Below are 50,163 nucleotides of genomic sequence, written 5' to 3' on the forward strand. Positions count from 1 at the left end.
TGGTGCCGACACCAAGAGTCGAACTCGGGACCTACTGATTACAAGTCAGTTGCTCTACCAACTGAGCTATGTCGGCGCACCTTTAAAACGATTGTTGCTTGCACCGTTTATTTTCCAAAGGAATATAAATGGTGCCTCGACCCGGAATCGAACCAGGGACACGAGGATTTTCAATCCTCTGCTCTACCGACTGAGCTATCGAGGCAACGGCGGCTATTAAATAGATTTTAGCGGTTTAAGTCAACTAATATTTTATAAAAAAGGCAACAATTCTATTAGTTGCTTGAATTGTATTCGCCTTGACTAACTTGTGCTTAAAATATCAGCTGAATTTAACATTTTGAGTTATTTTTGTTCAGGTACGTAGCCATCAATTTGAACGTCTTCGCCGTCAAATAAAAAGGCGACCATGTTCTTTTCTAATAAAGCACGATCTTCAGGGCTCATTAAATTGAGTTTTTTCTCATTGATTAGCATTGTTTGTTTAGACATCCAGCGAGCCCATGCTTCCTTAGAGATATTATCAAATACCTTTTTACCTAATTCACCTGGTAAGGTTTGAAAGTCTAGGCCTTCGGCTTCTTTGTTTAAGTGGGTGCAAAATATGGTACGAGCCACGTTAATATCCTCTAATTATTTACTGATTTGTTGCAACAGTGTTTGTGTGATTGCCGCTAAGCCGACTTCGGGTGGGTTAACTAAGTTATACCAGAGGCTACTATTAGCATCCATCACAACATTATCGCTGGGTTGTACCAATAATAAATGATATGGCGTGATATCTAAATGGTAATGGCTAAATGTATGCCTAATTTGTGGTAATTTTTTTAATACGCCGCCAAATGATTGCTGCTCTAACCAAGCATCAAGGCTTTCTCGAGAATTAAATTCCGGAAAACAGTATAAACCACCCCAGATCCCCTGAGGTGGGCGCTGAATTAAATGTGCTTCTTCTGTTGTATGAATAATCAGCATATTAGTTGTTTTAACGGGAGTGGTTTTCTTTGGCTTAGAGTGAGGTAGCTCGCTAGTCCGCCCATCACTAAAAGCGATACAAGTTGAGTTGACTGGGCAAGCTTCGCAGTTTGGTTTGCTGCGGCTACAGTGTGAGGCCCCTAAGTCCATCATTGCTTGATTATAAAAGCGTGTATCGGTCGTTGGAGTTAGCTCACGGCTAACGCGCCATAACTCTTTTTCAACCTTTGAAACACCATACCAGCCCTCAATCGCAAAATGACGCGCTAATACACGTTTTACATTACCATCTAAAATGGCGTGAGGTTGATTAAGTGATAGAGATAATACCGCACCAGCAGTAGATGGCCCAATTCCGGGCAGGGCAACCACTTGTTCTATATCCGTAGGAAATTCACCTTGGTATTGATCGCGAACAATTTGAGCAGTCTTATGTAAGTTGCGTGCTCGTGCATAATAGCCTAGACCTGTCCATAGATGTAACACTTCATCTTGAGGTGCGTTGGCAAGGTCAGTAATAGTCGGGAATTTATCCATAAAGCGCTGGTAATATGGAATGACTGTGGCTACTTGAGTTTGCTGAAGCATTATTTCAGAAACCCAAACTCTGTAAGGGGTTTTGTCCTGTTGCCATGGTAACGTTTTGCGACCGTGTATATGATACCAATCAACAATGCGCTGAGAAAATGAAGGTAATGACATAAAGCTAACTCTAAAACTGTCTTAATACTATTGATGATCGAGCAGTGTACTAGTGCCATAATTAATAGCAACCAGTGAGAGCCCGAAAGCGGGATTGCGCTAATTATTTAAACAAAGCCACATTATTTAGCCGAATAAGCCAATATATATTGACTATTTTCACTACAACGTATAAAAATGCCGCCGATTGAATACTAGCTGACACTCTTTATAAAGGTTGCCAAATTATGACTAAGCAAGATAGCGCCGAAACCATCGCACAAAAACAAAAAGATGGTGTTTATATTCGTACAATAAAAAGTTTTGTTAAACGCGAAGGCCGTTTAACCAAAGGGCAAGAGGCTGCGTTAGAGCAATTATGGCCAACCATGGGCTTAGAGCATAAAGATGGTTTGATTGACTTTAAAGAGGTTTTTGGTAATGACAACCCCGTTGTTGCTGAAATAGGTTTTGGCATGGGTAAGTCGTTAGTTGAAATGGCTAAGGCTGCACCCGAGAAAAACTTTATTGGTATTGAAGTACATACCCCTGGTGTTGGTGCTTGTCTAATGGAAGCCGGTGAGCAGGGCGTCACAAACCTACGCGTATATTGTCATGATGCAATCGAAATCCTTGCTGATTGTATTCCAGCAAACAGCCTGTCATGTATGCAGTTATTTTTTGCTGATCCATGGCATAAGGCACGCCATCATAAACGTCGTATCGTACAGCCATTATTCGCGCAAAATGTACGTAGCAGCTTAATGGTTGGTGGTATCTTTCATTTAGCGACAGATTGGGAAAATTATGCTGAGCATATGGTCGAGGTATTGAGTGTGGCCCAAGGCTATAAAAATATCGCTACGGATGGTGATTACATTGAGCGCCCAGCTCATCGCCCGTTAACTAAGTTTGAAGCGCGTGGTCACCGTTTAGGTCATGGCGTTTGGGATTTGATGTATCAACGCGTTAGTTAATAAATCTGACTAATAAAACAATTATTCTATAGATTAAGCTACAATACTTAATTACCGTAAATATAAAGGAAATACCATGAAAGATAATGCAAAACGTAATCGCCGTATTCGTAAGAAGCTTCGCGTTGATGAATTTCAAGAGTTAGGTTTTGAAGTGAGCTGGAACTTTGCTTCTGGCACTGATAACGCACAAATTGATACTGTTATTGATGGTTTGATTAACGATGTTATCGAAGTGAACGGTTTAGGCTTTGCTGGTGGTGGTGACCTTGAGTGGGAAGGACTAATCTGCACTCAAATGCTAGGTAAATGTACTGACGAGCAGCGCGAAGCTGTGAAAGTATACTTGGAAGGCAAAGGCATGGAAAACGTTCAAGTAACACCTTTATTTGATCTTTGGTGGGGTTAATTTTTTAACCTCTACAATGTGGTCAATATCACCACTTTAGAATGATATTGACCTATATCTTTTGTTACTCCTTCTCAGTTTTTATCTATCTCTTTGATTTTAATGCTTTATCTTATCTTGGCATCGCCTTTGCTCTTATCATGTCATATTACTAAATGATACTTAGATAGGACTGTATTATGAAAACTAAATTAGCTATTGCCGCTGCAGCATTTTTAACAACTTCAACTCTATCGATGTCAGCGTTCGCGCATGATGTTGGCTATTCATCTGACCGTAGTTGTGAAGTTAATCTAGAACAAAGTGTCAAGGTGACACCAGCTTATATTCAAGTACTAGATGGTGAGAAGTCATTATTTCGAATTACTGAAGACGCAAAGCTATACAGCCAAGGTAAGTTAATTCATTTAGATGCTGAGCAACAAGCCATTGTTAATGAGTATCACGATTTAGTGCAAGAGCTTGCACCTCAAGTGGCTGAACTAGTCGCTGAAGGTTTAGCGTTAGCACAGACTACGATTACCGAAGTGTTCGAAAACCTTTTTGAGGGTGAGACGGAACTACAAGGAAAGATAGAATCGATTGTCGAAAAATTTGAACAGCGCTTAGCGCCGATGATGAACACAGCAGATGGTGAGTATTATTTATCTAAAGAGCAAATGGATGTCGCTGGAAATGATTTAGGCCAAGAAATTGAGAGTGAGGTTGAATCATTAATCAGAGAGTCTAGTGGCCATATGTTAATGTTATTAGGCAAGTTATTAACTCAAGGTGAAAATGGTATGCAAGACTTTGAACAAAAAATGGAAAGCTTTGGTGAGCGTATCGAGGCTCAAGGTAAAGAGCTTGAGTTACAAGCTGAGCAGATGTGTGCCAAGATTGAGCGTTTAGAGCAAGTGGAAACTAAGATGCAGCAAAAAATCCCTGCAATTGCGGACTTTAATTTAGTGTCGACCCAGCACATTTAATAACTGAGTAATTTGTTTCCAAACCACTTAAATCAAGCATACCTTATTACCGAAAGGAATAAGGTATGCTTTTTATCGCTTATTAGGTTTTTCTTATATGATAAAGTACGCATGTTGAAAGTGGTGAGTATATGTTGTGGGTTCAGATTGGTGGAAAAGTTTTATCAACTTAAGTGTAGTTGATGATATCGAGCACAAAAGAAAAAAATTGATACTTTACACCGTAAGCTATGCTGGCAGTATCATGATGTTAATTTTTGCTTCTAAACACACTTTCAGTAATGATCGATTACTATTCTGGTTACTCGTCTTAACATCTGTTGTTATCTGTCTCAATTCTGCTTTTTCTTCTTGTTATAAAAAATTCCAACATTGTTGTTATTCCGGGTTCAGCTGTATTGCATTTTTTATTTTATGTCTAGTCTATAGCGGGGGAGAAAGTAATACAGCGCTTTATTGGACTTACCCCTTTCCACTAATATTCTTCGTCTTATTAAACTGCTGCGCGGGGCTATTGGCGAATATTGTCGTATTCGGTTTAGTATTTTTTCTATTAGAAAACCAACATTTAATCATTGCTGAATATAGAGAGGAGGAAGTTGCAAGGTTTCAAGCATCAATGTTTGTCACTATTGTTGCTGCGTTTATAACAGAGTTTTTCCGTGGCCAAAGTCAAAATGAATTAGCGCAAGTTAGCATTGAGAAGAATCATCAAGCGAATACTGATCCACTAACTAAGATCCCTAACCGACGCTTCCTAATTAATTCCTACCTCCCCTTATTACAGCAAAATGAAGAAAGCTTATTTCCTGTTGCAGTGATTGCTACTGATATCGATTTCTTTAAGCGGGTGAATGACCAGTATGGACATGTCGTTGGTGATGATGTTATTTGCCATGTCGTTAAAGTCATTAAAAGTAATTTACGAAACGGTGACGTAATAGCAAGAGTGGGTGGTGAGGAGTTTATGATTCTATTACCTAATACCGAATATGACTCAGCGGTATCCATTGGCCAAAAATTGAATCGTGTATTGCACTACTCACCTTTCGTCTTGGATGAGCAGGATATCAATATTACAATCAGTTTAGGAGTCACGTTAGCAAATAGGCCTGATGAGTTATCTAAAGCTGCAAGTGATGCAGATAAATTACTTTATCAAGCCAAATCAAACGGGCGCAATAGGGTTGAGTCAAAATTAGAGAGCTAATCTTGGCATAAAGAGTCTGCTTGCTGTTGTAGTTTATTACTAAATTCGTTTGCTGTGATTGGCTTTGAGAACAAATATCCTTGACCAAAGTCACACCCGAATTCTGTTAATAACTGTTGCTGCTCTTTAGTTTCAATACCTTCTGCTACTATCTGCATCCCCAAACTTTTAGCCATGGTAATAATCGCCTGACATAATGCTGACTCTTTAGAGTGTCGAGTGAGATCATTAACGAAGCTTCGGTCGATTTTTAAATAATCGATATCAAATTTCTTTAAGTATGATAGTGATGAGTAACCGGTACCAAAATCATCTAGAGAGATTGGTGTCCCTTGCTCTCTAAAGTTACGTAACGTATCTAGCAGTGACGCATTTGACTCCATCAATAAGCTTTCAGTTAACTCTATCGTTAATAATTTACTATCAACTTGATTGAAAGCTAAATGTTGATGCCATTTCTGGGGGGTTATTGAACCGCTATGGTACTGGATCGGGGATGTGTTAACGGCGACCTGAAAACCAGGATGGTAATCTTGCCATTGCTTAACTTGGCTTACAGCCTGTTTGAATACCCATTCACCAATATTATTAATTAAACCAGTCTCTTCTGCAATCGAGATAAATTCAACTGGGCTAACGATACCTCGTTCAGGGTGTCGCCAACGAACGAGTGCTTCTGCCTTAACAATCTTTAATGTTTCTAGCGATACAATTGGCTGGTAAACAACGAATAGCTGATTTTTTTCAATTGCATGACGTAAATCGTTAGTAAGAGCCATCCTATCTAGCGCATCAGATTGTAAAGAAGGGGTAAAAAATTGATAATTATTACGACCTAATGTTTTCGCATGGTACATTGCTTGATCGGCATTCTTGAGTAATTGCACGTCATTATCACTATCGGAAGGGCTAAATGTGATACCGATACTAGTACTGATATAAAGTGATTGGTTGTTGATTTGAAATGGGGTCGACAACGCGACTAAGATACTTTGAGCTATACGCTCAATATCATTTACATGCTCTAATTCACTGATAATGATAGTGAACTCATCCCCTCCTAGTCGTGCAACCATATCGACATCACGCACACATTGCTTTAATCGTAGAGCAACCTTAATCAGTAGTTTGTCGCCAAAATCATGACCTAATGAGTCATTAATCTCTTTAAAACGATCAAGGTCTAAAAACAATAATGCAATGAGTTTTTGGCTACGTTGACTCTTTTTTATTTCAAACGCTAGTCGCTCTTTAAACATTAAGCGATTTGGTAAGTTAGTCAGGGTATCAAAGTTAGCCTGCAGCCAAATGTTTTCTTCGGCGAGTTTCCGCTCTGTTATGTCTCTAAAGCTCCAAAAGCGGCCTAGAAAACTTTTGTCATCATGAAACAGAGGGGCAGAAAAGCGTTCAAAGGTACGGCCGTCTTTTAGCTGTATTTCGGCAAAACTTTGCATCTTTGGGTTATTGTTATGCAAACGGACTGTAGCTAAAAACTCTTGAGCATTATTAAGCTGGCGTACCATAGAGTAGATGATCTTCCACGTATCTTTTGGAGTAAATGTATCCCCTTGTAAACCCCACAGTTTCCTTAATTGTTTGTTGACGTTAACAAGATCCCCATTAGCGTCGAAAGTCATGATGCCATCAATTGATGCTTGCTGCTGGGTGCGCAATATACTATTCATAAAACGCATCTCATGTGCTGAGTTTTGTCGTTCACGAAGCAATGATGAGATATGCAGTAATAAAATAGCAATGACAACAACCAAGAGAATAGCCGAGACAATATAAATTACTTTTGTTCGATTGTTTTCTTCGCGTTGATACAGGAAACCTTTAAAGTCGTAATTAGGTTTTATCAGCCCTAACTCTTCATAGGTTTTAGCAATATTTTGCCAGCGTTTTTTATTGGATGTACCAATCTCTAGTAGTTGAGGTTGAATTAGGTAACCGAGCTGTTTCGCCTCATAAAGCAGGCTTTCAATATTTCGCTTACTTTGATACTTGTTATGGATAAGCTGAGCAATTTCGGCAGGGTTTTCCATAGCATAAGTCCAGCCCTTTATACTTGCCTCCATAAAACGCTTTGCTCGCTGCGGGTGCTGTTCTAGTTCATATTTACTAGTAAAAATATTATCGCCATAAAAGTTAACACCATAGTTTCTAGCGGTGTGAAGGTCAAAATCAACGCCTTGTTTTGTTAGTTTAAAAGGGCTATTGGTGATATAAGCTGAAAGTGCGTCAAGCTTTCCCGTGGTGAAATCGGACAAAGTATAACTTTGTGTTGGGACGTGATATTTATCCACACCAGCTCTTTTTAACATCATTAAAAGTTCGTGTGAGTTTTTCGATAGTCCGATAGTTTTATGGTTTAAGGAAGAGAGAGATACTCCCCTAGGGGTGACAAGAACAAAAGGGGAATGTTGGAAAATAACCGCTAACATAACAACGGGTAAGCCTTTGCTATGCTTAATTAAAAGCTCTGAGCCTCCCACACCATAATTAGCATCACCTGATAATACTGCATCGGTTGCGCTATCGCCAATTTTTGCTGGTTCAATGTGGACATCCAGACCAACTTCTTGATAATAACCTTGTTCTTTGGCGGCGTAGTAACCTGCAAATTGAAATTGATGTTCAAACTTTAGCTGTAACGTTACTTTGTCCAACTCCCTCGTATTGCCATTATCGTTTGCTACAGAAGGGAAATGCAACAAGAGCAATAATGCACTAAAAATGGACCAAGCTCTTCTTTTTATTAATAATCTCATCTTGCAAACCAATGGGAACACGTCGCCGATAATATAAACATAAAATAGACACAATTCTATATTTATTCACTATAAGTTAATAAATTCGCATTATTAAAGTTAAATATCTAATCCTTTGTGATTTTATTCTTATATTAAGTTATTGTAGAAATAATAGGATTGTACAATAGTCGATGATGCTTGGAAGTGCAGTTCGATTTAGGTCGAGCTATAATATTTAAAGCATTAATAAAGAGCTAATATATGAAAAATTTTATGATTCGAGTCAGTATGTTTGTAATGTTGAGCGTTATGTCCGTCAATTCACACGCTGCTGAAGAGTCGTCTAGTGCGTTGTATCGCGTTGAGAGGGTTCAACAAGTTTTACGATTAATTGACCCTAAATGTATCGAAGATAAGCAACAGACCTGCGATAAAACAAAACATTGGCGAGTTTATTTCAAGGCGCTTAGCGTTGAAGTGCCACGTCAAGAGTACCAAAAGCTAGTTGATGCGAATCCGCCCCAAGAAGGTAGTATCCATCAGTTAACCATAAAAAAAGCTGAGTAAAAACTCAGCTTTTTTATTCTATTACTCTGTAACAAGATTATTTTTTAGTCTTGATATAAGCATTGATCTGTTGTTCTAGGATATACAGCGGAACAGGTCCATTTTTTAGAATAATGTCATGAAATTCACGGATAGAGAATTTTTCACCTAACTGTTCTTTAGCATGCTCTCTTAATGACAAGATTTTTATCATACCAATTTTATATGCGGTGGCTTGCGACGGCATTACAATATATCGCTCAATGGCTTTAATCACATCACCTTGAGGGTTTGGCGTATTTTGGGCAAGATAGTCAATCGCTTGTTCTCTAGTCCAACGCTTTTCATGTAAGCCTGTATCGACGACTAGGCGGCAGGCACGCCATAGTTCCATCGCTAAACGACCAAAGTCAGAATATGGGTCTTGATAGAAGCCGATTTCTTTCGGTAGTAGTTCAGTGTAAAGACCCCATCCCTCAGAGTAGGCGGTGTAGTGACCAAACTTTCTAAACTTTGGAATGTTTTCTAATTCCATTGAAATCGCTAGTTGCATGTGATGACCTGGAATACCTTCATGGAAAGCTAAGGCTTCCATTTGATATTTTGGCATATTTTTCATGTCATATAGATTGGCATAGTACGTGCCTGGGCGAGAGCCATCTGGCGCTGGGCGGTTATAGAACGCCTTACCAGCTGACTTTTCACGGAATGCTTCAACACGTTTAACTTCAAGATCCGCTTTGGGCTTTACAATAAACAGTTCATCTAATCGCTCACGCATTTGGTCGATAAAACCTGTTGCTTGTGAGAGATAGGCTAGACGTCCTTCTTCGGTGTTCTCAAAATAGAACTGCTCATCGGTACGCATAAAGGCAAAGAATTCATTTAAATCACCTTTAAATCCAACTTTATGCATAATTTCACGCATTTCATTATGAATACGAGTGACTTCATTTAAGCCTAGCTCATGGATTTCATTGGCTGACATGTCTGTTGTGGTGGTATTTTGTAAAGCGCGTTTATAGAAATCAGCACCTTGTGGTAATTTCCATGCACCATCATCGTAAGTTGCACGTGACTGTTGTTCACGTAAATAACTAATTAGCGTGCTATAACCTGGTTTTACATTCGCTAATAGTGCCTGCTTAGCTTTATCCTCTAGTGCTTTTAATTCAGAGTTCGGTAAATCTAAACCGCTAATCTTCTTTTTGAAGTCAGCGAGTAATGGACTATCCTTACCAGCATTAAAAGGCTGACCTTTGATGATATTCACAGAGTCATTGATGACATAGTCAAAGACAAAGTGAGGTGCCATAATACCTTTCTCTTCGCGTATTCTTAAAGACTCTGTTACTTGTAGCATTAATGGCTTTAAGCCATTTAAACGAGCAATATATGCATGAGCATCAGCAACATCAGTAATGCGGTGCGCATTAATTAAAAAGCTAACTGCTTGTGAATGCATGCCATACATTTGGTTTACTGGGTAGTTATGAAAACGCCACTGATGATCATTAATGTCATCATTTAATCTGTTTTTAAATAAGGTATAGCTTAATTTAGTTTGTGTATCTAGATACTCTGGGTTAATTAAGCTTAAACGAGCAAGATCAGCTATATTTTTTTTATGGTTTTGCTGCGCTTGGGCATCACTTATATCATCCCATTTATCGTAATCTTGCTTAATGCCCATGTAGGTTTGACCCATAGGGCTAGCCATTAGGTTCTCTTGATATATTTCATCAAATAACTGATTAGCTTTTTTAGACTCGCTTATTACGCGTGCGCTATCTACTGTTGACTTTAGATTGGCCGGATCAGTTAATGACTGTTGCAATGGCTCTGCTGCAGAGGCTGATTCGTAAGTCGGTTTGTGGCTACAACCACCAATAAATAGAGCGCCCGTGGTTAAGGCAAGTAAAGTTTTATTTATTTTATTCATACTCATTACTTCTGTGTGTTCTTCGTTGGGTGCCCAATGCACAAACTTTTAGTACCTAAAAGGCTACATAAATATATTTAATAACTCGTTCAAAAAACGTTGCCCTAAAGGAGTCACTTGCCAGTGTGTTGAGCTTTGCTCAATTAATCCTTTCGTTATGGCTTGTTCTAACTGAACGCGAATGATGCTTTCATTTAGTCCGGTATAATCAATAAAGTCCTGCCGAGGGCATGGCTCGGTTAATCTAAAGCGGTTCATAAAAAACTCTAACGGCAAGTCTTCATCTGCGGTAGACCATTGTCTAAATATATACTGATTTTCACAATCAAGATAACCCTTTGGGTGTTTAATCTTTTCATGACGCACAATACTATTGGTTTTTAAACAAGTAACCTTCGAGTGGGCACCACAGCCAATACCGAGGTAATCACCAAAGCGCCAGTAATTGAGATTATGAAAACATTGATAATCAGGCTTAGAAAAGGCTGAAATTTCATATTGCTGATACCCAGCATCAGTAAGCGCTTGTTTTCCCGCTTCGTAGATGTCCGCTAAAGTGTCATCATCTGGAATAGTTGGTGGCTTAGAGTGAAACTGCGTATTTGGCTCTATGGTTAATTGATACCACGATAAATGAGGCGGATTCAGGGCAATTGCTTGATTTAAATCGACGAGAGCATCGCTGACATTTTGTTGTGGCAAAGAGTGCATTAGGTCGATATTAAATGATTTTAACCCGAGAGTATTCGCTTGCTTTGCTGCGTTAATTGCTTCGTTATGATCATGAATACGACCTAGAATTGTCAATTTATCTTCTTGAAAAGATTGAACTCCAATTGAAATTCGGTTGACTCCCGCCTGTTGAAACAATGCAAACTTGCCACTTTCTACTGTGCCTGGATTAGCTTCCATCGTTACTTCAAGGTCATCTCGACACGGGATCAGCCGTTTTACCTGATCCAATAGGCGCTTCATTTGTTTTGGGTCTAATAAACTAGGAGTACCACCACCAATAAAAATAGATTGTAAAGTACGCCCTTGTACCCAGTGCAAGTCATTAGCTAAGTCTTCGAGAAGCGCATCGACGTACTGAACGTGAGGTATTTCACCTTTTTGCGCATGCGAATTAAAGTCGCAGTAAGGACACTTTTGTACACACCAAGGGATATGGATGTATAAGCTTAATGGCGGCAGTGATAACGTATTTGTTACCGTTGAGCTGTGTGTCATTTACTGCTCAACCTTTAGTTGAGATAGTTCGGTTGTCAGCTGAGGTAATAAAGCCGCGAGCGCTTTTCCTCGATGGCTGAGTTTATTCTTTTGCTCTTTTGATAGTTCTGCGCTGGTGCAATTACTTTCGGGTGCATAAAACACGGGATCGTAGCCAAACCCATCGCGGCCACTTTGCTCAGTAGTAATAGTTCCATCCCAAAAACCTTGGCAAATTAGTGGCGTAGGATCATGTTCATGGCGCATGTAAACTAAGACACAGACAAACCTTGCTTGGCGCAGCTCAGTCGGTACTGTTGCCATTTCTACTAGTAATTTATCGATGTTCGATTGATCCGTGGCACCTTCACCGCTAAAGCGAGCTGAATAAATACCTGGAGCCCCCTTTAACGCACGCACTTCTAAGCCTGAGTCATCAGCAATCGCAGGTTTTCCTGTTAACTTTGCGGCATGGCGTGCTTTGATAATTGCATTTTCGATAAAAGTTGTGCCAGTTTCAGGCACGTCAGGAACATTAAATGCGCTTTGTGCGACAATTTCCACGTTCAATGGGGCGAGCATGTTGGCTAGCTCTTTTACTTTACCTTGATTGCCAGTGGCTAAGACGATTTGAGACATGAGTGTTAAGACCTAGTGTAATTAAGTAGTTTTTTAAAAGAAATATCGAGCACAAAGGGCTCGATATTAAATGTTTCTGCTTAGTTCAATGTAAGTTTATTGGTCAGCGTAAAATTGTTGTTTGAAGCTAACACGGCTATTTAAGCCATCTTTATTCGAGCTATTGATCTGAATCGTGAAACGCTCTTCATTACGAAACGGCAGTTCCGCAATATAATAAATTGCATTTCCTTCGATAACCTCTTTAAACGTTAATTGGCGAGTGTTGCCCGTTAGGTTAACGGCTTTACCAGTAATATTAGCTTTAACCGCTGGGTTACCATCGATGAGAGTATCAAGAACTGAAATATTAACGAAGGCATTATAACGAGAGCGTTTAATGTTATAAGCCATTGCGACTTGCGGTGTTAAAAATGTGCTTGATAATGCCATGTAATGAACTTGATAACGCCCAGATTGTTGAAATTGGCCACCTTGAGTTTGACTGTTGGCGAAGCTTTGGGTGCTAATTAATGATAAAGAAAGTAATGAAATAAATAGAAATAGCGTGCGTAGGGTAGCCATGGTAAATATCCTCAATAAGTATGAATTAAGTATATCTTTTAATTGTAATAGAATCAGTAGTAGTCGGTAGTTTTATTGTTGAAAAATGTATTAATGCCAACCCAATTCATAATCTGAACATTTTTGTCGCCTTTAACAATGATAGCTTTATTAGTTTCTGTCTGTGCAAATGCCTATATTGACTAAAGATTGTCTACTCTTGTTAGAAACTCGAGCATATTATTAATGGTGTTGATAAAAAAAGCGCTAAACCAAAATGGGTTAGCGCTTAGATTTAATTTAGGGGGGGGGGCTTATAAGCTAAACCAAATAGGGCCAATGACTGGGGTTAATAGATCCCCAATTAAGATATTGATAAAGTTTAGGCCGATGAAGACGACTAGCATTGATAAGTCTAAACCGCCCATTGCAGGAAGAATTCGTCGAACAGGCGCTAATAGCGGTTCAGTCAATTGAGCCATGACATATTCAACGGGATGGCCACCTTGACTAACCCAACTTAAAATAGCGCGAATTAATAATATCCAAAACAATAAAACGCCAGCTTTTTTTATCGCCATTAAGATGCCTAGAATAGGTAAAACAACCCAGTTTAGCGCTTCCCCTTGAACCAGAGATAGCACGGCAAACTTACCGATGGCAATGATGAAGGCTAATGCTACGCCTGCCATATCAATCCCAAAAACACCAGGAATGATACGACGCAAAGGGACAAGGATTGGATTTGTTGCTTTAACGATAAATTGGCTTAATGGGTTATAGAAGTCAGCCTTGGCAAGCTGTAACCACACTCGTAAAATGACGATCATTAAATAGGTATTAAAAGCAACGTCAATAAGAAAAGTTAATGCATTCATGCGAATATTTATTCCCTAAAAGTTAAAATTGGCTAGCCATTTCTTGAGCACGCTCGACAGCATTTTTCATTGCTTTATCAACCGTCTCGTCTAGCTTTTGTTGTTTAAATGTCTCGATGGCCGCATGAGTGGTACCGCCTTTCGAAGTCACTTGTTTGCGTAGTTCAGATAGTTCTAAATGATTGTTGTGGCGAACCATTTGGGCGGCACCTAAAGCTGACTGCTGGATTAAAAGGCGGGCCTCTTCACCGCTAAGCCCCATTGATACTGCGCTTTGCTGCATATACTCCATAAATAAAAAGAAGTAAGCAGGTGAGCTGCCACTACAGGCAATCACTGTATCAATGTGTGTCTCTTCATCAACCCATAATATTTCACCAACACTACGAATAATCTGTTCGCTGATCGCTCGATCATCTTGATTAATCGCCGAGCCAGCATATAAGCCGCTCATGCCTAGACCTAATAATGATGGTGTATTTGGCATGCAACGAACGAGGCGAATAGGGTGGTTAAAGTAGGCTTGATAACGTTCACTTAAAATGCCAGCAGCGATGGTAATAAATAATTTATCCGCTAGAGCATCATTAGTGATGTCTTGACAAACCTTTGCCATAATTTGAGGTTTCACTGCTAATACAACAATATCAGCCCATGCTACGGCTTCGTCATTATTATTAGTGGTTAAAATACCGAAATCTTGCTGCAGCTTATCTAGTTTATCTTGGCTAGGGTTGGCTGCCATTATCAGTGAGCCAGGGTAATGCTGGGTCACTAAGCCACTAATGATGCTGCGAGACATATTGCCTGCACCGATAAACGCAATTTTTTGTTGTTCCATTGAGTTATTCACTTTTAAACATGATTGTTAAATAGAGGAAAGTTTAAATCCGCTGACCAAAAATAGCGCTGCCAATACGAACCATGGTCGAACCATGAGCAATTGCAGGCTCAATATCAGCGCTCATCCCCATTGATAATGTGTCTACTGTAGCAAATTCTTTTTTTAGCGTCTCAAAAAGCTGATTCATTTGTTTAAATTGTTGCTCAGTTACCTGTGGATCTGTACTTTTTTGACCAATTGTCATCAGCCCACGAAGGGTAAGGTTCGGCATATTGTCAATAGCTTGGGCTAAAACTGGTACTTCGTTTACGGTGATGCCAGACTTGCTTTGTTCACCACTAATGTTGACCTGAATACAGACATTAAGAGGTTTACAGCCTTGTGGGCGTTGTTCATTCAGGCGTTTCGCTATTTTTAATCGGTCGATGGTATGAACCCAGTCAAAATGTTCAGCAACAGGCCGGGTTTTGTTGGATTGTAATGGGCCAATAAAATGCCAGATTAATGAACTATCATTAAAGTGAATGATTTTATCAACTCCTTCTTGGACATAGTTTTCACCAAAATGGCGTTGACCAGCAGTGATTGCTTGAGAAATATCAGAAACAGGCTTTGTTTTACTAACCGCTAATAAATCGACCGATTGAGGCGAGCGAGCGTACTTTTTTTCGTTTGTTCTTATTGTCTTAATTGCTGAATTTAATTGTTCTGTTATGGTAGTCATATATTTTAAATAAATTAAGTTGAAGGTTTTTATGGATATTACAGAGTTACTTGCCTTTAGTGTAAAGCATGACGCGTCGGATTTGCACCTTTCTGCAGGTGTTCCACCAATGATACGCGTTGACGGTGAAGTACGTAAACTTAATGTACCGCCACTTGATCATAAAGAAGTTCATAGTTTGATTTACGATATTATGGACGATAAACAGCGTAAAGATTATGAAGAACATTTAGAGTGTGATTTCTCTTTCGAAGTACCGAATATGGCACGTTTTAGGGTTAATGCTTTTGTTCAAAATCGCGGCGCTGGTGCCGTATTTAGAACCATTCCTAGTGAAGTCTTAACGTTAGATAAAATTAACGCACCGCAAATTTTTCGTCAAATCTCAGAGAAGCCGCGTGGTTTAGTTTTAGTGACAGGGCCTACTGGTTCAGGTAAATCAACGACATTAGCGGCAATGATTGATTATATTAATGAATCGAGACGTGAGCATATCTTAACCATTGAAGATCCTATTGAATTTGTTCATCAGAATAAACAATGTTTAATCAATCAACGTGAAGTTCATCGTGATACCCACGGATTTGAAAATGCACTGCGTAGCGCATTACGTGAAGATCCTGATGTTATTTTAGTTGGTGAGATGCGTGATTTAGAAACAATTCGTTTAGCCTTAACGGCTGCTGAAACGGGTCACTTAGTCTTTGGTACTCTACACACGACCTCTGCTTCAAAAACGATTGACCGTATAGTGGACGTATTCCCAGCGGCTGAAAAAGATATGGTTCGAACGATGCTTTCAGAGTCACTGCAAGCGGTAATCTCACAAACACTGGTTAAAAAAATTGGTGGTGGTCGAGTTGCTGCCCACGAAATTATGGTGGGGACACCAGCGATTAGAAACTTGATTCGTGAAGCGAAAGTGGCACAAATGTACTCTGCTATTCAAACGGGTATGGCATTTGGTATGCAGACATTAGATCAATCGTTATCAAATCTAGTTAATAGTGGTGATATTACCCGTCAGGATGCTGAGCAAAAAGGCTCAGGCAAGCAGTCAATTTAGAGAATGTTATGAAAATTACAGAGTATTTAAGAACGCTGGTTGAACAAGAGGGCTCGGATTTATTTATCTCTGCTAATGCGAGCCCGAGTATTAAAGCTCATGGTGAAATCGTTCCAATCAGCTCGGAGTCGCTTACAGAAGAAGATACATTGAATATTGTTTATGGTGCAATGAACGATAAGCAACGTGCTGAATTCGATGACACAAGAGAGTGCAATTATGCATTAGCTATTGATGATGTCGGCCGCTTTAGGATCAGTGCTTTTTGGCAGCGCAATATGGCTGGGTTGGTTGCTCGTCGTATTGAAACTGAAATACCAGAAATGGATGCATTGAAGCTTCCTGCGGTACTTAAAGATGTGATTATGAGTAAACGCGGTTTAGTGATTATGGTTGGTGCAACTGGCACTGGTAAATCGACCTCGCTTGCTGCAATGATTGGCTATCGAAATCGGCACTCAAAGGGGCACATTTTAACCGTTGAAGACCCTATTGAGTTTGTTCACGAGCATCGTAAAAGCATCGTTAATCAGCGTGAAGTTGGAGTGGATACAGAGTCTTTTGAAGCTGGCCTTAAATCGGCGTTGCGTCAAGCACCTGACGTCGTGTTATTAGGTGAGATCCGTTCCCGTGAGACCATGGAGTATGCGTTAACATTTGCTGAAACCGGTCATTTATGTGTCGCAACATTACATGCTAATAACGCTAACCAGGCATTAGAGCGTATTATGCATCTCGTGCCCAAAGAAAAGCATCAGCAATTACTGTTTGATTTATCACTTAACTTACGCGGTATTGTTGCGCAGCAATTAGTTCCTGTGAAAAACGGCAAAGGGCGCCGAGCAGCGATTGAAGTGATGCTTAACTCTGCGCGTGTATCTGACTTGATTGCCAAAGGTGAGTTGCATTCATTGAAAGAAACCATGTCAAAGTCGAATGAACTGGGTATGCAGACATTCGACCAAGCATTATTTAATCTATATCAACAAGGTGAAATCAGTTATGCCGATGCGTTGCATCATGCTGATTCACCAAATGATTTACGCTTGATGATTAAATTACAAGGCGGTAAAGATATTGACGTCGGTCTTTTAGATGATGTTACATTAGACTTAGACTAATCGTTAGCTATACTTAACGTATAGGCGTTGGGCGTTCACTGTAGTTGTCTTGTACAATAAGGTTTGCGCTCAATGCCCATTATCTTGATGTTGGATGCAATATTCTTTGTTATTCTTCGTACTGGCTAGTAAACCAACTTTCTAAAATCAGCACTGCTGAAACACTATCTATCTTTCCTTTTGTTAATTTTTTATAGCCCCCCAGCTCGAATAGCCGCTCCTTGGCTTCTGCTGTCGTTAATCGTTCGTCATGACCAGTAGCTGATAATTTAAACCGGGCATAGAGTCGTTTTGCAAATTTACGGGCTCGTAGGGTTATTTCTTGATCTGAACCGTCCATGTTTGTTGGGAAACCAACCACAAATTGGCTTGGTTGCCACTCTTGTACTAATTTATCAAGGTCGTCCCAATTTGGGATACCGTTGGTTGCTTTAATTGCTGCTAATGGGCTAGCTGTTCCCGTTATTTGTTGCCCGACAGCAACTCCGATACTTTTTACGCCATAATCAAAGGCAATAATACATGTCATACAATTTTACTTTTCTTAAACGTAGCTGTTTTCAGATGCTTTACCATTAGCAATGACCACTTTGTGATGTGAGTTGCCAAACGTCAAAACCGAGCTTTTTCGTGGCTTTTTCCCAGCGCTGTTCTACGGGGGTTTTAAAGATTACATCCGCATCAGCCTGGATAGTTAACCAAGTGTTATCTGCTAACTCTTGTTCTAATTGCCCTTTGGTCCAGCTTGCATAACCTAGTGTAATAATAAAATCGTCGGGAGCTGAAGTTGTGCCGATGACTTCTAAGATATCTTTTGACGTGGTAAGCATAATTTGCTCTGATATCTTTTGGCTGCTGTTCCAAGGTAGTTGAGGGGAGTGAAGCACAAATCCTCGCTCTTGTTCAACAGGACCGCCGTTAAAAACTTGTTTGTTTAATGTGGTTTGTGGATCGGTTTCATTGGGGTACTCTAATTTATCGAGTAACTGGCTGACGCTTAACTGTGAGATGGGCTGATTAACGATCAAGCCCATAGCTCCGTCTTCATCATGTTCACAAAGATAGATAACGCTTCGTTGAAAGTAAGGGTCATCTAAATTTGGCATTGCTATTAGTAAATGGTTTTGTAAGCTTCCCATTGTGTTTGATCCTTAGTTATTGTTAACCACCGGCAAGTTTGACTGTGAATCCTTTCTTTTCAAGGAACTGCTTAATACTTTCACGCTGATCCCCTTGAATTTCGATAATACCATCCTTTACTGCACCGCCGCAGCCACAGACTTTTTTAAGCTCTTTAGCTAATTTTTTTAGCTCTGCTGCCTCAAGTAATAAACCGTTGACTGTAATAACCCCTTTACCTTTTCGGCCTTTTGTCTCGCGCTTTATTCTTACGATACCATCGCCAGTTGGCACAGCTGCTGGTGGCTTTTCTTGTTTAATTCGGCCGCTATCGGTTGAAAAAACTAAAACTGAGTCTTCGTTATGGCGCATTTATCCTTTCCTAACTTAATTTACCTAATGCATACTTACATTTTAACAGAGCTTGAGGCTTACATAAATTTAATTGCCTGATAGAATGTAGATTAATATTTTTATCCCCAATGAGAGTGCAAGCGAATCATTACATGTGCAATATGATGACCTCTCTATGTTCAATAACGTTATTCGAGTGTTTCTATGAAGTGGTTAACTATCATCTTACTGACTTTATTAGTGTTATTGCAACATCGGTTATGGTTTGGTAAAAACAGCTGGCCTGACTATATACAGCTTAAGCAAGAAATTGCCTCTCAAACACAGGCTAATAAAGTGTTAGCCAATAAAAATAATCTACAGTACAAAGAAATTTCGGATCTTAAGGATGGCTTAGAAGCCATTGAAGAACGAGCGCGCAGTCAGCTGGGGTTAATAAAAAAGAATGAAGATTACTATCGTATTATCGAATAATAAATAAAGAGTTTATATTGGCAAAATTACCTTTGTTCGCTGTGATGCCTGCTGCTGGAGTTGGCAAACGCATGGGCAGTGATATCCCTAAGCAATACTTGCAGATAGCAAAAAAAGCGATTATTGAATACAGCCTTGAGCCGTTACTAGCTTGTTCTGAGGTTGAATCAGTTGTGATTGCTTTAAGTGAAAATGATGACTGGTTTTCAGCGCTAGCTATTGCTTCACACCCTAAAATTCAATGTGTTGTTGGTGGCGGGGAACGTGCTGATTCAGTTTTAAGTGCCTTAAAGTCATTGTCCGAGCAAGGGCGAGTACTGGTTCATGATGCAGCTAGACCGTGTTTGACAACTGGTGATGTCGACGCTTTATTAGCAGCACAGACGGCTGAGCATGGCGCTATTCTTGCGAGCCAAGTGCGCGATACGATGAAACGCGGTAAGGCTGATGGGACGATCTCAACAACCGTTGAACGTGAAAATTTATTTCACGCACTGACTCCGCAATTATTTGACTTAGCTAGCTTACGTAAAGCGCTCAGCAATGCGTTAACACAAGGTGTTACCATTACTGATGAAGCTTCTGCCATGGAGTGGGCTGGGTATACGGTAAAGTTAGTAGCAGGGCGCAGCGATAATATAAAAGTTACTCGAGCAGAAGACTTACAATTGGCCACGTTATTTTTAACGCAGCAACAACGAATAAACCAAGGATAACATAATGAGAATAGGTCATGGCTTTGATGTCCATAAATTTGGTGGGCCAGGCCCCGTGATTATTGCGGGTGTTGCAATTGAACATGAACAGGGCTTAATTGCTCACTCAGATGGTGATGTCGCGCTACACGCATTATGTGATGCGTTGTTAGGTGCCTGTGCGATGGGGGATATAGGTCACCATTTCCCTGATACCGATGACAACTTTAAAGGCGTTGATTCAAGAGAGTTGTTGCGTCACGTGTGGCAATTAATCCGTGCTAAAGGCTTTATTATGGGTAACTTAGACTTAACCATCGTCGCTCAAGCACCAAAAATGGCACCACATATTGAATCTATGCGTGCAATTGTAGCTCAAGACTTGGCCTGTGATTTAGAGCAAGTGAACATCAAGGCGACTACAACAGAAAAGTTAGGTTATGTTGGTCGTAAAGAGGGTATATCTGCCCATGCTGTGGTGTTACTGATGAAGCAGGGACAGGCTTAATGGCGTTACCTCAGTGGAGCTACTTACATGGTCAACCATCTCAAAAAGGGGTGATAAGAAGTCAACCAAGTGATTTTAAAGTGGTTGAAAACCTAGGTTATGAGGCTGATGGTCAAGGTGAACACCTTTTTTTGTTAATCGAGAAAACGGGGTTAAATACAACTTATGTTGCTAAGTTAATTGCACGCTGGGCTGGTGTTACATCTCGTGAAGTAAGCTATGCCGGCCTTAAAGATCGTCATGGCGTTACGACACAAACTTTTAGTGTGCAGCTGCCAGGGCGAGAAGCTCCGGAAATCAGAGCATTAGAGTCAGAGCAGCTTAAGGTTTTATCTGTCACTCGTAATAGCAAAAAACTACGTCGCGGCGCGTTAAAAGGCAATTGTTTTACTTTAAATATTCAGGGTCTAAACCTTGACCCTGCACTTGAAAAACGTTTAGCTACTATTAAAGAGTGCGGTGTACCTAATTACTTTGGTGAACAACGCTTTGGGCATCAAGGTGGCAACATTGAAGCGGCTCGCGTTATGTTTGGTGGAGAAAAGGTTAAAAATCGCGATAAGCGTTCTATGTATTTATCTGCTGCCCGCTCCTATATTTTTAACAATGTGGTCAGTGAACGAATTCAAGCTTCTCTTTATCAACAGCCATTAGCTGGCGATGCGTTTATTCTCTTTGGCAGTAAAGCAGGCTTTACTCCTGAGAGTCTTGATAATGAAATTATCGATCGTTTCAAACAGCGCGATATTATTTTAAGCGCACCCATGTGGGGGAAAGGGCTGTCCAAAGCGAAGGATCAAGCTTTAGCCTTTGAGTCTTCGGTGGTCGACAATGATGCTTTTTTATGCCAAGGCTTAGAAAATGCCGGCCTCAAGCAAGAGCGACGCGCCATATTGGTCTGGCCTCAGTCTTTGGCATGGCAAGAGTCCACTGACGGTGTCAGGATTTCGTTTTCATTACCCGCAGGTAGTTATGCTACAAGTGTATTACGTGAGTTGGCACTAATCAGTGATGCTAGCTTATCTCAGGAGGCTAAATGAATATATTAGTAAGTAATGATGACGGGGTGAACGCTCCGGGTATTGAAGCTTTATATAAAGCTTTAAAAGATATTGCTGGTGACATTTCTGTTGTTGCCCCTGATCGCAACTGTAGTGCAGCTAGTAGCTCTTTGACGTTACAAAACCCTTTACGTTGTGCCACGATGGATAATGGGTTTATTTCGGTCAACGGTACTCCAACAGATTGCGTACACTTAGCAATAAATATGTTATTAGAACATGATCCTGAGTTAGTTATTACAGGCATTAATGCTGGTGCTAATTTAGGTGATGATGTTATCTACTCGGGTACTGTCGCTGCGGCAATGGAAGGGCGTTATATGGGGTTACCTTCAGTAGCCGTTTCCCTATGTGGTAAGGCATTAATTCATTATGAAACGGCGGGTTATTATGCTGCAAAGATTGCACAGCAGCTTAGAGAATGTCCATTACCAGCGAACCAAATCTTAAACATTAATGTTCCAGATATACCAATTAATCAAGTTAAAGGTATAAAGGTCACTCGTTTAGGCGCAAGACACCGTGCTACATCGATGGTTAAGACACAAGATCCAGCAGGGCGGGATATTTATTGGGTCGGTCCGTTAGCCAAAGAAGATGATGCCGGAGAGGGCACCGATTTTCACGCAATTGCAAATGGCTATGTATCAATTACGCCATTAACGGTAGACTTGACAGCTCATCATCGTATTGAAAAATTAAAGCACTGGGCATCTGATTTATGAGCACTCAAGTTAAAGCGAGTACTTTACATGGCCAACGGTTAGCAAAACGTTTGGCTGAAGATGGGGTAAATGATCCTCGAGTACTTGAAGTTATAGCTGCGACACCTAGACAAATATTTATCGACCAAGCACTAGAGTATAAAGCCTATGAGAATACGGCTTTGCCTATAGGGCATGGTCAAACCATTTCTCAGCCATATATTGTGGCTCGGATGACTCAAGTGTTATTAGCAAAGGGCCCCTTAAGTAGTGTTTTAGAAATTGGTACTGGCTCAGGCTATCAGTGTGCTGTGTTAGCTCAGTTAGTTGAGCATGTTTATACCGTTGAAAGAATTAAAGCATTACAACGGCAAGCAAAAAGACGTTTGCGCTTGATCGATCTTCATAATGTGTCGATGAAACATGGTGATGGCTGGCAAGGTTGGGCTGCGAAAGGGCCGTTTGACGCAATTATGGTAACTGCTGCTCCTGACCAAGTGCCCGTTGAATTATTAAAGCAGCTCAAAGATGGTGGGCAAATGATTATTCCGGTTGGGGTTGACTCGCAAACCTTAATGCTGATTACGCGAGAAGGGGAGCGCTTTGCGCAACAGCGGATAGAGGCGGTAAAATTTGTTCCTTTATTAGCTGGTGAGTTGTGTTAATTTAGCGGCAAGGTTAACTATTTTTAGCACTAACATTGGGATTTAGGCTGTATATATACATGGACTGGCATTTGTCTTTTACGCGAACAGTTTTTACTGTCGTACTCATTACATTACTTTTTGGTTGTGCTTCCGGTACAGGGCCTGCGCCCGTTGCATCGATTTCAACATCACCAAAGCCGCCGCCATTGGCTAATCTCTCAGAAAAAAAATATTTAGTTCAAAAGGGGGATACCCTTTACTCCATTGCGTTTGCGACAGGTGTCTCTGCTAAATTGCTGGCAAAATACAATAAAATTGCTCCTCCCTATATCATTTATCCTGGAAAATGGTTAAGTTTAGTTAATCAAGGAACGTCTGCAACACCCAAACCAGTGGTAACGGCTAAGGTGTCAAAAAAATGGCAGAAAAAACTTGATAGTCAAAAAAAAGGTACGTATTCTAAAAATGTAACTAAGCCAAAACGCTCAACCACGACTCAACAAAAGAAAAGCTATATAGAGTCTAAAGATAATAACTTTGCAAGCAAGATCGCCAAATGGGTTTGGCCTGCAAAAGGGCGTGTTGTATCGGCATACTCTGCGAGTGCGCAGGGGAATAAAGGGATAGATATCGCTGGACTACGGGGAAGTGACATTGTTGCTTCCGCAGCAGGCAAAGTTGTTTATTCTGGCAATGCGTTAAGAGGTTATGGAAATTTGATTATTATCAAACATAACGACGATTTCCTTAGTGCTTATGCTCATAATGACAGAATCTTTGTGAAGGAAAAACAACGGATAAAACAAGGGCAGGTGATTGCCAAAATGGGGGATACTGGATCTGATAAGGTTCAACTCCATTTTGAGATTCGCTTCCGTGGTAAGTCCGTTAACCCAGCTCATTATCTACCAAAACGATAACTCTTAGATAACGATTAATGTTCAGTTTACTGACATTTTTCAGGGGAGCAATATTATGGGACGTCAAGCAGCTACTTCAACCGTAGAAAAAACTACTAACACAACAGAATCAGAAAAAGCATTAAATCTGGATGCAACTCAAATCTATTTAAGTGAAATAGGCTTCTCTCCACTTTTAAGTGCAGAAGAAGAAGTTTATTTTTCCCGACTTTCATTAAAAGGTGATGAAGCTGCCCGTAAACGAATGATTGAAAGTAATCTACGTTTAGTGGTTAAAATTTCACGCCGTTACTTAAACCGTGGCCTAGCTTTACTTGATTTAATCGAGGAAGGAAATTTAGGGCTGATTCGTGCGGTTGAAAAATTTGATCCTGAACGAGGTTTTCGTTTTTCAACGTATGCGACGTGGTGGATTCGTCAAACAATCGAACGTGCCATCATGAATCAGACCCGCACCATTCGTTTACCTATCCATGTGGTTAAAGAGTTAAATATATATTTACGTGCAGCGCGTGAGCTAGCACAAGAGCTAGATCATGAGCCAACTGCTGAAGATATAGCAGTGAAATTAGATAAGCCAATATCTGATGTCAGTAAAATGTTGAAACTGAATGAAAAAGTGAGCTCAGTTGACAACCCTGTTGGTGGGGCAAGTGATAAAGCATTGCTTGACATTATTGCTGCTGGGGATAGTTATACTCCTGAAAGTACGACAATGGATGATGATATTAATCAAAGTTTAGTGCGCTGGTTAAATGAGCTAAATACTAAGCAACGAGAAGTTTTAGCCCGCCGTTTCGGACTGTTAGGCCATGAACCTTCAACCTTAGAAGTAGTGGGTCGTGAAATTGGCTTGACACGAGAACGTGTTCGTCAGATTCAAGTCGAAGCCTTAAAGAGGATGCAAGATATTTTAAAAAGCCAAGGTTTGTCTGTTGAAACCTTATTCCCAGCGGGGAGTTAAGGTGCAATTATCGATATGTTGAGTTATGCACGCTAGGTCAGTCATGTGATGTCTTGGCGTAAATTGATTTAATCGGCTAGTCTAAGCCATTGAGGAAAAGAGTTGTTATCATTGATAGCAACTCTTTTTTTTGCTTATTTGAGTTGGTTTTTTAATTGATACACCAACTCAAGCGCTTGTTTCGGAGATAAGTCGTCAGGGTCTAGTTCGACTAGTTGGTCGACTACTGCCTGATTAGGATTATCCTCAATAATAGTAGGTATTGTAATTGGCTTGTCACTCGACTGTGATTGGCTATTTAACTCAAGCTCGGTTAGTTTAGCTTTGGCTATTTGAGTAACGACCTTTGGGATCCCAGCTAACTTCGCAACCTGAATACCGTAGCTTTTATTCGCTGCACCTTCCTCAACATGATGTAAAAAGGCAATATCGTCGCCATGTTCAATAGCATCTAAATGAACATTAACGAGTTGCGGCAATTGTTCAGATAACTGGGTTAACTCAAAGTAATGGGTCGCAAAAAGTGTTAGAGAGTTCGCTTTGGTTGCTAAGTAATGAGCAGATGCCCAAGCGAGTGATAAACCGTCAAAGGTGCTGGTCCCTCGGCCTATCTCATCCATTAATACTAAACTATGTTCAGTAGCATTATGAAGGATGTTAGCTGTTTCAGTCATCTCAACCATAAAGGTTGAACGGCCACTAGCCAAGTCATCCGATGCGCCGATACGGGTAAAGATGCGATCAATTTTACCAAGGTGAGCTGTGCTTGCGGGCACGTAACAACCAATGTGTGCCATCAGGCAAATTAATGCTGTTTGACGCATATATGTAGATTTACCGCCCATATTAGGGCCTGTGATCACAAGCATCTGACGCTGGTCTGTTAATTTAACTGGGTTAGCGATAAATGGAGCACTCATTACTTGTTCAACTACGGGGTGCCTTGCTTCATTCAACTCAATACCAATACCTTGATGAAATGTCGGGCAGTGGTAATTTAAGTCTTCAGCTCTCGCTGAAAAGTTTGTTAAAACATCTAGTTGTGAAAGTGCTGTCGAAGTCTTTTGTAGTTGCGCCAGCAACGGCATTAATTGATCAAATAACTGCTCGTAAAGTTGCTTTTCTAATGCTAATGCTTTGCCTTGACTACTGAGTACTTTATCTTCATGTTCCTTTAATTCAGGAATAATAAAGCGCTCGTTATTTTTCAATGTCTGGCGACGAATATATGCCTCAGGCGCATTCATTGCTTGTGACTTGCTGATTTCGATAAAATAGCCATGGACTTTGTTATAGCCAACTTTAAGTGAAGACAGTCCTGTGGCTTCTCTCTCACGAATCTCTAATTGCTCTAAAAAGTCTGTGGCCCCTTTGCTTAATGAGCGCCATTGATCAAGCTCTTCGTGGTAGCCAGGGGCAATTACGCCACCGTCTCTAATTAATGTTGGAGGGTTTTCCACAACTGCTGCTTGTAAAAGTGCGACCAACTCTGGATATAAGCTAATTTCTTTAGCCAGTTGTTTTATTCGTAAATTGTCTTTATTTTCAATCAAAAGTTCTTGTAGTGTTGGGAGCTGCATTAATGCGTGGCGTAACTTTGCAAAGTCACGTGGCCTCGCTGAGCGTAATGCCATTCGGCCTAATACACGTTCAATATCGCCAACATTGCGTAGTGTTTGATGAATGGGTTCGATATTTTGTTGCTCAATAAATGAACCCACAGCACTAAGTCGCTGACTAATCAGGTGGTGATCGCGTGATGGTTGATGAATCCAACGTTGTAGTAAGCGCGAACCCATTGCTGTTGCGGTTTTATCGAGTATAGAGACCAAGGTGTTATCAACACCTCCCCCGATATTGCGCGTGAGCTCGAGGTTGCGACGTGTGGCTGCATCTAAGATTATACAATTAGTGTGATCGGTTAACTTGATTTGACTAATCTGTGGTAATGCAACGCGCTGTGTGTCATTGACATATTGCATTAAACAACCGGCGGCAGTCAGTGCGACTTTTGCTGACTCAACGCCAAAGCCCGAAAGGGTGTCCGTTTTAAATTGACGGTTTAATAAATCAATTGCCGTGCTTAAATCGAATTCCCAAGGAGGGCAGGCACGTAAACCTTTACGTTGTTCAATTAAGGCTAAATTATCCCACTGCTCAGGATATAGAATTTCAGTCGGGTTGGTTCGATGGAGTTCTGACTCAAATTGCTCAGTAGTTTCTAATTCACTGATATTAAATTCACCACTGGCTACATCAAGGGTGGCAAAGCCGAAAATACCTTTTTGCTCAAAGACACTGGCAACGATATTGTCTTGATGATCATTTAATAATGCTTCATCTGTAATGGTGCCTGGAGTGACTATGCGTACTACCTGACGCTCGACCGGCCCTTTACTTGTTGCGGGGTCACCAATTTGCTCACATAATGCGACTGACTCGCCTAGGTTGACTAATTTGGCTAAATAATTATCAGCAGCATGATAAGGAATGCCAGCCATTGGGATTGGTGCGCCACCACTTTTACCACGGGCTGTTAAAGAAATGTCGAGTAATTGTGAGGCACGCTTAGCATCATCAAAAAACAATTCATAAAAGTCTCCCATACGATAAAAAACTAAAATGTCGGGATGTTGACTTTTTATCGTTAGATACTGTTGCATCATTGGCGTGTGATTAGCAAAAGTGTCATTGTTTGATGTAGCGGCAGTCATAAAATAAACTCAAATAATTTACTGGTTAAAACACTGTGCAAGGATACGTGATTAATAAAAAGATCAAAAGAAAAACTCATCTAAAATCCCACTGGAAAAGGCTTTTAGCAAAAACAAATAAAAAAAATTAAAATTACACTTGATACTGTATGATTGTACAGTATACTAATCGACATCAACTTTATACTAGATTAATGCAATGGAGCCGTTAATGGACAGCAACAAAACTAAAGCTTTAGACGCCGCATTAGGCCAGATCGAAAAACAATTTGGTAAAGGCTCTATTATGCGTCTAGGCGATGCACGCGCCTTAGATATCGAGTCAGTATCAACGGGTTCGTTAGGTTTAGATATTGCCTTAGGCATAGGTGGTTTGCCTATGGGACGTATTGTTGAAATCTACGGCCCAGAATCATCAGGTAAAACAACATTAACATTGCAAGTTATCGCAGAAGCACAAAAGAAAGGCAAAGTGTGTGCCTTTGTTGATGCTGAGCATGCATTAGACCCTATTTATGCAACTAAGCTAGGTGTTGATATCGATCAACTATTAGTTTCTCAACCTGATACTGGTGAGCAGGCATTAGAAATTGTTGATATGTTAACGCGCTCTGGTGCTGTTGATGTGATTATCGTCGATTCAGTTGCCGCATTAACACCAAAAGCTGAGATTGAAGGCGATATGGGTGACTCTCATATGGGCTTGCAAGCACGTTTGATGTCTCAGGCTTTACGTAAATTGACAGCAAACATCAAACGCTCTAACACATTATGTATTTTCATTAACCAAATACGTATGAAGATTGGTGTGATGTTTGGTAATCCTGAAACAACGACAGGTGGTAATGCGCTTAAGTTTTACGCTTCGGTGCGTTTAGATATCCGTCGTATTGGTGCGGTTAAAAATGGCGATGAGATCGTTGGTAATGAAACGCGTGTTAAAGTAGTTAAAAATAAAGTATCGCCACCATTTAAGCAAGCTGAGTTCCAAATCCTATACGGTGAAGGCACCTCTAAATATGGTGAGTTAATCGATTGGGGTGTGAAAGAGAAGCTTGTTGAAAAAGCCGGTGCTTGGTATAGCTATAAAGGCAGTAAAATTGGCCAAGGTAAAGCGAACAGCATTAACTTCTTAAAAGATAACCCTGAAGTAACAGGCGAAATCGAAACAAAATTACGTGACGCCTTGTTAATTAAGCCAACGGATGAGCCTGATGAAGAGCCGCTTGCTCAACCAGAAGAGTAAGTAATCATCCTATTAAGATAGCAACCATAAGGTTGCTATTTTTTTGCATAATAGAATAACTTGAAAATTAACGATGACGCAGTCTGTTTGAAACTAATAACCATTGCATTAAAATTTATCCCAATCCTTTTTATAATCAAATTACTCTTATAAAACTCCCTCTTTATACCTATTTTTTAACTTGATATTGATTAAAACTAGCTTTTTAAGCGATAAGCTGGCTCAATGCCTGTTTGTAGACGTATAATACGCCATATTTTTTAGATTAAGTTACCAAGTAGGAACCTTATGATGCACATGTCGACTGCTGAAATTAGAGATGCATTTTTAGCTTATTATCAACAGCAACAACACCAGGTTGTGGCTAGTAGCTCATTAATCCCGGGCAATGATGCCACATTATTATTTACTAACGCTGGCATGGTGCCATTTAAAGATGTCTTTATTGGCACTGATAAGCGTGCTTACAACCGAGCTACTTCATCGCAGCGCTGTGTTCGTGCTGGTGGTAAGCACAATGATTTAGAAAACGTTGGCTATACAGCACGTCACCATACATTTTTTGAAATGCTAGGTAATTTTAGTTTCGGTGATTACTTTAAACGTGAAGCGATCAAATTTGCGTGGCACTTTTTAACAGAAGAATTAAAGTTACCAAAAGAAAAATTATGGGTGACAGTTTTTGAAGAAGATCGTGAAGCTGAAGAGATTTGGTTAAACGAAATCGGTGTAAACCCTGATTGCCTATCGCGCATTGGCGCTAAAGATAATTTCTGGTCTATGGGAGACACAGGTCCTTGTGGACCTTGTACTGAAATTTTCTTTGATCACGGTGAAGGTGTTGCAGGTGGTCCACCTGGTACACCAGAAGAGGATGGTGATCGTTACATTGAGATTTGGAACTTAGTATTTATGCAGTTCAACCGTCAGGCCGACGGAACAATGGAAGATCTACCAAAACCGTCTGTTGACACAGGTATGGGTCTTGAGCGAATTGCTGCCATTATGCAAGGTGTTCACTCAAACTATGAAATTGATATTTTTCAAGGCTTAATTAAAGCTGCTGCAAAGATTATCGGTACTAATGATTTAGACAATAAATCGTTACGAGTTATTGCCGATCATATCCGTTCATGTTCTTTCCTTATTGCTGATGGAGTTATGCCGTCGAATGAAGGGCGCGGGTATGTATTACGACGTATTATTCGCCGTGCGGTACGACACGGTAATAGCTTAGGTGCGAAAGGCTTATTTTTCTATCAATTGTTGGACGAATTAATTGTTCAAATGGGTCAAGCCTACCCAGAGCTTGAAAAGAATAAAGGAATTATTACCAAATTATTAAAAGCTGAAGAAGAGCAGTTTGCTCGTACGCTTGATCGTGGCTTGATGATTCTTGATGAAGCATTAGAAAAGCAGCAGGGTAAAGTGATTGATGGTGAGTTAGTGTTTAAATTATATGACACTTACGGCTTCCCGGCAGATCTGACGGCGGATATCGCTCGTGAACGTGACCTAGAGATCGATCAAGCTGGTTTTGAGAGTGCGATGGCAGCTCAGCGTCAGCGAGCACAAAAAGCGAGTAACTTTGCTGTTGATTATAATGAGCAGTTAAAGCTTGAAGGTGAAACACAGTTCTTAGGCTACGAAGAGCAGACCAATGATGCGCTTGTAACAGCTTTAGTCGTTGATGGCGAAGAAGTAAGTGAGTTAGTTCAAGATCAACGCGCAATTGTGGTATTAGATCAATCAGCATTTTATGCAGAGTCAGGTGGTCAGGTTGGCGATACTGGTACCATCACCACATCAAATGGCGTATTCAAAGTTGAAGACACCACTAAAATTGGTTCAGTATTTGGCCATGTTGGTGTTGTTATCTCAGGTACTGTTAGTATTAATGATAAAGCTAACGCTGAAATTAACCATAAGCGTCGTAACGACATTGCATTAAATCATTCTGTTACGCATATCTTACATGCAGTACTTCGTCGTGAACTTGGCGAACATGTTACTCAGAAAGGATCTCTAGTAGAAGCTGATAAGCTGCGTTTTGACTTCTCTCACTTTGAAGGTGTCACAGCTGATCAGTTAATGGAAGTTGAGCGAATGGTTAATGACTATATTCGTCAAAATGCTGCTGTAGAAACTCAGTTGATGGACCTAGAACAAGCGAAATCTGCTGGTGCGATGGCATTATTTGGTGAAAAGTACGATAACGATGTTCGCGTTGTTAGTATGGGGCCATTATCGGTTGAACTATGTGGTGGTACGCATGTCACAAATACAGGTGACATTGGTTTATTTAAAATTGTCTCTGAAGCAGGTATTGCTGCTGGCGTACGTCGTATTGAAGCTGTAACAGGCAGCTATGCAATCGAGCATATGCAAATGTTAGAGAATCAGTTAAGCACCACTGCGTCGGTATTGAAAACTGACAGTAGCAACTTAATTGAAAAGTCTCAGCAGTTAGTTGAAAAGAACCGTCAATTAGATAAATTAGTTAATGAGCTTAAGGCACAGCTTGCTAGTCAGCAAGGCGCAAACTTGTTAGATAATGTGATCGAAATAAATGGCATTAAAGTTCTTATTGCGCAACTGGACGGCGTTGATAGTAAAACACTGCGAGGCTCTGTTGATGAGCTTAAAAATAAACTAGGCAGTGGTATTGTTATGGCAGCAGTTGTTGATGGTGCCAAAATTAGTTTAATTGCTGGTGTTACAAAGGACTTAACAGGTAAAGTCAAAGCAGGTGAATTGGTGAACGTGGTTGCTACCCAAGTCGGTGGTAAAGGCGGTGGTCGCCCTGATATGGCTATGGCTGGTGGCTCAGATGTTGCTGCGTTACCGCAAGCAATGGCAAGCGTAGAGCAATGGTTAGCAGATAAACTGTAATTTAGTTTTTTTTGCAATAAACCGAATCTGAATGCCAACATCACGTTGGCATTTTTGTATGTAAATTGTTAATTAGGTATTTATTGTGATCTTATTGTGTGATGGCAGTGTAATATTTCAAATAAAGCATCAAAGATTAACTATTTAATATATAATTTACGCAAGTGAGTCTATATAATTCGCTTGTTTTTTAACCCGGGGTCAATCGGATTTTTAGTTACAGGAGTAAGTTATGTTAATTTTAACTCGCCGTGTCGGTGAAACTTTAATGGTTGGTGATGAAGTTACTGTTACCGTTTTAGGTGTTAAAGGTAATCAAGTACGTATTGGTGTTAACGCGCCTAAAGAAGTTGCTGTTCATCGTGAAGAAATCTATCAGCGTATTCAGCAAGAAAAAACATCAGGAGAAACTGGCTTATAGTTGGTTAGTTTGATGTTCTGTGGAAACATTCTTGTTTCCACACTTTTCCCTCTCTTTCATATCTACTCTTTCTTTATTCTACTGCTCTGTCGAATTCTCAGACCTAAACCTAATCACCTATTTTATTTTTACAATGAACATTTAGGTGTTTATTGCTTCCGTCCTTAAGTTTAAAAGCGCATTTAGAATGCTTGTGGCCTTTGTTTTTAACGCCAGAGTATCAATCTAGGGAATCAAATGATTGATACTGAACTCGGTACATTCATCGTTAAAAATACCTTATTGCGATTGTGAAACGCAATTCCCTAATTAAAATGCCTAATATGAACTATTTATTGAGCGTGTTGCTTAAAAAGGATGCAAAGGGTAAATAAGTATGAAAAAACTGTTTGACTTATTTCTGCTACCCAGTATTATACGCCGCATACCGGAGAGGTGGCCGAGTGGCCGAAGGCGCTCCCCTGCTAAGGGAGTATGGGCTTTAACTCCCATCGAGGGTTCGAATCCCTCCTTCTCCGCCATTTACTTATTTAAGTAAATTGAAAGGTATTAAAGTGCGCATGTAGCTCAGCTGGATAGAGTACCTGGCTACGAACCAGGCGGTCGGAGGTTCGACTCCTTCCATGCGCGCCACTTTTTAATTTTTTTATTATAATGAATGGGACGATATGTAATTCGTTGTTAGAAATAAGATACGCGCATGTAGCTCAGCTGGATAGAGTACCTGGCTACGAACCAGGCGGTCGGAGGTTCGACTCCTTCCATGCGCGCCATCCTATTTTGAAATTGTTGCGCGCATGTAGCTCAGCTGGATAGAGTACCTGGCTACGAACCAGGCGGTCGGAGGTTCGACTCCTTCCATGCGCGCCATATTTTCTTTTCTAAGTATCTAAACACCTTCAAAAAATAAAAATCCTATACCTTAAAAAGATATCGTTAATTTGTCTCGTTACTTTCGTACGATAACTATTAAAACTTTTCATGTGTTGCATATATTAACTCTGTTAAGCCTCACTCAATTAATCATTAAACTTTATACCTATTTCATTAGTTAAGTCACCTTACCGCATCTTTACAAAATACGCGTAAACAAGACGCTAGATTTAAAAGTAATCTCATTAATAGTCTGCACTCTAACCCGTTACAAACTGGCCACTTAATTAACGGGGTTGGTATAAGTTAAAAAACTCATTACGCCACTTCATTTCCAGCTTCTAAGAGGGGCTGCTATCATTTAAAACGCTTTTCAACATGCTCATCGCTTTCAGCCTGCCTGATGAATAGCTTTTTCTATTGTTCCACTTTCGACCCCCTTCAGATTGTTAATAAAAAACCAGTTAAAGAAGTATATGTTTTTGTGTTTTTGTTAAAAAAGAAACTTTTTTATTATTTTGGTTAAGTTTTTTGTCTTTTTTAGCTTACAAAAAAATCATCATTGTTTACGTGGAGGTAAACTTTTCGCGGTGTTGATGGTTTCGAACCTTGATGCTTTAGTTTTAATTCACAGTGCCTTTCTTGCTCTAGCTTATTGTTTTTTAACAGTTGTTCTTTTTTGTTTTTATAAACTTTAACTCTTGAAGTTTACCTATGCGTAAACTTTGTGTGGGGTGATCTCGCTTTTATATTTGTGAACAAAAAGTAAGCATAAAGTATGCTTTTTTATTTCTGCCTTTCTTAAGTTGTTGAAATTAAAAGTTTATTTATTTGTTTTTTATGGTGGGTAAGTTGTCTTACCAATTTTGCTTGATTCTTGTTTTTAGCACAGGTATAAATGTGTCATCAAAGTACAGCAAAGGTTGTGTTTTTGTTAAATTAGAGTTTTTATCTCGATTTTGTGAATATTAATTCGTTTTATGTGACTAAAGTCTAGTGTTATGTGAATTGATATTTAATTGAGTGTTTTAATTCTTGTTTCTTTATTAACAAATGTAGGTGTTTTTATGGATATTTCACAAGCGCTAGCTACCGCAGCAAATATCATGTTGCTCGGAATGGTTTGTGTCTTTGTGTTTCTTGGTTTACTCGTTGTCGCCATTAATCTTTTGGCTAAGTTTTGCCCTGAAGAGGTGGTTCCTGCACCAGCTAAACCAACAAATACAAATGATCCACTCAACCCTGATGTGGTTGCCGCTATTACAGCTGCCGTTCACAAATACCGTCAATCGCGCGAATAATTTACTCGCATAAGATTTTGTAACTAGGAGTTATTATGTCTAAACGTCTTGCCCTGACCGATGTGGTTTTAAGAGATGCTCATCAGTCTTTATTGGCGACCCGTTTCCGTCTCGAAGATATGTTACCTATTGCCGATAAACTAGATAAAGTTGGCTTTTGGTCTTTAGAAACATGGGGCGGAGCTACCTTCGACTCTTGTATTCGATACTTAGGCGAAGATCCTTGGCATAGAATTCGTGAGTTAAAGAAAGCGATGCCAAATACCCCACAACAAATGCTGCTACGCGGCCAAAACTTATTAGGCTATCGCCATTATGCTGATGATGTTGTAGTTAAATTTGTTGAGCGCGCGCACAAGAACGGTGTTGATGTATTCCGTGTATTTGATGCAATGAATGACGTGCGCAATCTTGAAACAGCCATTAAATCAGTTGTTGCCGTTGGCGGACATGCTCAAGGCACAATTTCTTATACGACTAGCCCAGTACACAACCTACAAATGTGGTTGGATATGGCTAAACGTCTTGAAGATATGGGGTCTCACTCAATTTGTATTAAAGATATGGCGGGCCTATTAAAGCCGTTTGATGCGTATGAGTTAATTACGAGCCTTAAAAAGACAGTTGATCTACCTATCACCATGCAATGTCACGCAACGACGGGCCTATCAACGGCGACTTATCAAAAAGCGATTGAAGCTGATATTGATATGTTAGATACCGCAAGTTCGTCAATGAGTTCAACTTATGGTCATACTGCGACAGAAACTGTGGTTGCAATGACTCAAGGTACAGAATATGACACAGGCCTTGATTTAGAGCTGTTAGAGGAAATCGCAGCCTACTTCCGTGTTGTGCGTAAGAAGTATGAAAAGTTTGAAGGTAGCCTACGTGGTGTTGATGCACGTATTTTACTGGCGCAAGTTCCTGGTGGCATGTTAACTAACATGGAAAACCAGCTTAAAGAGCAGGGCGCAGGCGACAAGATGGATGAGGTTCTTTTGGAAATCCCGAAAGTACGTGAAGATCTTGGCTTTATTCCACTAGTGACACCAACCTCGCAAATCGTTGGAACACAAGCGGTATTAAACGTATTGACCGGTGAGCGTTATAAGAGCATCTCTAAAGAGACAGCTGGCGTACTAAAAGGTGAGTACGGTGCAACAGCAGCGCCTAAAAATGCTGAATTACAAGCTCGTGTTCTTGATGGTGCAGAAGAAATTACTTGTCGTCCTGCGGATTTAATTGATGATGAGTTTAAACAGTTAAGTGAAGAGTTAATTGCTTTAGCCAAAGAGAAAAACATTCAGTTAAGTGAGAATGTCGAGGATGATGTATTAACTTATGCACTGTTCCCTCAGATCGGACTTAAATTCTTAGAGAATAGAAATAACCCTGATGCGTTTGAACCGCATCCAGACAACGAAGTTGCAGCACCTGCTCCGTCTACTCCAGCAGCATCTGGTGGTGCAGAAACTTACAGTGTTCGTGTTAATGGTCAAGTTTATCAAGTCGATGTTGCAGCAGGCGGTGAAATCAGTGAAATCACTCCTGTGAGTGGTTCAGCAACACCAATTTCAGCAACTCCTGCACCAGCGGCAGCGCCAACAAGTGCTGAGCCATTAGTAGCTCCACTCGCTGGTAATATCTTTAAAGTGCTAGTGCAGCCAGGTCAGCAAGTCGTTGCTGGTGAAGTTGTCATTATTCTTGAAGCAATGAAAATGGAAACTGAAGTACGTGCAGTGACTGGCGGAACAGTGGCTCAAGTGATGACAAAAGAAGGTGACGCTGTTGCAGTTGGCGAAGCTTTACTGACAATAGGTTAAGAGGCAGTAATGGAAGGATTACTTACACTATGGCGTGACACTGGTTTAGCAAACTTCGAGCTAGGCCAGATGATCATGATGGCAGTTGGTGCCGGGTTATTGTTTTTAGCAATAGCTCGCGGTTATGAACCATTATTATTACTACCCATTGGTTTTGGTTGTATTCTAGCGAATATTCCAATGGCAGGCTTTACCGAAGAAGGTGGAGTGTTGTGGTATATCTATTATATTGGTATTGAAACCGGAATATTCCCTTTGTTGATCTTCATGGGCGTTGGCGCAATGACTGACTTTGGGGCGCTTATTGCTAACCCTAAAATGCTGTTTTTAGGTGCGTCTGCTCAATTTGGTATCTTTGCTACCTTATTTGGCGCAATTGCGTTAAATGTTGTTCCAGGTTTCGAATTTAGCTTAGCTGATGCGTCTGCTATTGCAATTATTGGTGGTGCAGATGGCCCAACTGCGATTTTCTTAGCGTCTAAACTTGCGCCAGAATTATTAGGGGCAATTGCGGTAGCTGCATATTCATACATGGCGTTGGTACCAATTATCCAACCGCCAATTATGAAAGCGTTAACGACATCAAAAGAGCGTGAAATTGTAATGGAGCAGTTACGTCATGTATCTAAACGTGAAAAAATTATTTTCCCGTTAGCGGTACTGTTCTTAACAATTCTGTTCTTGCCAGCAGCAACACCGCTTGTAGGTATGTTCTGTTTAGGTAACTTGATGCGCGAATCGGGTGTAGTTGATCGTTTAAGCTCAACAGCACAAAACGAGTTAATCAATATCGTAACCATCTTCTTAGGCTTAGCAGTTGGTTCGAAACTATCGGCTGAATCGTTCTTATCAGTGGAAACACTAGGTATTTTAGCACTAGGTGCTGTGGCATTTAGTATCGGTACGGCATCAGGTGTAATGATGGCGAAGGTGATGGGGCGTTTCTCTAAATCACCGATTAACCCACTCCTTGGCGCTGCGGGTGTATCTGCGGTTCCAATGGCAGCCCGTGTTGTAAATAAAGTCGGTTTAGAGGCGAATCCGCATAACTTCCTATTGATGCATGCAATGGGTCCAAATGTGGCAGGTGTTCTAGGGTCGGCTGTTGCTGCTGGTATCTTACTGGCTATCGTTGGCGGCTAAGCATAAATAACACTAAATGTTCAGTGATAAAAAAGGCAGCTAATTTATTTTAGCTGCCTTTTTATTTGTTAGGTCATTTTATCGTGGCTATTTAGAGAAAAAGATATGATGCTGATGTAAATTACTTAATGGTCCTGAACTATTGTATTTTTCTTCTTTTAGTAGCGCTGTGCTGAGAGCCGCGTAGTTATTGGCTAGTTCGCTTTTATATAGAATGACCTCACTACTACTCACTTTAGTTTCTGCATTAACTAAAGATTTATAATCGGGTAATGACTTGGCCGTTGGTAGCGTGCCTGAGGTCTCACCGACAAAGGTCCAGCGAATTGGAACAAAGGTGTTATTGCTCTCGTCTACGACACGGTAATGGCTGGTAATGCTGACCATTGGGTAGTCTGCAACGGCAGAAAAATCATAACTGCCATCACCATTGAACTCAGTAAAAAATCCTGTATCAATGTCTGGCATTTCTGCTTCAGGTGATAGATTTAACAGCGTGTCATGCTGCGCTGCATAGAGCGAATGAGTACTTGAAACTTGAAATGTACCAAAGAGTGAATCTGCATCTACGTGGTTATTTTTACCCTGTGAGTAGAAGCGAGCATCATCACTGTGACTGTGAGTTTCAAATAACAATACGCTTTCTGTCAGTTCTGGCGATGTGGTTAAGAAATGTAAGTTATCAGCAAATAATTGCCCTGTCGTTAACTCATCAAACTGCGTGGCTGCGATACCTGTTGTTATTGCTGAATCAAAAGAAATTAATTGTAAATTGCCTTGCTCGGGTTGAGTAAAATCATTGGTGATTTCTGTGCGACCAATTAACTCATCCGAGCCGCTTGGCCCTTGGACAAAAAATGAATGAGTTGGCCACTCGCCATCGGCGACACGGCAAACTTCCACATCTTTAAATAGTGTAGTTCTATCATCTACAAGCTCGGCAGTAACTGTGCCCGCTGACGTCCCTGCTAGTGTTAATTCATCTAAGCTGGTATGTGCCAATTCAATATCTTGCGTAACACACTGACAATTTGTGTTATCGGCTAACGCTGCCCTATCGAGGGTTAATGCTGCATTGATGCTAGAGCTGATATTGGCGTAGCTGTAAATATTAAGATCTTTTAAATTATCACCGTTATAACTTGGACTCACTACTGAATAGTTAATTATGCTTTGAGTGGTGACAATCGAAATTTGACCCAACTCGTCTGTTTGGTGAGTTGAAATGACATCCCAGTTGGCATCTTGAAGTAGCACTTCGACATTTGGAACCGCTTGTGACTCTCCACATTGATTGGTGGTGCTAACGGTAAGATCAAAAGTATATTCTTTGGTGTTATTTCCAGGCGTTGAGCTTGAGCCAGAGCCTCCACCACCACAGCCAACAAGCAGGGCTGTTACTGTTGCAGCAATCAGAGTTTTGTTTAAGTTTTTCATAGAGTGTAAATATTCCGTTATAAATTGGAGCTATTATATCCGTACAGGGAAGGACTAACTGTAATTAATGGTTGATTTCATCGTTGTCATTAGTCTAACTGAGCTTTAGCTAACAGACTTGAACTTCTCGTTTAGGTCAACCACAACATTAAGCTGAGGTAGGCTGCAATTGTGCCGCCAATGCCTAGGATGTATATAAAGCCTTTTTTACCTTGTTTTAAACTCCAGCCATTAGCATTTAAATACAAAGCCCAGACCAAACAGAGAATTAGTGGCAATAAAAATATTTTTGTTATCATGATTCGATTATCATAGTAGGTAATTTAGCTAACTTTACCAAAATGTTTGAAAGAGGCACAGTGTTATGTCAGACAATTGTTTACCTAGTCAATTTAATGCAATGGCAATAAAAGAGTTTGGCGCTGCTGAAGTATTAACTCTTATGCAATTACCCTTACCACAACTTGACGCTGGACAGGTGCTTGTAAAAAGCAATGCTGCGTCCATTAATCCCATCGATTACAAAACGCGTGCTGGCCTCGGGTGGGCAGCCCAACAAAATGCGGACAAACTCCCGATGGTTCTAGGTTATGATTGCCTTGGCGAAGTTGTTGCTGTTGCTGATGATGTCGAGGGTTTTAACGTAGGTGATAAAGTCTTGGGGATGGTGGGTTTTCCATTAAACGCCGGAGCCTATGGCGAATATGTCAGTGTTGAGAGTAAAGACATTATAAAAGTCAGTGGGCAAGCTAGCAGTGACTTGGCTGCTTTACCGTTAATTGGCTTAACGGCGATGCAAGGATTATTCAGTCATGGAAATTTAATCGCTGGTGAGACGGTCGTTATTAGTGGTGCTAGTGGCAGTGTGGGCTTTTTAGCTGTTCAACTTGCGCTTGCAGCGGGTGCCAATGTTGTTGCACTTGCAAGCTCGGTATCTAATCCCATGCTTGAGGCGTTAGGTGACGTACAAGTCATTGACTATAAAACACCACAAGCACTTAGCCAGCTATCAACAGTTAACTTATGGTTTGATTTGGTCGGCGGCGTAGCTGCAATATCACAGCTAGAGTTAGTTGAAAACGTTGAACGCTTAGTGACCGTGCCGACCATTACTGCTTCAGAAGTGTGCGATAGCGTCGCTAACAAAGGTGTTGAGGGGCAGGGTATGTTAGTTAGCCCAGACATAAATCAGTTAACTAAATTAGTGCAGATGGTTGAAAACCAACAACTACGCCTCAATATCGCTAAGATAATTGATTTTAAACTTGCGGCTAATGCACATCAAGCACTAGAGTCTGGTGAGATTAAAGGTAAAGTCGTTCTTGAATTTAGTTAAGCCACATTCATGCTTTTAGGGTTATTCATTAGCTGCTTCTTAGCAGCGACATTGTTACCCGGTGGTTCAGAAGCACTGCTATTATATTTAGTGGAGCAGCACCCTACTCAAGTAACTGCAATGCTTATTGTTGCAAGTGTTGGCAATAGCTTAGGCTCATTAACAAGTTATGGCTTAGGCTATCTTGGGCGGGTTAAAGTAAATCCAGAGCAACTTGACTCAAAGGCGGCGCGTTTAGTTGAACGCTATGGTGTGTATTCACTGATTTTTAGTTGGTTACCACTTGTAGGTGATCTATTGTGTGTACTAGCAGGCTACTTTAAGTATCGCTTCATACCAAGCTTAATTTTGATTAGCTTAGGTAAAACATTGCGCTACACCATTTTGGTGTGGGGCTATATAAAATTTATCCAATAATGGTGCGCTGAAGCTTTTGCTTACATTCGCGACTTGTTGAACACTTTTAGCAGTGCTAGAGTCGACACCATTAAGCTAGCTATGGCTAGATAACTACCCATTTATCAATGAATGATAATTTGAGAGAGTATTTTGACTGATTGTTATAAAAGCAAAATCACCGAGCTGATGGATGCGCAATACGCCCCTGTTTTCACTCAGATTCAACGGGGAATTGAACGTGAGGCATTGCGAATAGATGATAATGCAAAACTCTCGACCAAACCTCATGCTGAGGCATTAGGGTCTGCACTAACCCACCCATCGATCACCACCGATTATGCAGAAACATTATTGGAATTTATTACACCAGTTAGTCAGGATATTGATGAGTTGGTGACTTATCTTAGAGACGTTCACCGTTATACGTTAAATAATATTGATGGTGAAATGTTATGGCCAATGAGTATGCCTTGTGTCATTGCTAATGAAGAAGATATCGAATTAGCGCAGTATGGTGACTCTAATGTAGGCAAGATGAAAACGGTTTATCGTGAAGGGTTAAGAAATCGTTACGGCAGCCTGATGCAAATTATTTCTGGCTTGCACTTTAACTTCTCTCTGTCTGATCAGGCATGGCCATTATTGCAAACATTTTTTGACAATCAAGATGAGACGGCGGATTTTCGTTCAGAGCGCTATTTTTCATTGATTCGTAATTTTCATCGTCTTGGTTGGGTCATCCCTTATATGTTTGGCTCATCCCCCGCGCTATGTGGCTCATTTTTACAAGGTGATATGCCGTATGAATTCGAGAAAATGGGGCAGGGAACATACTACTTACCCTATGGTACGAGTTTACGCCTGAGCGATTTAGGATATACCAACAGTGAACAAGATAATTTATCGATTTGTTACAACAACATTGATAACTATGTCGATTCGGTCAATCAAGCTATTGCCACACCGTCACTGAAGTTTGCAGAAATTGGCATCGAACAAGACGGGGTTTATAGCCAGTTAAATAGTAATGTATTGCAAATTGAAAATGAACTCTATGCGCCAATTCGACCTAAACGCGTCGCTGACTCGGGGCAAACACCGTCTCAAGCTTTAAAAGCGGGTGGTGTTGAATATATTGAAGTACGTTCATTAGATATCAACCCATTTGCCGATATCGGGATCACCAAAGATCAAATTCGTTTCTTGGACTTATTCTTAGTCCACTGTTTATTATGGCAAGATAAGCCGATGAGCCAAGAGCAGCGGCAAGAGAAAGTGGATAACTTAAATAAAGTAATCCTCCAAGGCCGCGATCCAGCGCTTAATCTGATGCAATCAGGTCAAGAAGTTGAACTCAAAGCGTGGATGGCTCAATTGTTTGATGCGTTAACAACCATAGCACAGCTGTTTGACCATCACTTAGGTGGTGATGACTACAAGCAATGTTTAGCGTTGTTTTCACCGATGGTCAATGATCCTCAAGCGACGTTTTCTGGCCAACTGATGGCTAAGCTAAAACAGGACAACTTAGACAACACGCCATTTGGTATCGAGCAAGCGAAGAAATTTAGAGAACAATTAAGTGCGGGTGATTACCAAGCCATTTCTTATCAATCACTGTTGCAACAGGCTGAACTGTCTCATAAGCAACAGCGTGATATTGAACAAGCCGATAGCATCAGTTTTAGTCAATACTTAGAGCAATACTTTAATGATGCGCGTGCTTAAATTTAAAAAACAGCCAAAGCTTGTAGCCGTTATTGCCATCACATTGGCGTTTATGACTGCGGGTTGCAGTACGTCGCCGCCGGCCAACCCAGAAAATATTTGTGCTATTTTCAAGGAACATGAGCATTGGCATGAGGCTGCACTCGATGCGAAAGAGAAATGGGGTGTTCCTGTCCATATCCCTATTGCGATGATGTATCAAGAAAGCTCATTTAAGGCTGAAGCAAGACCGCCGATGCGCTATTTTTGGGGCTTTATTCCTTACGGCCGAGCTAGTTCTGCTTATGGCTATGCCCAAGCGAAGACCATGACTTGGCAAGATTATGTTAGGGAAACGGGGAATAGCTGGAGCGATCGCAATGAGTTTGATGATGCGATGGACTTCATGGGCTGGTTTATCTATAAGACTCATCGGATCAACGGTGTTTCAAAGTGGAACGCTTATGGTCAATACCTCAATTACCATGAAGGTTGGGGCGGTTACAAACGTAAATCTTATAATAAAAAACCTTGGCTAAAAAAAGTTGCGCGTAAAGTTGAATCCCGTGCTAAACGTTATGCTGGGCAATACAAAAAATGTAAAGACAACCTATCAAGTAGCTGGTGGTAGGTTGGCTTGCTAGCTAACGGGAGCAGCAATGGAACAGTTACTTGAACAAACGTTTGGCTTTTCAACGTTTAGAGGCGGACAAAAAAGTGTTGTTACTAATCTGTTAGCTGGGCGCAGTGCCGCTGCAATCTTTCCAACGGGCTCGGGAAAGTCTCTTTGTTATCAATTTACCGCAACCCAGTTACCCCATTTAACGTTAGTGGTTTCACCGTTATTAGCGCTTATTCAAGATCAGCTGGCCTTTTTACACAGTAAGGGTATTGCCGCTGCGAGTATTGATTCGACATTATCTCGCGAGCAGGTCAGCCAAGTTATGGACAGTGTGCGAGCGGGCCAAACTAAAGTTCTAATGATCTCTGTAGAGCGTCTTAATAATGAGCGCTTTCGTGAGTTTTTAACTACCATTCCGGTATCCCTGCTGGTGGTTGATGAGGCTCACTGTATTTCAGAATGGGGCCATAATTTTAGGCCTGATTATTTAAAGCTGCCTAAGTATCGCCAGCAATTTCAAATCCCTCAAACACTATTACTCACTGCGACAGCGACTAGTCAGGTGGTGAAAGATATGGGAGAAAAATTTGCCATCAGTCCAAACGATATTACCTTAACCGGTTTTTATCGCGCCAATCTGAATCTTGCGGCTCAAGGAGTTCCTAGTGCGAAACGCCTCGATGTGCTGCTACCTTGGTTGCAAGCAAGGCAGCAGCACAGCGGAATTGTCTATGTCACGTTACAAAAAACCGCAGAGCAACTTGCAGCGCAGTTACAGCAACAAGGGCTGAATGCGACCGCTTATCATGCCGGGCTAGATCATGAAGTGCGCCAGCAAATCGTCAGTCAATTTATGCAAAGTTCCGGGCAAATTATTGTCGCCACTATTGCATTTGGGATGGGGATTGATAAAAGTGATATACGGTTTGTCGCACATTTCGATATGCCAAAATCGATAGAGAACTACGCGCAAGAGATTGGCCGTGCAGGGCGAGATGGCTTAGCCGCCGATTGTTTGGTACTAGCCAATCGCGACAACCTGACGGTATTAGAAAACTTTGTTTATGCTGATACCCCAGAAGCATCGGCTATTGCGGTGGTGTTGGAGCAAATTCAACAGGCGCAGCAGCAAGGGCTATCGTGGGAAGTCATTGATAACCAACTTTCAAGTGATGCAAATATTCGCGTGCTGAGCTTAAAAACCTTGCTGGTGTACTTGGAACTATTACAAGTGGTTAAACCGCTATATAGCTTTTTTGCTGAATATAAATATAAATTTTTACTCAGTGAGCAGGAAATTCTCGCTAAGTTTAGCGGGGAGCGGGCGCAGTTTATTCAGGCAATTTTTACCAGCTCTAATAAGGCGCGCTTATGGTCAACGTTAGACTTTGCCAAGCTTGAGGCTAATTACCCGTGTGAGCGCTCTCGTGTGTTAAGTGCCCTTGATTACCTTGAATCACATGGGGCAATTACTTTACAAACGAAGCAATTAACCCAAGTTTATCAGGTGACAACTCAGCCGATAAACCCTGAGCAACTCACCGAAAAGCTAAGTACTAAATTTTTGCAAAAAGAACACAGTGAAATCAAACGGATTGAGCAACTCGTTAACTTCTTTGCCAGCGAGCGTTGTTTATCACAACGCTTGGCGACCTATTTTTCCGATGACAGTGTCAAGGGATCTTGTGGGCATTGTAGTGTTTGCCATGGTCAAGTAGCGCAGTTACCAGCACCAGCGGCGTTGCCACCGTTGTCACAATGGCAATTTAGTGAATTGTGTTTACCTGTAGTTGAGTTATTACAGCAACGAAAACACCCAGTAACAGCAGTTCTCCTTACTCGCTTTTTATGCGGTTTAACCACCCCATTGTTTACTAAGATAAAAGCGCGCTCTCAATCCGGTTTTTCACGATTAGAGCACTACCCGTTTGCCGAAGTGCGTGATTGGGTGCAAGGGCACTTAAATACTGAGTTCACAGGATGAAGATTAACCCCAGTTGGCGCGTGTTAACCGTTGGTGATGGTGATCTCGCCTTTTCAGCAGCCCTATTAGCGCATCATAAGCCTCGCCATTTAACGGCCACCATTTACGATGATCTGACGACACTCGAGAATAAATATGGCCTAAAGCATTATCAGCGCCTGCAACAACGTTCGTGTCAGGTGTTAACGGGGTTTGATGTGACTAAGCCAAGTAGCTGGCAGGGACTTAACCTCACTGATTTTGATGTGGTTATCTTTCAGTTTCCATTATTACCCAATGACAAAACCAAGCAACTCGCTAATGGGCAGCAACAGCAAAGCAGTAATACCCTAAACAGAGCGTTGTTACATCAATATTTAGTCCATGCCTTTAAGTACTTTCTGTCAGCCAATGGTGCAAGACTAGCGATTATTACCTCTAAAGATGTGAAACCTTATCGCCAATGGAACATTGAGCAATCATTAAACGCGAGTACCGAGATTAACTACTTAGGGCAGCAAACATTCTCCTTTGCCGACTTTCCTGGCTACCAGTTGCGTAATGTTGATCGCGATAAGTTTGTTAAACATACCGAAGCGTTTAGTTATTATTGGAGTGATATTTATGATGATGTTTCCCAATGCGATGATCAGTCAGTTGCAAACGTCACCCTGCCTAACTATCTTAAAAAGTCAGCTACAACCGAAAGCTCATTTTGTGCGATGTGCCGAGTGGGTCCGATCCTTACTCAGCAAGACTTAGCAGCTCATCATGCGTCAAAACGTCACCAGCAGATGCTAAATTTTGAACAACAATGGCAGTTTTGGTTGAACAATAAAGCAGCGCATTAGTGCATATTTTCATTTGATTTAACGGCCATTTTAAACTAACGTATCATAACGATTTAAAAAGGACGTTGAATCAAATGGTTGAATTCTTATTTCTTGATATTAATACTGGCTTTTCCATTGCCTTAGGCCTAGTTCTGGCCATTGCTTTTCTCGAAGGTATCGGCCTTGTCATTGGGCTAAGCCTGATGAATCTCCTTGACCAACTTTCCCCAATTGATTTAGACGTTGATGCCGATATCGAGCTCCCTTCCGGTGGCTTGACCCCCATTTTAGCTTGGCTATTTCTAAACCGTTTACCACTGTTAGTATGGCTTGTTTTATATCTTACTTGCTTTGGTGTGATTGGCTTAACGATTAACTATATTGCATTGACCAAGGCTGACTATGTTATCAGTGGTTGGCTAGCCTATAGCGCTAGTTTGCTTGTTGCTGCTTATGCCACGCACCTGATTGGTGGCCCGTTATCTCGCCTTTTACCTAAAAATGAGTCGTCGGCTATGTCTAACGATAGCTTTAACGGCTTAATTGCTCAAATCACTATTGGCCGGGCGCGTTTTGATAGCCCTGCTGAAGCGGTATTAACCGATAAATTCAAACAAAAACATTATGTTCTACTTGCCCCAGAGGACGAAGCAGAGACCTTTAAGCAAGGAGAGCAGGTTGTGTTGGTTGAAAAAACAGAGACCCATTGGATTGGGGTTAGATTTACTCAATAAAATAACAAGAGAATTATATTATGGAAAATTTAGATGAAAACACAACCTTCATTATTATTATGGTTGCTGTTGGTCTTATTGCGTTAATTACTATTGGCCTTATTTTTGCCAAACTTTACGTACGCGCGACTAAGGAAGTTGCCTTTGTACGTACGGGTTTAGGTGGTGAGCGCGTGGTAAAAGACGGCGGTGCTATCTGCTTGCCTGTACTGCATGAAACCATTCCCGTGAATATGAATACCCTGCGTATTGAAGTGGAAAAGATTGAAAAAGATGCCTTAATCACCAAAGATCGCATGCGTGTTGATGTGAAATCTGACTTTTACCTGCGCGTTGCACCGCACAGTGAAGGGATTTCGATGGCTGCACAAACCTTAGGTACGCGAACAATGCGTGCTGATGAAGTTAAGAAATTAATGGAGTCTAAGTTTGTCGATGTGCTGCGTGCTGTGGCTGCCGAGATGACAATGACCGAAATGCATGAGCAGCGTGCTGATTTTGTACAAAAAGTGCAGCAAAGTGTGGCCAATGATTTAGAAAAGAATGGTCTAGAGCTTGAGTCTGTTTCCCTAACTGGCTTTGACCAAACCGATCTACGCTTCTTTAATGAAAATAATGCGTTTGACGCCGAAGGTCGTGCAAGACTGGCTAAAATTATCGAAGAGAAGCGTAAAGAAACCAATGATATTGAGCAAGAGAACCGTGTTCAAATAGAACGTCGTAACTTAGACGCCGAGCGCCAGTCACTTGAGATCAAAAAAGAAGAAGAGGAAGTGCGCCTAATTCAAGAGCAGGTACTTGAATTTAAACGTGTTGAACAAAAAGCGGAGATTGCAAAAACGCGTGAGCTTAAAGAAAAAGAAGAGCGCGAAGCGGAAATCTCTAAACAAAAAGCCGTTGAATTAGCCGAGCTGATCAAGAGCCGTGAAATTGAAGCGCAGGAAATTGCGAAACGTAAATTCCTTGAGGAAGCGCGTATTCAGCAGCAGCGTGATATTGAAGTAGCTGAACAAGACAAACAAATTGCGGTTGCAGAGAAGTCGGAAGCAGAGTCAGCAGCACGTGCTAAAGCCGCTGAAGCAGAAAAGAGTAAAGTTGAAAAAGAAGAAGCGGTTGTTACGGCAAGGCAAGTAGCACAAGCTAATCGTAGCAAAGAAATTGAAGTGATTGATGCGCGTAAAGAAGCAGAACGTGAAGCGGTGAGTATTACCGTGCAAGCCGATGCAGAAAAACGTGCTGCGGAAGATAAAGCCTCTGCGGTATTAATCGAAGCGAAATCAAGTGCTGACGCTAAAATGCTGCAAGCGCAAGCAGATGAGAAGATTTATGCCGTTGAAGCGGATGGTAAGCAAGCGCTTTATGAAGCAGAAAATACCTTACGTGATGAGCAAATTGAACTACAAAAATCACTGGCAATCCTTAAGTCATTACCTGAAATGATCGCAAACTCGGTTAAACCACTAGAAAACATTGACAGCATTAAGATCCTACAAGGTTATGGTAACACGGCCGCTCAAGGTGGCAGTGCTAACGGTAATAGCGTTTCTCAAGGCGGTATCGCTGAGCAGATCACCAGTGCAGCGCTTAATTACCGCGCCAATGCGCCAGTGATTGATGCGATGTTACAAGAACTCGGCTTAGTTGATAAAGACGGTGGCAACCTTAATGATTTATTATCCGGTAATAACTCATTAGTCAGTGAAGCCCGTGACGTGGTAAAGCAATCGAAAGTGCCAACGCCTGTTAATGGTTCGAAGCCTGTTAATGGTGAGCATGTATAGCGAGTAGTAACGCTAACCGACGGTTATCTATTATAAATAGAATCGTTGAATGCTACTAAATCAGCATCAAGATGAGCGTTACTATGACCGTATAGTAACGCTCGTTTTTTCCCTAAAAAGAACAAAAGTATAAGATTATATTCTTGATTGGTAATGTATAATTTTTTCAACCGAAAGTTGTAATCATGTTTTTAAATTGGAAGTAGTTTAGGTTTGCTTAGGAAATAGCAGGATATATAAATATTAACTTGAATTTTAAGCTTCTGTGATAGCTGTAATAACTACGATCGTTACATAATATAATGTTAAATGCCTTAATCAATAATGGAGGAAATGATGAGTCAATTGGAAGAAACACAAGAATCACTTTCGCGGATGCAAGCTTTTGATCCGAAAAGTTTAGCTAGAGAAGAAGAGCTTGGGCGCAATTTTGATTTTTCCGCAATTATTGCTCCAGCTTCAAAATTGATAAGGCTTTATAACCAATTAGGCTTGTCAACTTTAGAAGATTTTCCTGACGCAATACTTGTGCAAATAAAGCAGCAGGCAGATGCTGATTTTAATCGTTTTCAACAGGCATTAGATTTTGATCCGACTACAGTTCAAAATCAAAATCCGACGCTACCGCGAGACAATATTATCAAGCAAGTTACAGTAGCCTATGACCCTGCTTTTCAAAAGTTATTTCCGTTTATTTCATATGGCACAAGTAAAGCTGTAGATTTCCAACGAATGGAAAATGAAGCTAGGGCAATGCTTCAGAGTGTAAAAGATGAAGCTGGTGTGATCACAGGGCAACTTAATGAACATCAAGACCAAGCTCAAAATGTTTTAGCTGACGTGCGTAAAGTCGCTGCTGAACAAGGTGTTTCTCAGCAAGCTATATACTTCAAAGAAGAATCTGAAGCACATGATGAGTTAGCTGAGGCATGGCGCGAAAGAACAATGAAACTCGCATGGCTACTTGGCGGATATGCATTTTTAAGTATTTTCTTTCACAAGTGGTCTTGGATTCAACCTACTGATGCAATTCAATCAGTTCAATTGGTTACAAGTAAGGTATTAATTTTTGGTGTAATTGCATATATGCTTTTCCTTTCATCTAAAAATTTCTTATCGCATAAACACAATGCTATTGTTAATAAGCACCGACAAAATGCTTTAATGACTTATACCGCTTTAACGGATTCCGCTGCATCTGATGAAAGCAAAGATATTGTATTAAATCATGCATCTTGTTGTATTTTCTCACCTCAAGATACCGGCTATGTAAAACATGAGGCTTCACAAAACAATAGTGGAGGGAGTCGTTCAGTTGTAGAGCTACTACCAAAAACAACAATGAAATTAGATCCTCAACCATAGGTATTTAAAGCAAATTATAGGACAAATTAGGACAGGAAAAAAATCGTGGATTGGAGTGAATGTCACATTGAGTCGAAAAAGTGGTTCAATGTGACAGAGAGTATTTTAAGCCTGTCCTATTATTTTTATCGGCCTCTTAACAGGGTGTCATATTTTTAAAGGAGTAAGCATATTAATGGAAGAGTATTATCCAATTGTGTTATCTATTGTTATGGGAGTTCCATTCGGTTGGGGGATAAGCTTTGCCGTTTGTAGTTTAAAAGGTAAAGCAAAGCAAATATTTTTATTAGGCAGTGGGGGCTCTATTACAGGGGTACTTATTGCACAAGCGACAAAGTTCGCCGAAGTAGAAGTTACATTAAGCTTCTTATTCCTTCCATTAACTGCATTAGTTACTGCAAGTCTATTGATATATTTTTATGTATCTGATCTGAAAGAAAAGTGCCCAAAGCTTCCTTTCAATATTTCATACCTTATTTCCTCAGATAGCAAATTATCGGAGATATATGAACAATATATTGAATCTGAAAAACAAGGTATAGCTCGCAAAGATGAATTAGATAAGTAAGCGGTCAATTAACCCCACCTACCAATGTTAATGGGCTTTTAGAATAATAACCTCACTATTTATCCACTTGA

At 40.7% G+C, this 50,163-nt stretch carries 46 protein-coding genes and 6 tRNA genes; 35 read left to right on the forward strand and 17 right to left on the reverse strand.

All coding sequences use genetic code 11. The features are described 5' to 3' along the window. From Q8W26_RS14490 to mutY, 4 genes are all read right to left on the reverse strand, one after another. A tRNA-Thr gene (locus Q8W26_RS14490) sits at positions 1–76 on the reverse strand. A gap of 53 nt (positions 77–129) precedes the next feature. Continuing rightward, positions 130–205 (reverse strand) — tRNA-Phe (locus Q8W26_RS14495). A 140-nt stretch (positions 206–345) separates the two neighbouring features. Next, positions 346–618: an oxidative damage protection protein gene (locus Q8W26_RS14500; protein WP_101214907.1), complete on the reverse strand. Its 273-nt coding sequence runs from the start codon at positions 616–618 to the stop codon at positions 346–348. Positions 619–633: 15 nt separating this feature from the next. Continuing rightward, positions 634–1,677 carry an A/G-specific adenine glycosylase gene (gene mutY / locus Q8W26_RS14505; protein ID WP_101214906.1) on the reverse strand — a complete coding sequence of 348 codons (1,044 nt, stop codon included), beginning with the start codon at positions 1,675–1,677 and terminating at the stop codon, positions 634–636. 227 nt (positions 1,678–1,904) lie between these two features. On the opposite strand from mutY, the gene trmB reads away from it, so the two are divergent. From trmB to Q8W26_RS14525, 4 genes are all read left to right on the forward strand, one after another. Beyond that, the gene (gene trmB / locus Q8W26_RS14510) at positions 1,905–2,633 is read left to right on the forward strand and encodes a tRNA (guanosine(46)-N7)-methyltransferase TrmB (RefSeq protein WP_101214905.1); all 729 of its coding nucleotides are present in this window, start codon (positions 1,905–1,907) and stop codon (positions 2,631–2,633) included. Between the two features lie 76 nt (positions 2,634–2,709). Continuing rightward, a complete protein-coding gene (locus Q8W26_RS14515) occupies positions 2,710–3,042 on the forward strand; it encodes a YggL family protein (RefSeq protein WP_101214904.1) in 333 nt (110 codons plus the stop codon). A 179-nt stretch (positions 3,043–3,221) separates the two neighbouring features. Then, complete coding sequence (locus Q8W26_RS14520) at positions 3,222–4,010, forward strand: DUF2884 family protein (RefSeq protein ID WP_101214903.1); 789 nt, start codon at positions 3,222–3,224, stop codon at positions 4,008–4,010. Between the two features lie 514 nt (positions 4,011–4,524). After that, positions 4,525–5,220 (forward strand): GGDEF domain-containing protein, encoded by a 696-nt coding sequence (locus Q8W26_RS14525; RefSeq protein ID WP_305473682.1) that lies wholly within the window; start codon positions 4,525–4,527, stop codon positions 5,218–5,220. Here the strand turns inward: Q8W26_RS14525 and Q8W26_RS14530 are convergent. After that, positions 5,217–7,991 (reverse strand): EAL domain-containing protein, encoded by a 2,775-nt coding sequence (locus Q8W26_RS14530; RefSeq protein WP_101214901.1) that lies wholly within the window; start codon positions 7,989–7,991, stop codon positions 5,217–5,219. The genes Q8W26_RS14525 and Q8W26_RS14530 overlap by 4 nt on opposite strands. 243 nt (positions 7,992–8,234) lie before the next feature. Here Q8W26_RS14530 and Q8W26_RS14535 point away from each other — a divergent pair, with 243 nt between their 5' ends. Then, complete coding sequence (locus Q8W26_RS14535; protein ID WP_101214900.1) at positions 8,235–8,540, forward strand: hypothetical protein; 306 nt, start codon at positions 8,235–8,237, stop codon at positions 8,538–8,540. 37 nt (positions 8,541–8,577) lie between these two features. On the opposite strand, the gene Q8W26_RS14540 is transcribed toward Q8W26_RS14535, so the two are convergent. The 7 genes from Q8W26_RS14540 to Q8W26_RS14570 all read right to left on the reverse strand — a co-directional run bounded on the left by Q8W26_RS14540 (position 8,578) and on the right by Q8W26_RS14570 (position 15,298). Further along, positions 8,578–10,461, reverse strand: a complete 1,884-nt coding sequence (locus tag Q8W26_RS14540; protein WP_101214899.1) for a DUF885 family protein — start codon at positions 10,459–10,461, stop codon at positions 8,578–8,580. Positions 10,462–10,524: 63 nt separating this feature from the next. Further along, positions 10,525–11,691 carry a radical SAM family heme chaperone HemW gene (gene hemW / locus Q8W26_RS14545; RefSeq protein WP_101214898.1) on the reverse strand — a complete coding sequence of 389 codons (1,167 nt, stop codon included), beginning with the start codon at positions 11,689–11,691 and terminating at the stop codon, positions 10,525–10,527. Further along, positions 11,692–12,309 carry an XTP/dITP diphosphatase gene (locus Q8W26_RS14550; RefSeq protein ID WP_101214897.1) on the reverse strand — a complete coding sequence of 206 codons (618 nt, stop codon included), beginning with the start codon at positions 12,307–12,309 and terminating at the stop codon, positions 11,692–11,694. Between the two features lie 96 nt (positions 12,310–12,405). Then, the gene (locus Q8W26_RS14555) at positions 12,406–12,873 is read right to left on the reverse strand and encodes a DUF4426 domain-containing protein (protein WP_101214896.1); all 468 of its coding nucleotides are present in this window, start codon (positions 12,871–12,873) and stop codon (positions 12,406–12,408) included. Between the two features lie 293 nt (positions 12,874–13,166). Next, positions 13,167–13,730: a YggT family protein gene (locus Q8W26_RS14560; protein WP_101214895.1), complete on the reverse strand. Its 564-nt coding sequence runs from the start codon at positions 13,728–13,730 to the stop codon at positions 13,167–13,169. A gap of 22 nt (positions 13,731–13,752) precedes the next feature. Continuing rightward, complete coding sequence (gene proC / locus Q8W26_RS14565; protein ID WP_101214894.1) at positions 13,753–14,571, reverse strand: pyrroline-5-carboxylate reductase; 819 nt, start codon at positions 14,569–14,571, stop codon at positions 13,753–13,755. 43 nt (positions 14,572–14,614) lie between these two features. Further along, positions 14,615–15,298, reverse strand: a complete 684-nt coding sequence (locus tag Q8W26_RS14570; RefSeq protein ID WP_101214893.1) for a YggS family pyridoxal phosphate-dependent enzyme — start codon at positions 15,296–15,298, stop codon at positions 14,615–14,617. A 31-nt stretch (positions 15,299–15,329) separates the two neighbouring features. On the opposite strand from Q8W26_RS14570, the gene Q8W26_RS14575 reads away from it, so the two are divergent. Beyond that, positions 15,330–16,364 (forward strand): type IV pilus twitching motility protein PilT, encoded by a 1,035-nt coding sequence (locus Q8W26_RS14575; protein WP_101214892.1) that lies wholly within the window; start codon positions 15,330–15,332, stop codon positions 16,362–16,364. Between the two features lie 8 nt (positions 16,365–16,372). Next, positions 16,373–17,485, forward strand: coding sequence for a PilT/PilU family type 4a pilus ATPase (locus tag Q8W26_RS14580; protein ID WP_101214891.1), 1,113 nt, complete (start codon positions 16,373–16,375; stop codon positions 17,483–17,485). 109 nt (positions 17,486–17,594) lie between these two features. Here the strand turns inward: Q8W26_RS14580 and ruvX are convergent, their stop codons facing one another. The 3 genes from ruvX to yciH are packed head-to-tail and all read right to left on the reverse strand — an operon-like array spanning position 17,595 to position 18,976. Further along, entirely contained in the window at positions 17,595–18,014 is a 420-nt protein-coding gene (ruvX, locus tag Q8W26_RS14585; RefSeq protein WP_101214890.1) for a Holliday junction resolvase RuvX, read from the reverse strand. 46 nt (positions 18,015–18,060) lie between these two features. Beyond that, positions 18,061–18,624, reverse strand: coding sequence for a YqgE/AlgH family protein (locus Q8W26_RS14590; protein WP_101214889.1), 564 nt, complete (start codon positions 18,622–18,624; stop codon positions 18,061–18,063). Positions 18,625–18,646: 22 nt separating this feature from the next. Further along, positions 18,647–18,976, reverse strand: coding sequence for a stress response translation initiation inhibitor YciH (gene yciH, locus Q8W26_RS14595; RefSeq protein ID WP_101214888.1), 330 nt, complete (start codon positions 18,974–18,976; stop codon positions 18,647–18,649). Between the two features lie 186 nt (positions 18,977–19,162). On the opposite strand from yciH, the gene ftsB reads away from it, so the two are divergent. From ftsB to rpoS, 8 genes are read left to right on the forward strand one after another with little or no spacing between them, the layout of a single operon-like run. Next, positions 19,163–19,432 carry a cell division protein FtsB gene (ftsB, locus tag Q8W26_RS14600; protein ID WP_101214887.1) on the forward strand — a complete coding sequence of 90 codons (270 nt, stop codon included), beginning with the start codon at positions 19,163–19,165 and terminating at the stop codon, positions 19,430–19,432. 17 nt (positions 19,433–19,449) lie between these two features. Then, positions 19,450–20,148 (forward strand): 2-C-methyl-D-erythritol 4-phosphate cytidylyltransferase, encoded by a 699-nt coding sequence (gene ispD / locus Q8W26_RS14605; RefSeq protein WP_305473684.1) that lies wholly within the window; start codon positions 19,450–19,452, stop codon positions 20,146–20,148. A 4-nt stretch (positions 20,149–20,152) separates the two neighbouring features. Next, positions 20,153–20,635, forward strand: a complete 483-nt coding sequence (ispF, locus tag Q8W26_RS14610; protein WP_101214886.1) for a 2-C-methyl-D-erythritol 2,4-cyclodiphosphate synthase — start codon at positions 20,153–20,155, stop codon at positions 20,633–20,635. Continuing rightward, positions 20,635–21,675: a tRNA pseudouridine(13) synthase TruD gene (gene truD, locus Q8W26_RS14615; RefSeq protein WP_101214885.1), complete on the forward strand. Its 1,041-nt coding sequence runs from the start codon at positions 20,635–20,637 to the stop codon at positions 21,673–21,675. Before ispF ends, truD begins: the two co-directional genes overlap by 1 nt. Then, on the forward strand, positions 21,672–22,421 hold the full coding sequence (surE, locus tag Q8W26_RS14620; protein ID WP_101214884.1) for a 5'/3'-nucleotidase SurE: 750 nt from the start codon (positions 21,672–21,674) through the stop codon (positions 22,419–22,421). Before truD ends, surE begins: the two co-directional genes overlap by 4 nt. After that, a complete protein-coding gene (locus tag Q8W26_RS14625; protein ID WP_101214883.1) occupies positions 22,418–23,065 on the forward strand; it encodes a protein-L-isoaspartate(D-aspartate) O-methyltransferase in 648 nt (215 codons plus the stop codon). The genes surE and Q8W26_RS14625 overlap by 4 nt, the downstream gene beginning before the upstream one ends. Before the next feature lie 59 nt (positions 23,066–23,124). Beyond that, positions 23,125–23,967: a peptidoglycan DD-metalloendopeptidase family protein gene (locus Q8W26_RS14630; protein ID WP_101214882.1), complete on the forward strand. Its 843-nt coding sequence runs from the start codon at positions 23,125–23,127 to the stop codon at positions 23,965–23,967. Between the two features lie 55 nt (positions 23,968–24,022). Further along, the gene (gene rpoS, locus Q8W26_RS14635) at positions 24,023–24,931 is read left to right on the forward strand and encodes an RNA polymerase sigma factor RpoS (RefSeq protein ID WP_101214881.1); all 909 of its coding nucleotides are present in this window, start codon (positions 24,023–24,025) and stop codon (positions 24,929–24,931) included. A gap of 134 nt (positions 24,932–25,065) precedes the next feature. Here the strand turns inward: rpoS and mutS are convergent, their stop codons facing one another. Further along, positions 25,066–27,645 carry a DNA mismatch repair protein MutS gene (gene mutS / locus Q8W26_RS14640; RefSeq protein ID WP_101214880.1) on the reverse strand — a complete coding sequence of 860 codons (2,580 nt, stop codon included), beginning with the start codon at positions 27,643–27,645 and terminating at the stop codon, positions 25,066–25,068. A 211-nt stretch (positions 27,646–27,856) separates the two neighbouring features. Here mutS and recA point away from each other — a divergent pair, with 211 nt between their 5' ends. From recA to Q8W26_RS14690, 10 genes are all read left to right on the forward strand, one after another. After that, complete coding sequence (recA, locus tag Q8W26_RS14645) at positions 27,857–28,891, forward strand: recombinase RecA (protein WP_101214879.1); 1,035 nt, start codon at positions 27,857–27,859, stop codon at positions 28,889–28,891. Positions 28,892–29,182: 291 nt separating this feature from the next. Further along, positions 29,183–31,783, forward strand: coding sequence for an alanine--tRNA ligase (alaS, locus tag Q8W26_RS14650; protein ID WP_305473694.1), 2,601 nt, complete (start codon positions 29,183–29,185; stop codon positions 31,781–31,783). 232 nt (positions 31,784–32,015) lie between these two features. Continuing rightward, positions 32,016–32,204 (forward strand): carbon storage regulator CsrA, encoded by a 189-nt coding sequence (gene csrA / locus Q8W26_RS14655; RefSeq protein WP_101214877.1) that lies wholly within the window; start codon positions 32,016–32,018, stop codon positions 32,202–32,204. 429 nt (positions 32,205–32,633) lie between these two features. After that, positions 32,634–32,725: transfer RNA gene (locus Q8W26_RS14660), tRNA-Ser, on the forward strand. Positions 32,726–32,760: 35 nt separating this feature from the next. Further along, positions 32,761–32,837 (forward strand) — tRNA-Arg (locus tag Q8W26_RS14665). Positions 32,838–32,900: 63 nt separating this feature from the next. Then, positions 32,901–32,977: transfer RNA gene (locus Q8W26_RS14670), tRNA-Arg, on the forward strand. 20 nt (positions 32,978–32,997) lie between these two features. Then, positions 32,998–33,074 (forward strand) — tRNA-Arg (locus Q8W26_RS14675). Positions 33,075–34,144: 1,070 nt separating this feature from the next. Then, the gene (locus tag Q8W26_RS14680) at positions 34,145–34,378 is read left to right on the forward strand and encodes an OadG family transporter subunit (protein WP_101214876.1); all 234 of its coding nucleotides are present in this window, start codon (positions 34,145–34,147) and stop codon (positions 34,376–34,378) included. Positions 34,379–34,413: 35 nt separating this feature from the next. After that, entirely contained in the window at positions 34,414–36,204 is a 1,791-nt protein-coding gene (gene oadA / locus Q8W26_RS14685) for a sodium-extruding oxaloacetate decarboxylase subunit alpha (RefSeq protein WP_101214875.1), read from the forward strand. A gap of 9 nt (positions 36,205–36,213) precedes the next feature. After that, entirely contained in the window at positions 36,214–37,347 is a 1,134-nt protein-coding gene (locus tag Q8W26_RS14690) for a sodium ion-translocating decarboxylase subunit beta (protein WP_101214874.1), read from the forward strand. 87 nt (positions 37,348–37,434) lie between these two features. Here the strand turns inward: Q8W26_RS14690 and Q8W26_RS14695 are convergent, their stop codons facing one another. Continuing rightward, the gene (locus tag Q8W26_RS14695) at positions 37,435–38,784 is read right to left on the reverse strand and encodes a hypothetical protein (RefSeq protein ID WP_101214873.1); all 1,350 of its coding nucleotides are present in this window, start codon (positions 38,782–38,784) and stop codon (positions 37,435–37,437) included. 364 nt (positions 38,785–39,148) lie between these two features. On the opposite strand from Q8W26_RS14695, the gene Q8W26_RS14700 reads away from it, so the two are divergent. The 10 genes from Q8W26_RS14700 to Q8W26_RS14745 all read left to right on the forward strand — a co-directional run bounded on the left by Q8W26_RS14700 (position 39,149) and on the right by Q8W26_RS14745 (position 50,092). Beyond that, the gene (locus Q8W26_RS14700) at positions 39,149–40,120 is read left to right on the forward strand and encodes an NADP-dependent oxidoreductase (protein WP_101214872.1); all 972 of its coding nucleotides are present in this window, start codon (positions 39,149–39,151) and stop codon (positions 40,118–40,120) included. Positions 40,121–40,129: 9 nt separating this feature from the next. After that, entirely contained in the window at positions 40,130–40,537 is a 408-nt protein-coding gene (locus tag Q8W26_RS14705) for a YqaA family protein (protein WP_101214871.1), read from the forward strand. A gap of 132 nt (positions 40,538–40,669) precedes the next feature. Then, positions 40,670–42,247, forward strand: coding sequence for a glutamate--cysteine ligase (gene gshA / locus Q8W26_RS14710; RefSeq protein ID WP_305473685.1), 1,578 nt, complete (start codon positions 40,670–40,672; stop codon positions 42,245–42,247). A gap of 31 nt (positions 42,248–42,278) precedes the next feature. Continuing rightward, complete coding sequence (locus Q8W26_RS14715) at positions 42,279–42,857, forward strand: hypothetical protein (RefSeq protein ID WP_370694288.1); 579 nt, start codon at positions 42,279–42,281, stop codon at positions 42,855–42,857. A 28-nt stretch (positions 42,858–42,885) separates the two neighbouring features. Further along, on the forward strand, positions 42,886–44,832 hold the full coding sequence (locus tag Q8W26_RS14720; protein ID WP_101214870.1) for an ATP-dependent DNA helicase RecQ: 1,947 nt from the start codon (positions 42,886–42,888) through the stop codon (positions 44,830–44,832). After that, positions 44,829–45,662 carry a class I SAM-dependent methyltransferase gene (locus Q8W26_RS14725; protein ID WP_101214869.1) on the forward strand — a complete coding sequence of 278 codons (834 nt, stop codon included), beginning with the start codon at positions 44,829–44,831 and terminating at the stop codon, positions 45,660–45,662. The genes Q8W26_RS14720 and Q8W26_RS14725 overlap by 4 nt, the downstream gene beginning before the upstream one ends. A 74-nt stretch (positions 45,663–45,736) precedes the next feature. Beyond that, positions 45,737–46,378, forward strand: coding sequence for a YqiJ family protein (locus tag Q8W26_RS14730; protein ID WP_101214868.1), 642 nt, complete (start codon positions 45,737–45,739; stop codon positions 46,376–46,378). A gap of 59 nt (positions 46,379–46,437) precedes the next feature. After that, positions 46,438–48,159 (forward strand): flotillin family protein, encoded by a 1,722-nt coding sequence (locus Q8W26_RS14735; protein ID WP_370694289.1) that lies wholly within the window; start codon positions 46,438–46,440, stop codon positions 48,157–48,159. Positions 48,160–48,492: 333 nt separating this feature from the next. After that, positions 48,493–49,524, forward strand: coding sequence for a hypothetical protein (locus tag Q8W26_RS14740; protein ID WP_305473689.1), 1,032 nt, complete (start codon positions 48,493–48,495; stop codon positions 49,522–49,524). Between the two features lie 175 nt (positions 49,525–49,699). Further along, the gene (locus tag Q8W26_RS14745; protein ID WP_305473690.1) at positions 49,700–50,092 is read left to right on the forward strand and encodes a hypothetical protein; all 393 of its coding nucleotides are present in this window, start codon (positions 49,700–49,702) and stop codon (positions 50,090–50,092) included. The last annotated feature ends 71 nt before the right edge of the window (positions 50,093–50,163 follow it).

The organism is Psychrobium sp. 1_MG-2023 (assembly GCF_030689115.1).
In the GTDB taxonomy this organism is placed as follows: domain Bacteria; phylum Pseudomonadota; class Gammaproteobacteria; order Enterobacterales; family Psychrobiaceae; genus Psychrobium.

Bases quoted from the DNA above. Each gene is read 5' to 3' on its own strand.
- Q8W26_RS14735 (WP_370694289.1), top strand. From the start codon at position 46,438: ATGGTTGCTGTTGGTCTTATTGCGTTAATTACTATTGGCCTTATTTTT.
- trmB (WP_101214905.1), top strand. From the start codon at position 1,905: ATGACTAAGCAAGATAGCGCCGAAACCATCGCACAAAAACAAAAAGAT.
- Q8W26_RS14555 (WP_101214896.1), bottom strand. From the start codon at position 12,873: ATGGCTACCCTACGCACGCTATTTCTATTTATTTCATTACTTTCTTTA.
- Q8W26_RS14530 (WP_101214901.1), bottom strand. From the start codon at position 7,991: ATGAGATTATTAATAAAAAGAAGAGCTTGGTCCATTTTTAGTGCATTA.
- ftsB (WP_101214887.1), top strand. From the start codon at position 19,163: ATGAAGTGGTTAACTATCATCTTACTGACTTTATTAGTGTTATTGCAA.
- ispF (WP_101214886.1), top strand. From the start codon at position 20,153: ATGAGAATAGGTCATGGCTTTGATGTCCATAAATTTGGTGGGCCAGGC.
- Q8W26_RS14550 (WP_101214897.1), bottom strand. From the start codon at position 12,309: ATGTCTCAAATCGTCTTAGCCACTGGCAATCAAGGTAAAGTAAAAGAG.
- Q8W26_RS14590 (WP_101214889.1), bottom strand. From the start codon at position 18,624: ATGGGAAGCTTACAAAACCATTTACTAATAGCAATGCCAAATTTAGAT.
- Q8W26_RS14575 (WP_101214892.1), top strand. From the start codon at position 15,330: ATGGATATTACAGAGTTACTTGCCTTTAGTGTAAAGCATGACGCGTCG.
- recA (WP_101214879.1), top strand. From the start codon at position 27,857: ATGGACAGCAACAAAACTAAAGCTTTAGACGCCGCATTAGGCCAGATC.
- Q8W26_RS14535 (WP_101214900.1), top strand. From the start codon at position 8,235: ATGAAAAATTTTATGATTCGAGTCAGTATGTTTGTAATGTTGAGCGTT.
- Q8W26_RS14720 (WP_101214870.1), top strand. From the start codon at position 42,886: ATGGAACAGTTACTTGAACAAACGTTTGGCTTTTCAACGTTTAGAGGC.
- Q8W26_RS14570 (WP_101214893.1), bottom strand. From the start codon at position 15,298: ATGACTACCATAACAGAACAATTAAATTCAGCAATTAAGACAATAAGA.
- Q8W26_RS14540 (WP_101214899.1), bottom strand. From the start codon at position 10,461: ATGAATAAAATAAATAAAACTTTACTTGCCTTAACCACGGGCGCTCTA.
- rpoS (WP_101214881.1), top strand. From the start codon at position 24,023: ATGGGACGTCAAGCAGCTACTTCAACCGTAGAAAAAACTACTAACACA.
- ruvX (WP_101214890.1), bottom strand. From the start codon at position 18,014: ATGACATGTATTATTGCCTTTGATTATGGCGTAAAAAGTATCGGAGTT.
- Q8W26_RS14705 (WP_101214871.1), top strand. From the start codon at position 40,130: ATGCTTTTAGGGTTATTCATTAGCTGCTTCTTAGCAGCGACATTGTTA.
- Q8W26_RS14745 (WP_305473690.1), top strand. From the start codon at position 49,700: ATGGAAGAGTATTATCCAATTGTGTTATCTATTGTTATGGGAGTTCCA.
- surE (WP_101214884.1), top strand. From the start codon at position 21,672: ATGAATATATTAGTAAGTAATGATGACGGGGTGAACGCTCCGGGTATT.
- truD (WP_101214885.1), top strand. From the start codon at position 20,635: ATGGCGTTACCTCAGTGGAGCTACTTACATGGTCAACCATCTCAAAAA.
- Q8W26_RS14560 (WP_101214895.1), bottom strand. From the start codon at position 13,730: ATGAATGCATTAACTTTTCTTATTGACGTTGCTTTTAATACCTATTTA.
- hemW (WP_101214898.1), bottom strand. From the start codon at position 11,691: ATGACACACAGCTCAACGGTAACAAATACGTTATCACTGCCGCCATTA.
- Q8W26_RS14515 (WP_101214904.1), top strand. From the start codon at position 2,710: ATGAAAGATAATGCAAAACGTAATCGCCGTATTCGTAAGAAGCTTCGC.
- Q8W26_RS14700 (WP_101214872.1), top strand. From the start codon at position 39,149: ATGTCAGACAATTGTTTACCTAGTCAATTTAATGCAATGGCAATAAAA.
- Q8W26_RS14680 (WP_101214876.1), top strand. From the start codon at position 34,145: ATGGATATTTCACAAGCGCTAGCTACCGCAGCAAATATCATGTTGCTC.
- Q8W26_RS14630 (WP_101214882.1), top strand. From the start codon at position 23,125: ATGGACTGGCATTTGTCTTTTACGCGAACAGTTTTTACTGTCGTACTC.
- Q8W26_RS14725 (WP_101214869.1), top strand. From the start codon at position 44,829: ATGAAGATTAACCCCAGTTGGCGCGTGTTAACCGTTGGTGATGGTGAT.
- mutS (WP_101214880.1), bottom strand. From the start codon at position 27,645: ATGACTGCCGCTACATCAAACAATGACACTTTTGCTAATCACACGCCA.
- Q8W26_RS14580 (WP_101214891.1), top strand. From the start codon at position 16,373: ATGAAAATTACAGAGTATTTAAGAACGCTGGTTGAACAAGAGGGCTCG.
- proC (WP_101214894.1), bottom strand. From the start codon at position 14,571: ATGGAACAACAAAAAATTGCGTTTATCGGTGCAGGCAATATGTCTCGC.
- Q8W26_RS14690 (WP_101214874.1), top strand. From the start codon at position 36,214: ATGGAAGGATTACTTACACTATGGCGTGACACTGGTTTAGCAAACTTC.
- Q8W26_RS14625 (WP_101214883.1), top strand. From the start codon at position 22,418: ATGAGCACTCAAGTTAAAGCGAGTACTTTACATGGCCAACGGTTAGCA.
- Q8W26_RS14695 (WP_101214873.1), bottom strand. From the start codon at position 38,784: ATGAAAAACTTAAACAAAACTCTGATTGCTGCAACAGTAACAGCCCTG.
- mutY (WP_101214906.1), bottom strand. From the start codon at position 1,677: ATGTCATTACCTTCATTTTCTCAGCGCATTGTTGATTGGTATCATATA.
- alaS (WP_305473694.1), top strand. From the start codon at position 29,183: ATGCACATGTCGACTGCTGAAATTAGAGATGCATTTTTAGCTTATTAT.
- yciH (WP_101214888.1), bottom strand. From the start codon at position 18,976: ATGCGCCATAACGAAGACTCAGTTTTAGTTTTTTCAACCGATAGCGGC.
- Q8W26_RS14740 (WP_305473689.1), top strand. From the start codon at position 48,493: ATGATGAGTCAATTGGAAGAAACACAAGAATCACTTTCGCGGATGCAA.
- oadA (WP_101214875.1), top strand. From the start codon at position 34,414: ATGTCTAAACGTCTTGCCCTGACCGATGTGGTTTTAAGAGATGCTCAT.
- csrA (WP_101214877.1), top strand. From the start codon at position 32,016: ATGTTAATTTTAACTCGCCGTGTCGGTGAAACTTTAATGGTTGGTGAT.
- Q8W26_RS14730 (WP_101214868.1), top strand. From the start codon at position 45,737: ATGGTTGAATTCTTATTTCTTGATATTAATACTGGCTTTTCCATTGCC.
- Q8W26_RS14520 (WP_101214903.1), top strand. From the start codon at position 3,222: ATGAAAACTAAATTAGCTATTGCCGCTGCAGCATTTTTAACAACTTCA.